The sequence below is a fragment of the Variovorax sp. RTB1 genome, assembly GCF_035018765.1.
Taxonomy (GTDB): Bacteria; Pseudomonadota; Gammaproteobacteria; order Burkholderiales; family Burkholderiaceae_C; genus Variovorax.
Genome location: NZ_JASJXG010000010.1, coordinates 1 through 56,555 on the forward strand (window position 1 = coordinate 1; position 56,555 = coordinate 56,555).

At 64.6% G+C, this 56,555-nt stretch carries 52 protein-coding genes (1 of these 52 running past the window's edge); 38 read left to right on the forward strand and 14 right to left on the reverse strand.

Annotated features, from left to right (window positions below; translation table 11 throughout):
- The first annotated feature begins 260 nt into the window (after nt 1-260).
- The 5 genes from QN397_RS08935 to QN397_RS08955 all read left to right on the forward strand — a co-directional run bounded on the left by QN397_RS08935 (nt 261) and on the right by QN397_RS08955 (nt 6,431).
- Nucleotides 261-2,588 carry a catecholate siderophore receptor Fiu gene (locus QN397_RS08935; protein WP_323500715.1) on the forward strand — a complete coding sequence of 776 codons (2,328 nt, stop codon included), beginning with the start codon at nt 261-263 and terminating at the stop codon, nt 2,586-2,588.
- 100 nt (nt 2,589-2,688) lie between these two features.
- On the forward strand, nt 2,689-3,369 hold the full coding sequence (locus tag QN397_RS08940) for a Fe2+-dependent dioxygenase (RefSeq protein ID WP_323500716.1): 681 nt from the start codon (nt 2,689-2,691) through the stop codon (nt 3,367-3,369).
- A gap of 95 nt (nt 3,370-3,464) precedes the next feature.
- A complete protein-coding gene (locus QN397_RS08945; RefSeq protein ID WP_323500717.1) occupies nt 3,465-4,538 on the forward strand; it encodes an NAD/NADP octopine/nopaline dehydrogenase family protein in 1,074 nt (357 codons plus the stop codon).
- Nucleotides 4,528-5,556, forward strand: a complete 1,029-nt coding sequence (locus QN397_RS08950) for a 3-hydroxybutyryl-CoA dehydrogenase (protein WP_323500718.1) — start codon at nt 4,528-4,530, stop codon at nt 5,554-5,556. The genes QN397_RS08945 and QN397_RS08950 overlap by 11 nt, the downstream gene beginning before the upstream one ends.
- Nucleotides 5,553-6,431 carry a zinc-binding alcohol dehydrogenase family protein gene (locus tag QN397_RS08955; RefSeq protein ID WP_323500719.1) on the forward strand — a complete coding sequence of 293 codons (879 nt, stop codon included), beginning with the start codon at nt 5,553-5,555 and terminating at the stop codon, nt 6,429-6,431. Before QN397_RS08950 ends, QN397_RS08955 begins: the two co-directional genes overlap by 4 nt.
- A 19-nt stretch (nt 6,432-6,450) precedes the next feature.
- On the opposite strand, the gene QN397_RS08960 is transcribed toward QN397_RS08955, so the two are convergent.
- Entirely contained in the window at nt 6,451-6,936 is a 486-nt protein-coding gene (locus tag QN397_RS08960; RefSeq protein ID WP_323500720.1) for a MarR family transcriptional regulator, read from the reverse strand.
- Between the two features lie 148 nt (nt 6,937-7,084).
- Between QN397_RS08960 and QN397_RS08965 the strand changes: the two genes are divergently transcribed.
- From QN397_RS08965 to QN397_RS09075, 23 genes are all read left to right on the forward strand, one after another.
- Complete coding sequence (locus QN397_RS08965) at nt 7,085-9,277, forward strand: indolepyruvate ferredoxin oxidoreductase subunit alpha (RefSeq protein ID WP_323500721.1); 2,193 nt, start codon at nt 7,085-7,087, stop codon at nt 9,275-9,277.
- 3 nt (nt 9,278-9,280) lie between these two features.
- Nucleotides 9,281-10,780: an indolepyruvate oxidoreductase subunit beta family protein gene (locus tag QN397_RS08970; RefSeq protein ID WP_323500722.1), complete on the forward strand. Its 1,500-nt coding sequence runs from the start codon at nt 9,281-9,283 to the stop codon at nt 10,778-10,780.
- A gap of 11 nt (nt 10,781-10,791) precedes the next feature.
- Nucleotides 10,792-11,793, forward strand: coding sequence for a PDR/VanB family oxidoreductase (locus tag QN397_RS08975; protein WP_323500723.1), 1,002 nt, complete (start codon nt 10,792-10,794; stop codon nt 11,791-11,793).
- Between the two features lie 16 nt (nt 11,794-11,809).
- The gene (locus QN397_RS08980; RefSeq protein ID WP_323500724.1) at nt 11,810-13,144 is read left to right on the forward strand and encodes an aromatic ring-hydroxylating dioxygenase subunit alpha; all 1,335 of its coding nucleotides are present in this window, start codon (nt 11,810-11,812) and stop codon (nt 13,142-13,144) included.
- Nucleotides 13,144-13,635 carry an aromatic-ring-hydroxylating dioxygenase subunit beta gene (locus QN397_RS08985; protein WP_323500725.1) on the forward strand — a complete coding sequence of 164 codons (492 nt, stop codon included), beginning with the start codon at nt 13,144-13,146 and terminating at the stop codon, nt 13,633-13,635. Before QN397_RS08980 ends, QN397_RS08985 begins: the two co-directional genes overlap by 1 nt.
- Before the next feature lie 21 nt (nt 13,636-13,656).
- Nucleotides 13,657-15,279 (forward strand): AMP-binding protein, encoded by a 1,623-nt coding sequence (locus QN397_RS08990; protein WP_323500726.1) that lies wholly within the window; start codon nt 13,657-13,659, stop codon nt 15,277-15,279.
- 193 nt (nt 15,280-15,472) lie between these two features.
- Nucleotides 15,473-16,663: a thiolase family protein gene (locus QN397_RS08995; RefSeq protein ID WP_323496028.1), complete on the forward strand. Its 1,191-nt coding sequence runs from the start codon at nt 15,473-15,475 to the stop codon at nt 16,661-16,663.
- On the forward strand, nt 16,660-17,940 hold the full coding sequence (locus tag QN397_RS09000) for an SDR family NAD(P)-dependent oxidoreductase (protein WP_323496027.1): 1,281 nt from the start codon (nt 16,660-16,662) through the stop codon (nt 17,938-17,940). Before QN397_RS08995 ends, QN397_RS09000 begins: the two co-directional genes overlap by 4 nt.
- A 19-nt stretch (nt 17,941-17,959) precedes the next feature.
- Nucleotides 17,960-18,772: a cyclase family protein gene (locus tag QN397_RS09005; protein WP_323500727.1), complete on the forward strand. Its 813-nt coding sequence runs from the start codon at nt 17,960-17,962 to the stop codon at nt 18,770-18,772.
- Nucleotides 18,769-19,503, forward strand: a complete 735-nt coding sequence (locus QN397_RS09010) for an SDR family NAD(P)-dependent oxidoreductase (protein WP_323500728.1) — start codon at nt 18,769-18,771, stop codon at nt 19,501-19,503. The genes QN397_RS09005 and QN397_RS09010 overlap by 4 nt, the downstream gene beginning before the upstream one ends.
- 110 nt (nt 19,504-19,613) lie before the next feature.
- Nucleotides 19,614-20,783, forward strand: a complete 1,170-nt coding sequence (locus QN397_RS09015; protein WP_323500729.1) for an ABC transporter substrate-binding protein — start codon at nt 19,614-19,616, stop codon at nt 20,781-20,783.
- Nucleotides 20,784-20,820: 37 nt separating this feature from the next.
- Complete coding sequence (locus QN397_RS09020) at nt 20,821-21,861, forward strand: branched-chain amino acid ABC transporter permease (RefSeq protein WP_323500730.1); 1,041 nt, start codon at nt 20,821-20,823, stop codon at nt 21,859-21,861.
- Nucleotides 21,858-23,681 carry a branched-chain amino acid ABC transporter ATP-binding protein/permease gene (locus QN397_RS09025; protein WP_323500731.1) on the forward strand — a complete coding sequence of 608 codons (1,824 nt, stop codon included), beginning with the start codon at nt 21,858-21,860 and terminating at the stop codon, nt 23,679-23,681. The genes QN397_RS09020 and QN397_RS09025 overlap by 4 nt, the downstream gene beginning before the upstream one ends.
- Nucleotides 23,678-24,427: an ABC transporter ATP-binding protein gene (locus QN397_RS09030; RefSeq protein ID WP_323500732.1), complete on the forward strand. Its 750-nt coding sequence runs from the start codon at nt 23,678-23,680 to the stop codon at nt 24,425-24,427. Before QN397_RS09025 ends, QN397_RS09030 begins: the two co-directional genes overlap by 4 nt.
- Before the next feature lie 120 nt (nt 24,428-24,547).
- The gene (locus QN397_RS09035) at nt 24,548-25,684 is read left to right on the forward strand and encodes an ABC transporter substrate-binding protein (RefSeq protein ID WP_416352154.1); all 1,137 of its coding nucleotides are present in this window, start codon (nt 24,548-24,550) and stop codon (nt 25,682-25,684) included.
- 134 nt (nt 25,685-25,818) lie between these two features.
- Entirely contained in the window at nt 25,819-27,144 is a 1,326-nt protein-coding gene (locus QN397_RS09040) for an aromatic ring-hydroxylating dioxygenase subunit alpha (RefSeq protein ID WP_323500733.1), read from the forward strand.
- Nucleotides 27,145-27,188: 44 nt separating this feature from the next.
- Complete coding sequence (locus tag QN397_RS09045; protein WP_323496018.1) at nt 27,189-28,352, forward strand: ABC transporter substrate-binding protein; 1,164 nt, start codon at nt 27,189-27,191, stop codon at nt 28,350-28,352.
- 55 nt (nt 28,353-28,407) lie between these two features.
- Nucleotides 28,408-29,463: a branched-chain amino acid ABC transporter permease gene (locus QN397_RS09050; protein ID WP_323496017.1), complete on the forward strand. Its 1,056-nt coding sequence runs from the start codon at nt 28,408-28,410 to the stop codon at nt 29,461-29,463.
- Nucleotides 29,460-31,241, forward strand: coding sequence for a branched-chain amino acid ABC transporter ATP-binding protein/permease (locus tag QN397_RS09055; protein WP_323496016.1), 1,782 nt, complete (start codon nt 29,460-29,462; stop codon nt 31,239-31,241). The genes QN397_RS09050 and QN397_RS09055 overlap by 4 nt, the downstream gene beginning before the upstream one ends.
- Nucleotides 31,238-31,969, forward strand: coding sequence for an ABC transporter ATP-binding protein (locus QN397_RS09060; protein ID WP_323496015.1), 732 nt, complete (start codon nt 31,238-31,240; stop codon nt 31,967-31,969). The genes QN397_RS09055 and QN397_RS09060 overlap by 4 nt, the downstream gene beginning before the upstream one ends.
- Nucleotides 31,959-33,605, forward strand: coding sequence for an ATP-dependent acyl-CoA ligase (locus tag QN397_RS09065; protein ID WP_323496014.1), 1,647 nt, complete (start codon nt 31,959-31,961; stop codon nt 33,603-33,605). The genes QN397_RS09060 and QN397_RS09065 overlap by 11 nt, the downstream gene beginning before the upstream one ends.
- Nucleotides 33,606-33,656: 51 nt before the next feature.
- Nucleotides 33,657-34,025 (forward strand): TA system antitoxin ParD family protein, encoded by a 369-nt coding sequence (locus tag QN397_RS09070; protein ID WP_409052957.1) that lies wholly within the window; start codon nt 33,657-33,659, stop codon nt 34,023-34,025.
- The gene (locus QN397_RS09075) at nt 34,022-34,618 is read left to right on the forward strand and encodes a zeta toxin family protein (RefSeq protein WP_323496013.1); all 597 of its coding nucleotides are present in this window, start codon (nt 34,022-34,024) and stop codon (nt 34,616-34,618) included. The genes QN397_RS09070 and QN397_RS09075 overlap by 4 nt, the downstream gene beginning before the upstream one ends.
- Here QN397_RS09075 and QN397_RS09080 read toward each other — a convergent pair.
- Genes QN397_RS09080 through QN397_RS09095 form a run of 4 tightly spaced genes read right to left on the reverse strand, consistent with a single transcriptional unit; the run spans nt 34,615 to nt 38,084 of the window.
- Entirely contained in the window at nt 34,615-35,421 is an 807-nt protein-coding gene (locus QN397_RS09080) for an alpha/beta fold hydrolase (protein WP_323496012.1), read from the reverse strand. The two genes, QN397_RS09075 and QN397_RS09080, sit on opposite strands and share 4 nt — an antisense overlap.
- Entirely contained in the window at nt 35,418-36,167 is a 750-nt protein-coding gene (locus QN397_RS09085) for an HpcH/HpaI aldolase family protein (protein ID WP_323496011.1), read from the reverse strand. Before QN397_RS09085 ends, QN397_RS09080 begins: the two co-directional genes overlap by 4 nt.
- Before the next feature lie 16 nt (nt 36,168-36,183).
- Nucleotides 36,184-37,278 carry an LLM class flavin-dependent oxidoreductase gene (locus QN397_RS09090; RefSeq protein ID WP_323496010.1) on the reverse strand — a complete coding sequence of 365 codons (1,095 nt, stop codon included), beginning with the start codon at nt 37,276-37,278 and terminating at the stop codon, nt 36,184-36,186.
- Nucleotides 37,275-38,084, reverse strand: a complete 810-nt coding sequence (locus QN397_RS09095) for a GntR family transcriptional regulator (protein WP_323496009.1) — start codon at nt 38,082-38,084, stop codon at nt 37,275-37,277. The genes QN397_RS09090 and QN397_RS09095 overlap by 4 nt, the downstream gene beginning before the upstream one ends.
- 144 nt (nt 38,085-38,228) lie before the next feature.
- Here QN397_RS09095 and QN397_RS09100 point away from each other — a divergent pair, with 144 nt between their 5' ends.
- The 7 genes from QN397_RS09100 (at nt 38,229) to QN397_RS09130 (ending at nt 46,784) form a co-directional block, all read left to right on the forward strand.
- Nucleotides 38,229-39,827 (forward strand): ABC transporter substrate-binding protein, encoded by a 1,599-nt coding sequence (locus QN397_RS09100; protein WP_323496008.1) that lies wholly within the window; start codon nt 38,229-38,231, stop codon nt 39,825-39,827.
- Between the two features lie 18 nt (nt 39,828-39,845).
- Entirely contained in the window at nt 39,846-40,862 is a 1,017-nt protein-coding gene (locus QN397_RS09105; protein ID WP_323496007.1) for an ABC transporter permease, read from the forward strand.
- Nucleotides 40,859-41,773 carry an ABC transporter permease gene (locus QN397_RS09110; RefSeq protein WP_323496006.1) on the forward strand — a complete coding sequence of 305 codons (915 nt, stop codon included), beginning with the start codon at nt 40,859-40,861 and terminating at the stop codon, nt 41,771-41,773. Before QN397_RS09105 ends, QN397_RS09110 begins: the two co-directional genes overlap by 4 nt.
- Nucleotides 41,770-43,662 (forward strand): ABC transporter ATP-binding protein, encoded by a 1,893-nt coding sequence (locus QN397_RS09115; RefSeq protein WP_323496005.1) that lies wholly within the window; start codon nt 41,770-41,772, stop codon nt 43,660-43,662. The genes QN397_RS09110 and QN397_RS09115 overlap by 4 nt, the downstream gene beginning before the upstream one ends.
- Before the next feature lie 5 nt (nt 43,663-43,667).
- Nucleotides 43,668-45,056, forward strand: a complete 1,389-nt coding sequence (locus QN397_RS09120) for an FAD-binding oxidoreductase (protein WP_323500734.1) — start codon at nt 43,668-43,670, stop codon at nt 45,054-45,056.
- Between the two features lie 67 nt (nt 45,057-45,123).
- Nucleotides 45,124-46,086, forward strand: coding sequence for a hypothetical protein (locus QN397_RS09125; protein ID WP_323496003.1), 963 nt, complete (start codon nt 45,124-45,126; stop codon nt 46,084-46,086).
- 236 nt (nt 46,087-46,322) lie between these two features.
- A complete protein-coding gene (locus tag QN397_RS09130) occupies nt 46,323-46,784 on the forward strand; it encodes a hypothetical protein (RefSeq protein WP_323496002.1) in 462 nt (153 codons plus the stop codon).
- Nucleotides 46,785-46,914: 130 nt separating this feature from the next.
- Here the strand turns inward: QN397_RS09130 and QN397_RS09135 are convergent, their stop codons facing one another.
- Nucleotides 46,915-47,118, reverse strand: a complete 204-nt coding sequence (locus QN397_RS09135) for a hypothetical protein (protein WP_323500735.1) — start codon at nt 47,116-47,118, stop codon at nt 46,915-46,917.
- 192 nt (nt 47,119-47,310) lie between these two features.
- Between QN397_RS09135 and QN397_RS09140 the strand changes: the two genes are divergently transcribed.
- On the forward strand, nt 47,311-47,604 hold the full coding sequence (locus QN397_RS09140; protein WP_323496000.1) for a hypothetical protein: 294 nt from the start codon (nt 47,311-47,313) through the stop codon (nt 47,602-47,604).
- A gap of 43 nt (nt 47,605-47,647) precedes the next feature.
- On the opposite strand, the gene QN397_RS09145 is transcribed toward QN397_RS09140, so the two are convergent.
- Both QN397_RS09145 and QN397_RS09150 read right to left on the reverse strand, forming a co-directional pair.
- Entirely contained in the window at nt 47,648-48,394 is a 747-nt protein-coding gene (locus QN397_RS09145; protein WP_323496066.1) for a FadR/GntR family transcriptional regulator, read from the reverse strand.
- 115 nt (nt 48,395-48,509) lie between these two features.
- Complete coding sequence (locus QN397_RS09150) at nt 48,510-50,252, reverse strand: IlvD/Edd family dehydratase (RefSeq protein WP_323495999.1); 1,743 nt, start codon at nt 50,250-50,252, stop codon at nt 48,510-48,512.
- A gap of 153 nt (nt 50,253-50,405) precedes the next feature.
- Here QN397_RS09150 and QN397_RS09155 point away from each other — a divergent pair, with 153 nt between their 5' ends.
- Nucleotides 50,406-51,170, forward strand: coding sequence for an SDR family oxidoreductase (locus QN397_RS09155; RefSeq protein ID WP_323495998.1), 765 nt, complete (start codon nt 50,406-50,408; stop codon nt 51,168-51,170).
- A gap of 79 nt (nt 51,171-51,249) precedes the next feature.
- On the forward strand, nt 51,250-52,179 hold the full coding sequence (locus tag QN397_RS09160; protein ID WP_323495997.1) for a dihydrodipicolinate synthase family protein: 930 nt from the start codon (nt 51,250-51,252) through the stop codon (nt 52,177-52,179).
- 36 nt (nt 52,180-52,215) lie between these two features.
- Here QN397_RS09160 and QN397_RS09165 read toward each other — a convergent pair whose 3' ends face one another.
- The 6 genes from QN397_RS09165 to tmk all read right to left on the reverse strand — a co-directional run.
- Nucleotides 52,216-53,037 carry a 2-keto-4-pentenoate hydratase gene (locus tag QN397_RS09165; RefSeq protein ID WP_323495996.1) on the reverse strand — a complete coding sequence of 274 codons (822 nt, stop codon included), beginning with the start codon at nt 53,035-53,037 and terminating at the stop codon, nt 52,216-52,218.
- Nucleotides 53,038-53,051: 14 nt separating this feature from the next.
- Entirely contained in the window at nt 53,052-53,753 is a 702-nt protein-coding gene (locus QN397_RS09170) for an ankyrin repeat domain-containing protein (protein ID WP_323495995.1), read from the reverse strand.
- Complete coding sequence (locus QN397_RS09175; RefSeq protein ID WP_323495994.1) at nt 53,750-54,568, reverse strand: TatD family hydrolase; 819 nt, start codon at nt 54,566-54,568, stop codon at nt 53,750-53,752. The genes QN397_RS09170 and QN397_RS09175 overlap by 4 nt, the downstream gene beginning before the upstream one ends.
- Nucleotides 54,569-54,637: 69 nt before the next feature.
- Nucleotides 54,638-55,036, reverse strand: coding sequence for a PilZ domain-containing protein (locus QN397_RS09180; RefSeq protein ID WP_323495993.1), 399 nt, complete (start codon nt 55,034-55,036; stop codon nt 54,638-54,640).
- Nucleotides 55,033-56,082 (reverse strand): DNA polymerase III subunit delta', encoded by a 1,050-nt coding sequence (locus tag QN397_RS09185; protein ID WP_323495992.1) that lies wholly within the window; start codon nt 56,080-56,082, stop codon nt 55,033-55,035. The genes QN397_RS09180 and QN397_RS09185 overlap by 4 nt, the downstream gene beginning before the upstream one ends.
- A protein-coding gene (tmk, locus tag QN397_RS09190; protein ID WP_323495991.1) for a dTMP kinase crosses the window boundary here: on the reverse strand, nt 56,079-56,555 show its 3' portion. It continues 201 nt past the right edge of the window; 477 of the gene's 678 nt are visible here — the last part of the coding sequence; the start codon falls outside the window, past its right edge; its stop codon occupies nt 56,079-56,081. The genes QN397_RS09185 and tmk overlap by 4 nt, the downstream gene beginning before the upstream one ends.

The following is a 56,555-nucleotide window of genomic DNA, read 5'->3' on the forward strand; positions in this document are numbered from 1 at the left end:
CTGCCCAACTTCACCGGGCAGAAAAAAGGAACCCATGCTGCCGCCAAACAGTTGTCGCACCACTACAACACGCAAAGCGGTTTACGTACGTTCCGTAAAGGAAATGCAAAGATCTAACTGAGAGTCATTATCATTAACGCTGTTTCGCGGCGTGTGCTGCGAGCCAGCTCATCCAGCCAATCCCTCCAGCGCCCTTGCGGGCTGCTCGCCCGGGACCCGCCAGTCGAGTTCTCATTTCCCGCCTTTCCGGAGAACCCCTCATGGCCTACATCAAGAGCCGCAAGCACGCCGTCGCGCGCCCGTCACCCCAACTCACTGGCGTCGCTGCAGCTGCGCTGATGGCATTCGCCCTGCCGGCTGCCGCACAAACGGCAGGCAACCCGACGCTGCAGGAAATTCGCGTGCGAGACTCCGCGGCCGCCAGCGACTACAAGGCCGACACGTCGGCCAACCCCAAATTCACCGCGCCGCTGGTCGACACGCCACAGACCATCCAGGTGCTGAAGGAGCAGATCCTGCGCGAGCAGGGCGCCACGACGCTGACCGAAGCGCTGCGCAACACGCCCGGTGCCGGTGCCTTCTACCTCGGTGAAAACGGCAACACGAGCACCGGCGACGCCATCTACCTGCGCGGCTTCGACACTTCCAGCAGCATCTTCGTCGACGGTATCCGCGACATCGGCTCGGTCTCGCGCGACACCTTCAATATCGAGCAGATCGAAGTCGTCAAAGGCCCGGCCGGCAGCGACACCGGACGCACTGCGCCCACCGGTTACATCAACCTGATCACCAAGAAGCCGACGCTGACCGACAGCTTCTTCGGCTCGGTCGGCTTCGGCAGCGACAGCTTCAAGCGCGGCACAATCGACTGGAACAAGGCGCTGAGCAGCCCGGGTGGTGCAGGCGCCGCCTTCAGACTCAATGCGTTCACCGAAGACGCCGACGTGTCAGGCCGCGATGTCGTGAAGAACAAGCGCTCGGGCATCGCGCCGTCGCTGGCACTGGGCCTCGGCACGCCGACACGCCTGTACTTCGACCTGGTCCACATCCAGCAGAACAATGTGCCTGACGGCGGCGTGTCCACGATCGGCCTGCCTGGCTACTCGACGCCCGACGCGACCACCGTGCGCGGTCGCCGGACCTTCTTGAACTCTGCTCAGCCGGTTAATTCGAGCAATTTCTACGGCACCTCGTCGGACTTCGACCACGTGACGCAGAACATGTTCACGGCCCGCGTGGAGCACGACCTCACGCCCGACATCACCTTGCGCAACACCTTCCGCTACGGCAAGACCGAGCAGGACTACCAGCTGACGTCGTTCATGGCGACCACCGCGAACCTGCTGACGCCCAATGCCACGGCCCCGCTGGGCTGGACCGTAGCTCGCAGCAATCCGACGAACAAGAATCAGGAGAACACCATCCTGACCAACCAGACCAACGTCAGCGCCAAGTTCGACACGGGAGGCGTCGGCCACACGCTGAACGCCGGCGTCGAGTTGATCCGCGAAGAGCAGGACACGCTCGGCTACTACGGACAAAACGTGGCGGTGTTCGGCTACCCCGGCATCCGCACCAGCGGTGCCTGGCCTGCCGCCAACCTGTACAACCCCAACCCGAACGTGCTCGGTTACCTGCGACTGCAGAACGGCGCCAACACCGAAGGCAAGACCACCACCGTCGGCGCCTACGTGTTCGACACGGCCAAGTTGAGCGAACGCTGGAGCCTGACCGGCGGCCTGCGCTTGGACCACTACGCGACCGACTATGCAGCGAATGCGCTGAACGCCACCACCGGCGTGCTCACACCGAGCGCGTTCTCGACCTCGGGCAAGCTCTGGACCGGCAAGCTCGGCGTCGTCTACAAGCCGACCGACAACAGCAGCATCTACGCGGCCTACGGCACCGGCGCGCAGCCACCGGGCGGCAACAACTTCGCACTGGCTGCCAGCGGGACCGGCAACAGCGCAAGCCGCACCGACTTCTTGCCGCAGAAAACCAAGACTTATGAGCTGGGCACCAAGTGGGAAGTGCTCCACAAGAAGCTGGCCTTGACGGCGGCCATCTACCGGACCGACGTGAGTAACGACGTGGTGCAAGACGCCGTCAGCGGCCTCTACTACCAGACCGGCAAGAAGCGCGTGCAGGGCATCGAGCTCGGCGCGGCCGGCGCGATCACCGACAACTGGGGCGTGAGCACCGGTTTCACGACGCAAGACACGAAGATCCTGAGCGGCCCCTCGGTGCTCGCAGACGGCGGCTCGGTGCTGGCGTACACGCCCAAGAATTCGTTCAGCGCATGGACGACCTACAAGCTTCCGTTCGGGCTGACAGTCGGCGCTGGTGCCCGCTTCAACGGCAAGCTTTCGCGCGGCACCGATGGCGCGCTGGGCACGCCTGCCTTTATCGACTCGTACTGGGTGTTCGACGCGATGGCTTCTTACCGCATCAACAAGAATATCGACCTGCAGTTCAACGTCTACAACCTGGCCGACAAAGACTATGTGGCTGCGATCAACAAGAGCGGTTACCGCTACACGCCGGGTGCGCCGCGCACCTATCGCATGACTGCGAACTTCGCTTTCTGATCCACGATCTTGTCGACTGCGGAGTGTCGCGCCGGCAGCGGTGCGACATTCCAGCCCCTGCCTTGCGGTCGGGGCTTTTTTCTTGTGAGGCTGCTTCAACATGATGCTGCATGTACCCGATGTGCTGACGTCCGATCAAGTCTGCGAACTTCGATCGGCCCTCGATGGTGCGGACTGGGGAGACGGTCGAGAAACCGTGGGCGAGCAGGGCGCCCGGGTCAAGCGCAATCGCCAGTTACCAGAGTATTCGGTGGTCGGTCGCCAACTCGCAAAGACGGTACTGATGGCGCTGTCGCGCAGCGCGCTGTTTCATTCGGCCGCACTGCCGCTTCGTTTCGTGCCACCGCTCTTCAATCGCTATGAGAGTGGCGAGCATTACGGCCTGCATGTCGATGGATCGGTCCGCTCGATTCCTGGCACGGGCGAGCAGTTGCGCACCGACCTGTCGTGCACGCTGTTCCTGAGCCATCCGGACGACTACGACGGTGGCGAACTCGAAGTCTTCGACAACTACGGCACGCATGAAGTGAAGCTGCCTGCGGGCGACCTCGTGCTGTACCCGTCGAGCAGTCTGCATCAGGTGCATCCCGTGACGCGCGGCGCGCGCGTCTGTTCTTTTTTCTGGCTGCAGAGCATGGTGCGCGACAACCATCAACGCGAGATGCTTTTTGGCCTGGATCAGAGCATTCAATCGTTGCGGACGCGACTCGGTGAGTCGGCTGAAACGGTCGCGCTGACGGGCCACTATCACAACCTGTTGAGGCTCTGGGCTGAGGTCTAGCTACGTCGCTCGGCTTCAAGATGCAATGTTGACACATGAATCAATGAAAAGTAATGTATTGACTTCATCGATGTCTGCTTTCTCGAACTCCGAACATGAAAATTGCAATTCTTGGTGGAGGTCATGGCGCCTACGCCGCCGCAGCGGACCTTTCTGAAGCGGGCCATGAAGTGCGGCTGTGGCGTCGCGACGCGGCCGCGCTCCATCCGGTTATTCGTGCCGGCGCGATCACGCTGAAGGATGCGGCTGGCGTGCGTGAGGTGCCGCTGGCGCTCGCGACCGCCGACATTGCCGCAGCCCTCGACGGCGCCAGGCTCGTCGTCATTCCCACGCCTGCCATCGCGCAATACGACATCGCGCTTGCCATGGCGCCGCATCTCGTTGATGGGCAGGTCGTCTTCCTTCCGCCGGGTACCTTCGGCAGCTACGTGATGGCGAGGCTGGTGAAGCAGTCGGGCAACCTGGCCGATGTCGCCTGGGCCGAGACCGGCACCTTGCCTTACCTCGCGCGCAAGCACGGCGAGCGTGAAGTCAATGTCACCGTCCGCGCCATACGCCTGCCGACCGGTGTCTACCCGGCGCGCAAGTCGGCCGAGGCGATAGAGGTGATCCGCGAAGCCTTTCCCGCCGTGCATGGCTGCGGCGATGCGTTGTCCGGTGCGCTCATGAACGCCGGCCCCGTCATCCATCCGCCGCTGATGGTGATGAACGCCGCGCCGCTGCAGCACTTCGAGCGCTGGGACATCCACAACGAAGGGACGCAGCCGGCAGTGCGCGCCGTGACCGATCAACTGGATCGCGAACGCATCGCAGTGCGCGAGGCCTTCAGCCAAGGTGCGCCGCACTATCCGCTGGCCGACCACTACGAAAACGATCGATGGATGTATGGCGATGCGCACAAGCAGCTGGTGAAGTCCGGCGACTGGCGCGAGAACATCGACTTGCACTCGCATCGGTACATCACCGAAGACACTGAACTCGGGCTCGCCTTCCTGGCCTCTGCCGCACGCTATGCCGGCGTGGACGCGCCGATCGCGCACGGCTTGCTGGCCATCGTCGGCGGCTTTCTCGGCCGCGATTTGCGGCAAGGTCCGCGCACATTCGAGAGCCTGGGACTGGCGGCGTTGAGCAAGGCAGAACTCGCGCAGAGGCTCCACCATGGCGAATGAGTCACTTGTCCCGTCGACACCGTCGACACCGCTGCCTCGCTTCGCCGCGGTCGGTGCCGGTCGCATGGGGCGCGGCATCGCGATCGCGTTCGCCTATGCAGGGCACCGGATCTCCCTGATCGATCTGCGCCAGCGCAGCGACGAAGCCTGGCGGCACCTCCGCGATGAAGCGAGTGCGGAGATCGAGGCGGCTCTCGCAGGACTCGCGCAACTCGGCGTCATCGATGCAGCGCAAATCCAGTCGATCGCCGCCCGCGTGGACTACGTGGACGCAGCCGCCGCACCTCGGGCATTGGCAGCCGCCGAACTGGTCTTCGAAGGCGTGCCCGAAACCATGGCGGCCAAGCGAGAGGCCTTCGAGCAGCTCAACCGTCATTGCCGCGACGACGCGATCCTGACCTCGACGACCAGCAGCATCCTGGTGACGCAGCTCGCCGCGCTGGTGCGACTGCCCGAGCGTTTCCTCAACATGCACTGGCTCAATCCGGCGTACGTGATCCCGGTCGTCGAACTCAGTTGCCATCCGGGCACCGACGCCGCGGTGCTGGCGCGCACCAAGGCGTTGATGGAAGAGATCGGCAAGCTGCCCGTCGTGTGCGGCGCATCGCCGGGCTACATCGTGCCGCGGTTGCAGGCGCTGGTGATGAACGAGGCAGCCCGCATGATCGAGGAGGGCGCCGCCACCGCCGAAGAGATCGACAAGGCGACGCGCTATGGCCTGGGCCTGCGCTTCGCCGCGATCGGCGTGGTCGAGTTCATCGACTTCGGCGGCTGCGACATCCTGCATCACGCGAGCCGCGAGATGTCGGCATCGCTGAGCAAGGAGCGCTACACCGCGCCGGCCATCGTCGATCGCATGGTCGAGGAAGGGCGGCTCGGCCTGAAGACCGGCAGCGGCTTCTACGACTATCAGGGCCGCGATGTCACCGCCTACCGGCGCGACGTGCTGGCTCGCACGCTCGGCGAGTTGCGGCACGCCGGACTCTGGCGCGCGGCGGCCGAAGAGACGCGCTCATGAAGGCCATTCGCATCCACGGCTTCGACGTAGTGCCGGTGCTGGAAGACGTAGCCGATCCTGTGCCACGACTAGGCCGCAGCATCGTGCGCATGCAGGCGGCCACTGTGGGCCACATCGACCGCACCGTGTGGCGCGGCAGCTTTCTGCGGCATCCGCCGTTCCCGTACACGCCGGGCGTGGAGGCCGCCGGCATCGTCGTCGCGAGCGAGCGTTACGCGGCGGGGCAGCGTGTGTGGTTGCGCGGCAGCGGCCTGGGCACGCTGTTCGACGGCACCTGGTGCGAGCAGATCGACGCCCCCGACGAAGCGCTGGGCCTCTTGCCCGATGCGATAACGATGGCGCTCGGCTCGGCTTTCTTTTCACCGACCACCTCGGCATGGGTCGCGCTGCACGAAGTCGCGAAGCTGCAGCCTGGCGAGCAGGTGCTGGTGACCGGCGCGAGCGGCGCGGTGGGCTCGCTCGTCATGCAACTGGCACGCGATGCCGGCTGCGACGCAACGGCGGTCGATCCGCTTGCCGATTCGCCTCCGCCCGCTAGCGCGGACCTGCTGGTCGACACCGTCGGCGGGAGTGTGCTGTCGTCGGTCTTGCCCTGCGTGCGCCCCGGTGGCCGCGCGGTGCTGATCGGCTACACCGCGGGCCCGACGCTGGCGCTCGACATCGCGCACTTCCTGCAGCGCGATGTAGCGCTGTTGCCGCTCAACATGTTCCGGCGCGAAGCGGCTGGGCGTGTCATGGTGCCGGAGCTGTTGGCACGCCTGGCCGATGGCCGTCTGCAGCTCGAGGTGCAGCCCTTCGCATTGGCCGATGCAGCATTGGCGCTCGACTGGATTGCGCAGCGCGGCCATCGTGGCCGCGCGGTGCTCGTTGCCTAGCAGTCCCTGACCTCGGTCGCTAGTCTTCTTCGGTCGGCTTGACCGGCACATGCACGTGCTGGTCGATCATCTGCCGCAAGGTGTGCTTCAGTTCTTCGGCACGCCGCAGGCCGAAGGGTTGGAGCACGCGCCGCTCGTGATCGCGTGCCAGTTCCATCAGGTGCTCGACCGCCTTCAGGCCCTTCTTCGTGATGCGCACCAGGGTGATGCGGCGATCACTTTCATGGGGCAGCCGCTCGACCTGTCCGCGCGATTCCATCCGGTCCAGCAGACGCGTCACCGTCGGCTGCTTGGTCACGGTCACTTGCGCGAGTTGGCCGATGCTGATCGGTTCGCTGCCCGCGAGCGATGCCATCACACGCCACTCGGAAATGGAAAATCCCTGCTGCCGCGCCACTTCGTGGAACTCCGACGAAATGAGCTGGGTGGCCTGCGCGAGCAATGCCGGCAAATAGTCGTCGACGAAGCGATGCGGTCCGGTGGTGTGCTCGACCGCCTTAGCCATGAGAGCGACCCACAGTCACCGTAGGCATGCTGCTTGCGTGCACAGGGTTATTCATGATTGTGGATACATTCATTTGTCAACATTATAGAAAGTGTGATGTGGCAAGCGAAACGCATCCTCCCACGACCGACAAGAAGAAAGCACCACGATGGCTGAGCGTTCATTCGTCGAAGAAGTCAAGAAGCTGAGGCTTTCCGGCGGAGACGTGTTCCGCGGTGAAGGCATTCTGGCCGTCACCAAGGCGTTGCTCGAATCCGGGGTTTCTTATGTGGCCGGCTACCAGGGCGCGCCGATCTCGCACCTGATGGACGTGCTCGCCGATGCGCAGGACATCCTGACCGAACACGGCATCCGCTTCGAGAACAGCGCGAGCGAGGCCACGGCAGCCGCCACGCTGGCTGCATCGGTCAACTACCCGCTGCGCGGCGCGGTCACTTTCAAGGCCACCGTGGGCACCAACGTGGCCTCCGATGCGCTGGCCAATCTCGCTTCCGGTGGCGTCACCGGCGGGGCTTTGATCATCGTGGGCGAGGACTACGGCGAAGGCTCGTCGATCATGCAGGAGCGTAGCCACGCCTTTGCCATGAAGTCGCAGATATGGCTGCTCGATCCGCGACCCAACCTGCCGAGCATCGTCGACGCGGTGAAGCAGGGCTTCGACCTTTCAGAAGCCAGCAACACGCCGGTGATGCTGCAGTTGCGCATCCGTGCCTGCCATGTGCACGGCCACTTCATCGCGGGCGACAACAAGCGCGCCAAGTTCACGCTGAAAGACGCGCTGGAGAATCCGCAGCGCGACGTCAGCCGCATCGTATTGCCGCCCGCGAGCTTCCTGCACGAGCAGGAAAAGATCAAGGAGCGTTGGCCCGCCGCGGTCCGCTTCATCGAAGAGCGCGAGCTCAACGAGTTCTTCTCGGAAGACGCCGACGACATCGGCATCATCGTGCAGGGTGGCAGCTACAACACGCTGCTCCGCGCGCTCGAACGACTCGGCCTGGCCGATGTCTATGGCAACACTCGGGTGCCGCTCTACGTGATGAACGTGGCCTATCCGGTGATCGAGAGCGAGGTCATCCGCTTTTGCGAAGGCAAGCGCGCGGTGCTGATCGTGGAGGAGGGCCAGCCCAACTTCGTCGAGCAGAACCTCGCGACCATCCTGCGCCAGGCTGGCTCGACCACGGCGCTGCACGGCAAGGACATGTTGCCGGTGGCGGGCGAATACACCTCTTCCGAATTGCTGAAAGGCGCGCGCAGTTTCTGCGAACGCTACGAACGGCTGGCGCCATTGCTGGCACCAGTCCAGGCGCGCAAGATCATTCCGTTGATGGAAGTCGCGGAGATCGGCGTCGACAACGCCCCCGAGCCGGCGTTGCCATCCAGCGCGCTGGGCGACGTGGTGCATGCGCGGCCACCGGGCTTTTGCACCGGCTGCCCCGAGCGCCCGATCTTCAGCGCGATGAAGCTGGTCGAGCGCGAACTCGGCGCGCACCATGTCAGCGCGGACATCGGCTGCCATCTCTTCTCGATCCTGCCGCCCTTCAACATCGGCAACACCACGATGGGCTACGGCCTGGGAGGCGCAGGCGCGTCGGCGCTGAATGCACCAGCCGGCAAGCGCGCCATTTCGATGATGGGCGACGGCGGTTTCTGGCACAACGGGCTGACGAGCGGCATCGCGAACGCGGTCTTCAACAAGAGCGACAACCTGACCGTCATCGTCGACAACAACTACACCTCTGCGACGGGCGGGCAGGACATCCTCTCGTCGCACGCCGTCAACAAGACGCGCAGCACCGGCCATGAGATCGAGCGTGCGGTGCGCGGCGTCGGCGTCGAGTGGGTCAAGACGCTGCGCCGCACCTACGACGTCGCCGGCATGCGCGATGCACTCAAAGATGCGCTCACCACCACGACGAAAGGCCCGAAGGTCTTGATCGCGCAGTCGGAGTGCATGCTCAACAAGCAGCGCCGCGAAAAGCCGCTGGTGCGCAAGGCGATAGCCGATGGCAAGCGCATGGTGCGCGACAAGTTCGGCGTGGATTCGGACACCTGCACCGGCGACCATTCGTGCATTCGCCTGTCGGGCTGCCCGTCGCTGTCGATCAAGCCGAATCCCGATCCGTTGCGCACCGACCCGGTCGCGACCGTGCTCGAAACCTGCGTGGGCTGCGGCGTGTGCGGCGAGGTGTCGCATGCCGCCGTGCTGTGCCCATCGTTCTACAAGGCACAAGTGATCAGCAACCCGAACCGCTGGGACCGCATGCGCGAACGCGTGCGTGCCGGTGTGATCGGCTTGCTGCAACGCGGTGAAGCCAAGCGCCGTGAAGCGTATGCGTTCTAAGCGATGACTCAACCAATAAAGATCGCGATATTGGCCATGGGCGGCGAAGGCGGCGGCGTGCTGGCCGACTGGATCGTCGACATGGGCGAGGCCAACGGCTACGTCGCGCAGACGACCTCGGTGCCGGGCGTGGCGCAGCGCACCGGCGCGACCATCTACTACGTCGAGCTCTACCCGACCGCACAGGCTGAAGCGGACGGCGGCCGACCGGTGCTGGCGCTGATGCCGCTGCCCGGCGATGTCGACGTGGTGCTGGCGTCGGAATTGATGGAAGCCGGGCGCGCGGTGCAGCGCGGCCTCGTCACCAACGACCGCACCACGCTCATCGCATCCACGCACCGCGTCTATTCCATCGCCGAAAAGAGCGCGCTCGGTGATGGCCGGGTCGACAGTGCACAGTTGTTGGCGCACACGGCAAAGGCCGCGATGCGCTTCATCCGGTTCGACATGGCCCAGGCGGCAGAAGCGTCGGGCAGCGTCATCAGTGCCGTGCTCTTCGGCGCACTGGCGGGGTCGGGCGTGCTTCCCTTCAGTCGCGCGCAGTTCGAATCGACCATCGAGCGCGGCGGCGTCGGCGTGAAGCCGAGTCTCAAGGCCTTTGGCGCTGCTTTTACCCGTGCGCAGGCGGGCGACGATGGCGAAGCGCCTGTTGAGGCCGTCGTTCCCACGCCCGTCCCGCAGCCGCGGCATCCGGCCGTGCGTGCACTGGTCGAACGCGTGCAGCGCGACTTCCCCGCGGCGGCGCACGACCTCCTGCTCGAAGGGGTGCGCCGCTCCATCGACTACCAGGACTTGAACTACGCCGGCTTGTACCTCGACCGGATGGCATCCATCGCTGCGCTGCCCGCAAGCGCCGGGCAACGGCTGCTGCGCGAGACCGCTCGCCATTTGGCGCTGTGGATGTCTTACGAAGACACCGCCCGTGTCGCCGCGTTGAAGACCCGCGCGACGCGTTTCGATCGGGTGCGTGGCGAGGTGCGCGTGCATGTAGACCAGGTAATGACGATCAACGAGTACATGCATCCGCGCATGCAGGAAATCTGCGAGACGCTGCCCGGCGGCCTCGGTCGCTGGCTCATGGCCTCCACGATGCCGAAGAAGTTGGTCGAGCGCTTCACGCAGCATGGCCGAGTGATCCAGACCAGCTCGCTGCACGGCTACCTGATGCTGCGCACCGTGGCCGGCATGAAGCGCTGGCGCCGCTCGACCATGCGCTACGCCGAGGAAAACCGGCGCATCGAAGAATGGCTGCAACGCATTGCCACTACTGCGCAGCGGAATCTGGAACTCGCTGTCGAAATCGCCCAGTGCCAGCGACTGGTCAAGGGCTACAGCGACACGCATGAACGCGGCGTCCGCAACTACGACACCTTGATGCGCTCGGTCGAGCGTGCGGGTGCGATGCTGGCGCCTGCGACCTTGCGCGAGCTGCGCGATGCGGCGCTCGCAGACGAACATGGCCACAAGCTGCAGGCGGCGCTGATGCGGCATGCGCTAGGCTGAAGAGACACCACATGACCACTTCGGCAGTACCCACCGCCACGCTCGAGCTTCGCGTTGCCGAAGCGCGAGAACTCAATCCGCTGATCCGGCTGCTGCGTTTGCGGCGCGACGACGGCAGGGCATTGCCCGGCTTCGCTGCCGGCGCACACATCCGCGTGCAGGTGTCGTTGCCCGACGGCAAGACCGACTGGCGCCACTATTCGTTGATCAACTTCGCGACCGAGCGCAACGCTACCGTGGCCCCGGCGGAGTACGTGATCGCCGTACGCAAGGAGGCCGATGGCCGCGGCGGCTCGCGCTTCATGCACGAGCGACTGAAACAGGGCGACACGCTCGCCATCGAAGCACCGAAGAATGACTTTCCGCTGCACACCGGTCCGGGCGGTTCGGTGCTGGTGGCCGGCGGCATCGGTGTGACACCGCTCGCGACCATGGCCGCGCGCCGCCGGGCCGAGGGCGCAGAAGTTCGAATGCACTACGCCGGCCGCAGCCGCGACCACATGGCCTTCCTGCCTGAGCTGCAAGCGCTTCTGGGCGACGACCTGCATGTGCATGCCGACGCCGAAGCCGGTACGCCGCTGGACATCGAGGCGCTGCTGAACGACGTGTCGACCGGCGATCGTCTCTACGTTTGCGGCCCCAAGGTAATGCTCGACGCCGTGCTCGCCCATACGCAGGCGCGCGGCTGGGAACACGACCGCGTGCATTTCGAGCTCTTCACCGAAACCGTGATGGAGGAGGGGGATCAACCCTTCGAAGTGGAACTCGCGCAATCGGGCCAGCGCTTCACCGTCGCGGCCGACCAGACACTGCTCGACTGCCTGATCGACAACGGCTGCGATCCGATGTTCGACTGCAAGCGCGGCGAATGCGGCGTGTGCGTCGTGCAGGTGATCGAAGGGGAAATCGACCATCGCGACTACGTGCTGACCGCCCGCGAGAAGGCGCAGGGAGATGTCATGCAGATGTGCATCTCGCGCGCCAAGGGTGCGCGCCTGGTGATCGATCTTTGAAGGAGTGATGCGAGCCATGCAGACTTCAACACGACACGCGACCTCGTACCGCGACAACCCCGACGCCATCCGCGCGCTGGTGCGCAACGACCAGGTGCATCGCGACCTCTACACCAGCCAGGAATTGTTCGAACTGGAGCAGGAGCACTTTTTCGCCAACACCTGGAACTACGTGGGCCACGAGAGCCAGTTGCTCAAGTCGGGCGACTGGATCACCAACGAAATCGCCGGCCGGCCGTTGATCGTCGTGCGCCATACCGATGGCAGCGTGCGCGCCATGATGAACCGCTGCGCCCACAAAGGCTCGCGACTGGTGAGCGCGCCGTGCGGCAACACCGGCAAGTTCTTCCGCTGCCCGTACCACGCCTGGACCTTCAAGACAGACGGCGCCTTGCTCGCCATCCCACTGAAGGCCGGTTATGAAAATACGGCCCTGCATGAGTGCGAATCGGCCAGGGGCCTCACCACGCTGAAGCATGTGCGCACGCATCGCGGCTTCATCTTCGTGAAGATCAACGATGCCGGGCCGGACTTCGACGAATACTTCGGCGACTCGCTGAGTTCCATCGACAACATGGCCGACCGCTCGCCCGAAGGTGAGCTGGAAATAGCGGGCGGGTGCCTGCGCTTCATGCACCAGTGCAACTGGAAAATGTTCGTCGAGAACCTCAACGACACGATGCATCCGATGGTCGCGCACGAGTCTTCGGCCGGCACCGCCAAGCGCATGTGGGCCGACCAGCCTGCCGACGCGCCCAAGCCCATGGCCGTCGAGCAATTCGTGCCCTTCATGTCGGACTACAAGTTCTTCGACGACATGGGTATCCGCACCTACGACAACGGCCACAGCTTTACGGGCGTGCACTTCAGCATCCACAGCAAGTACGCGGCGATTTCCGAGTACGACGATGCGATGAAGGCGCGCTACGGCGCAGAAAAGACGGCGCAGATCCTCGGCATGGCACGGCACAACACCGTGTACTACCCGAACCTCACGATCAAGGGCGCGATCCAGTCGATACGGGTGATCAAGCCGATCGCCGTCGACAAGACGCTGGTGGAAAGTTGGACCTTTCGCCTCAAAGGTGCGCCGCCCGAACTGCTGCAGCGTACGACGATGTACAACCGCCTCATCAACTCGCCGTTTTCCGTCGTCGGGCACGACGACCTTCAGGCCTATCGCGGGATGCAAGCCGGCCTGCATGCCAGTGGCAACGAGTGGGTCAGCCTGCATCGCGGCTACGACGCGTCGGAGTTGAAGGGCGGCGAGATCACCACGGGTGGCACGAGTGAATTGCCGATGCGCAACCAGTACAGAAGCTGGGTAGAACGTATGACGGAGACCATGTAATGGCCAACGAGACTGAAATCACTCGCCAGGACCTGATCGACTTCGTCGTGAACGAAGCGCATCTGCTCGACACGCGTCGCTACGAAGAGTGGAACGCGCTCTTCACCGACGACGCCTTCTACTGGGTGCCGCTGGTGCCCGACCAGGAAGACGGCATCAACCACACCTCGCACATGTACGAAGACAAGCTGTTGCGCGACTTGAGGATCGAGCGCCTCAAGAGCCCGCGCGCGTTCTCGCAACAGCCGCGCAGCCGCTGCCACCACTTGCTCCAAGTGCCAGTGATCGAGCAATTCGACGCAGATGCGGGCCGCTTCGTGGTGCGCACCGAGTTCCATTACACCGAGTCGCAGGGCGACGAGCTTCAGTTCTACGTGGGCACCTTCTTTCATCATCTGACCGTGCACGAAGGCGCCTTGCGCATCACGCAGAAGCGCGTCAACCTGCTCAACTGCGACGCGGCATTGCCGGCGGTGCAGCTCTTCATATGAGTACGGTGTGACGAGCAAGCTATGACTAGCACGGTTCACGATGTCTTTTCGGCGACGGCGGCACGCACGCCCGGTGCGGCGTTCCTGTTCACCGAGTCGGTCACAGCAGAGGCCTATGGCATCGAGGCCGGTCCGATCACATGGGGCAAAGCCGCCGCAGAAGTCGAGCGTCTGCGTACGGCCTATGCCGCAGCCGGCTACGGCCACGGTCATCGCATCGGCTTGCTGCTAGAGAACCGACCGGCCTTCCTGTTCCATTGGTTCGCGCTCAATGCCTTGGGTGCGAGCGTGGTGCCCATCAACGCCGACATGCGCTCGGCCGAGCTGAGCTACCTGATCGGCCACAGCGAGATCGGCCTCGCCGTGACGCTGCCCGAACGTGCCGCAGACCTGCAGGCCGCCGCCTCACTGGCCGACGTGGCCTTCGAGACGATGGGCGCCGACGACGCGATGCCCACCGCCAAAACCGCCGCACCGCGTGCTGCCGAGCCGATCGGCGCCGACACCGAGTGCGCGCTGCTCTACACCTCGGGCACCACCGGTCGCCCCAAGGGCTGCATCCTGAGCAACGCCTACTTCGTGAATGCGGGCGAGTGGTACGCCGCGCTCGACGGTGTCTGCAGCGTGCGCCGCGACACCGAACGCGTGATGACGCCGCTGCCGCTGACGCACATGAACGCGATGGCCTGCTCCACGATGGTGGTGCTGGTCGCAGGCGGTTGCCTGGTGCAACTCGACCGCTTCCATCCAAAAAGCTGGCTTCAAAGCGCATGCGAGAGTGGTGCAACCATCGTCCATTACCTCGGCGTGATGCCCGCGATGCTGCTGTCGGCGCCGCCATCGCCCGCCGACCGTGACCACGCGATCCGTTGGGGTTTCGGCGCCGGTGTCGACCGCAAGAACCACGCACCGTTCGAAGTGCGCTTCGGCTTCCCGCTGGTCGAGGCATGGGCCATGACCGAGACCGGCGTCGCCGCCTGCATCATGGCCCACCGCGAGCCGCGACTCGTCGGCGAAAGCTGCTTCGGCCGACAAGAGTCGTTCGTCGAAATCAAGCTCGTGGACGAGCAGGACAACGACGCCGCGGTCGGCACCCCAGGCGAACTGCTTGTCCGCTCGTCCGGCGCCGATCCGCACCGCGCCTTCTTCTCCGGCTACCTCAAAGACGAGAAAGCCACCAACGAAGCCTGGGCCGGCGGCTGGTTCCACACCGGCGACCTGGTTCGGCGCGATGCAGAAGGCAACTTCTTCTTCGTCGACCGCAAGAAGAACGTGATCCGTCGCAGCGGCGAGAACATCTCGGCCGCCGAGGTCGAGAGCGTGCTCAACCAGCACCCCGCCGTCAAATCCTCCGCCGTCGCAGCGACCCCCGACGCCGTACGCGGAGACGAAGTGCTCGCCTGCATCGTGTTGCGACAAGACGCCGACCAGACCGCCAAACAACAGATTGCCGAGAGCATCGTCGACCATGCCTTGGCCCAACTCGCGTACTACAAGGCACCGGGCTACATCGCCTTCATCGACGCCTTGCCACTCACGCCGTCACAGAAGATTCAGCGGGGGGAACTGCGGGCTTTGGCTCTGACCTTGCCGTCTCAAGCGAACTGCATCGATACACGTTCGATGAAGAAGCGGCAGGGCTGAATGAACATGCATTCGTTTATTCGCTGCGTCGTTGTACTGAGGCGGCACTACACAGCCTCACCCGTGCCGAGGGCGCTGGGTGGTCCCCGCAGCGAAGTAAAGGAGGAGGCGAAGCCGGGGGACATGAGCGGAGGGGACTACCCAGTGGCCTCGGCACGAGCCAACGAACGCACCCGAGCCCGGACCCACTGAAATGGCAATAACAAAAAAACGCCGTCAGTCCTACGAAGGCGTAGCCGTGGCCGTCCCCGTCACGGTCCCCTACGAGCGCTACTCCACCCGCACCGCCCACTGGTTCCTGGGCCGCGCAGTCGATGCATTGGTCCAGTCCAGTGGCATCAAGAAACAACAGATCGACGGTTTCTGCGTCAGCAGTTTTTCATTGGCGCCGGACACCGCTGTCGGCCTCACCCAGCACCTCGGCCTCTCGCCGCGTTGGCTCGACCACGTGCCAACAGGCGGCGCATCCGGCGTGATGTGCCTGCGTCGCGCCGCCCGAGCCGTGCAGTCCGGCGATGCCGACATCGTGGCCTGCGTGGCCGGCGACACCAACCATGTCGATTCCTTCCGCCAGACCCTCGGCGCCTTCAGCAACTTCTCGCGCGACGCGACCTATCCGTATGGCGCGGGCGGCCCCAACTCGGTGTTCGCCTTCATCACCGCCAACTACATGCGCACCTTCGGCGCCACGCGCGAAGACTTCGGCCGCATCGCCGTCGACCAGCGAACCAACGCGCTGAAGAATCCGCATGCGATGTTCAAGAAGCCGCTCACGCTCGAGGCTTACATGGCGGCGCGCCCGATCTCCGACCCGATCCATCTGTTCGACTGCGTCATGCCCTGTGCCGGCGGCGAAGCATTCCTCGTCATGAGCGAGGAGCGGGCACGCGACCTCGGCCTGCCGCACGCGCTGGTGCACGGCGCCATCGAGCGTCACAACGCGTATGCCGACGATCCGATCATGGTGCGCGGCGGCTGGCGCATGGACCGCGACGATCTCTATGCGCAGGCCGCGGTGAAACCATCGGACATCGACTTCGTGCAGACCTACGACGACTACCCGGTGATCGTGATGATGCAGTTCGAGGACCTCGGGTTTTGCGAGAAGGGCGAGGGCCCTGCCTTCACGCGCGCGAACACGATGACGCACGACGGCAGCTTTCCCAACAACACCAGCGGCGGGCAACTGTCGGCTGGCCAGGCCGGTGCGGCGGGCGGGTTTCTCGGCATGACAGAGGCGATTCGCCAGCTCACCGGCGACGCGGGCGACCGCGCCGTGTCCGATGCGCAGTGGGGCCTGGTGGCGGGTTTCGGCATGGTCACCTACGACCGGTGCCTGTGCACCGGTGCCGTGATCCTCGGGCGTGGGGAAGGCCGCTCATGACGATGCCCTTCATCCACCCGCCGCGCAAGAACCCGGTGCTACGCACTCGGCAGATGAACCTGCCGCCGTGGGCACGCGGCCGCGTCGCGCTCGGCATCACGGCCGCTGCCGCAGAGGGCCGGTTCGAACTGCAGGTCTGCGACGACTGCGGCACGGTGCAATACCCGCCGCGCGAGGTCTGCCACAAGTGCCTGTCGGTCAGCCTGCGCTGGCGCGAACAAAGCGGGGAAGGCGCGCTGCTCGCCACCACCACGCTGCACCACAGCAACGACCTGTACTTCCGCGAGCGGCTGCCCTGGCGGCTGGGCCTGGTGCATCTCGATGCCGGTCCGACGCTGATGGTTCACCTGCACGGTGAAGTCGCAGAAGTTGGCGAGAGCGGCGACAGGGACAAAGCCTCGACCCGCGTGCGCGTGGGCGCCCGACTCGACCGCGCGGGGCAGGCCGTGCTCATTGGTTTTCCGAACGAAGGAAGTGCTCATATGGCCGACGACAAGATGCTGCGAGAAATGACCAGCGACCCCAAATTCCGCAAGGTGCTGGTGACCGACGGCAAGACCGAAGTCGGCCAGGCGCTGGTGCGCGCGCTGGTCAAGGCCGGTGCCGACGTCGTCTGGGTCGGTCATGCCGAGCCGTGGAAGAAGCTGGGCGGGCTGGACGACATCTCCGCGCTGCCGCAAGTCACGCTGGTGCCGCTCGACCTGACCAACGGCCGTGCCGTGACCGAGCTGGCCGCAGAGATCGGCGGCAAGGTCGACATCGTGATCAATAACGCCGAGGTGCATCGCGCCTTCGGCATCGGTGCACGCCGCGGTACCGACGCGGCCAAGGCCGAGATGGACATCAACTACTTCGGCCTGCTGCGGCTGGCGCAGGAGTTCGGCCCGGCGCTCAAGGGGCGCGCGGCCGACGGGCAGACCGGTGCGACCGCGTGGGTCAACCTGCTGTCGGTCTATGCGCTCAGCAACTTTCCGCCGCACGGCACCTTCAGCGCTTCGAAGGCGGCGGCCCTGTCTCTGTCGCAGTGCCTGCGCGCCGAAATGCGGCCGGCCGGCATTCGCGTGATCAACGTGTTCCCCGGTCCGATCGACGACGACTGGAACCAGCAGATGCCCGCACCCAAGCTGGCCCCCGACACGCTGGCCAACGCCATCGTGAAAGCGCTGCGCGATGGTGTGGAAGACATTTACCCCGGCGACGTCGCGCAAGAGTGGCTCGAACGCTGGCGCGACAACCCCAAGATCCTCGAGCGCGAGCTGGCCGCGGGCGGCAGCTGAAAGCAGGAGCAGAGCCAACATGACAAGCACGACCGAACTGATGTCCGCCGCCGAAATCCTCGGCGGCCTGGTGAGCGCGATGAGCACCGGCCGCATCCGCGTGATCGACCTCACGCAGACGCTCACACCCGAGTTTCCGCAGATCGCGCTGCCGCCCGAAATGGGCCAGTGCTGGCCCTTTCGCATCGAGGAAGTGTCCAAGTACGACGAGCGCGGCCCGGCCTGGTACTGGAACAACTTTTCTTGCGGCGAGCACACCGGCACGCACTTCGATGCACCGATCCACTGGATCTCCGGGCGCGACCTGCCCAACAACTCGGTCGACACGATTCCGGTGCAGAACTTCGTTGCACCCGCCTGCGTGATCGACTGCTCGACCGACGTGCAGTCGAACGACGACTACCTGTTGAGCGTCGCCGACATCGAGCGCTACGAAGCCGCACACGGCCGCATTCCAAAGGGCGCGTGGGTGCTGATGCGCACCGACTGGTCCAAGCGGGCCGACCCCGAGGCCTACCAGAACTTCGACGAAACCGGCCAGCACACACCCGGCCCGAGCACCGAAGCCGTGCGCTTCCTCGTGGAGCAGCGCGACGTGCTGGGCTTCGGCTCGGAAGCCATCGGCACCGATGCCGGGCAGGGCTACCACTTGCGTCCACCGTACCCGTGTCACTACTACATGCACGGAGCCGGGCGCTACGGTCTGCAGTGCCTTTGCAACCTCGACCTGTTGCCGCCGGCCGGCGCGGTGCTGATCTGTCCGCCGCTCAAGATCGAGAAGGGCAGCGGCAGTCCGTTGCGCGTGCTTGCCTTGATTGGGGTTGGCTCGTGAGCGCAGCGCCGCGCAAGGTCGCCGCAGTCACCGGCGGCAGCGCCGGCATCGGCCAGGCGATCTGCGAAGACCTGCTGGGCAAGAGCTACGAGGTGGTGTCGTTGTCGCGCCGCAAGGCGAGCATCGACCATCCGCGCATGCACAGCATCGAGGTCGACTTGGGCGACAGGGCTGCAACCGCCGAGGCCGCGGCCGAACTCGTGCGCCGCTTCGAAGTCGATACGGTGGTCCACAACGCCGGTGTGATTCGCCCTGCGTTGCTCGCCGACGTCAAGCTGGTCGATCTCGATGCGCTGACCGAACTGCACCTCGGCTGTGCGATTCAACTGCTGCAGGCCGCATTGCCGCGCATGCGTGAACAGCACTTCGGCCGCGTCGTCCTGATGTCGTCGCGCGCCGCGGTCGGCCTCGCGACCCGCACTGCGTATTCGGCGACCAAGGCCGGCATGCTGGGCATGGCGCGCACTTGGGCGCTCGAACTCGCGGCCGACGGCATCACGGTGAACGTGGTGGCGCCGGGCCCGATTCGCACCGACATGTTCTACGACGTGGTGGAAGAAGGCAGCGACAAGGAGCGCGCACTGGCCGCGTCGGTGCCTGTCAAGCGGTTGGGCGAGTCGGCCGACGTCGCGCGGGCCGTGAGTTTCTTCGTCGACCCGGCCAATGGATTCGTCACCGGCCAGGTGCTGTACGTTTGCGGCGGCACCAGTGTCGGCAGCCTTGCCTTGTGATGTCTACAGAGACATTTACCGTGCCTTCGACTTCGACTTTTCTTTCGAGCAACGCGCGTTGCACCGTTTCTTGCTCTGTTCAGTTTCTTCTCAACCTGGAGTTCTTTTCCATGCCCAGCAAACCTCTCAAGTCACACAAGTCCCTGACGGCGCTCGCCCTCTTCGCGGCCATCGCAACGTTCGCGGCGCCCGTGCTGGCGCAGGTGAAGATCGGCGTCGTGACATCTTCGACCGGACCGACCGCGCTGGTCGGTATTTCGCAAAAGAACACGGTGCCGCTGCTGCCAACCAAGATCGGTGACCTCACCGTCGAGTACATCTCGCGCGACGACGCCAGCGACTCCACCAATTCGGTGACCGAGATCAAGAAGCTCATCAGCGAGTCGAACATCGACGCGCTCATCGGCCCGAGCGGTTCGCCCAACGCGATGGGCGTGATCCAGTTCATCGCCGACGCCGGCGTGCCGATGCTGGCGCCGGTCGGTACGGCGGCGGTCGTGTTGCCGATGACCGATGCCAAGAGGTGGGTCTTCAAGACCACGCAGAACGACGACATCATCGCCAAGGCGCTGGTCGGCCAGATGGTCAAGATGAAAATCAAGACCCTCGGCGTCATCGCGCTCAACGACCCGTACGGCGAGAACTGGGTCAAGGTGATGGGCGAACTCGCTGCCAAGAACGACATCAAGATCGTCGCGACCGAACGCTTCCTGCGCACCGACACCTCCGTCACCGCGCAGAGCCTGAAGGTGCTCGCCGCTGCCCCGGATGCGGTGCTGATCGCCGCCGCCGGCGGCCCGACGGTGTTGCCGCAGACCACGCTATTCGACCAGGGCTACAAGGGCCAGATCTTCCAGACGCACGGCGCTGCGCTGCCCGACTTCTTGCGCCTCGGCGGCAAGAAGGTCGAAGGCACGATCCTGGCCGCCAGCCTGATGCTGGTGCTGCCCGAGATCGCCGACAGCAACCCGTCCAAGAAGATGGCCATCGACTACATCGCGGCCTACGAAAAGCTCAATGGCAGCAAGCCCGCCACCTTTGGCGCCAACGTCTACGACGCCGGCCTGCTGCTGCAAAAGGCGATACCCATCGCTGCGCAAAAGGCCAAGCCCGGCACCAAGGAGTTCCGTGCGGCACTGCGCGACGCGCTGGAGCAGACCAAGGAGCTGGTCGCGACGCAGGGCGTGTACACGATGACGGCGGCCGATCACAGCGGCTTCGACGATCGCGGCCGCGAGCTGATCACTGTCAAGGATGGCAACTGGAAGCTGCTGAAGTAAGCAGCGCAGGCGAAGAAAGAGCAAAGCGCGTCACCGCATGAATCTCCAGATTGCAGTTCTCCTGGGCCAGGACGGCATCACCAACGGCGCCATCTATGCGCTGCTGGCCTTGTCGATCGTGCTGGTCTTTACCGTGACGCGCGTGCTTCTGATTCCGCAAGGCGAGTTCGTCGCCTACGGCGCATTGACCATGGCGGCCATCCAGGCTGGCCAGCCCAGCGCGGTGGCGTGGCTGGTGACGCTGCTGTTCGCGGCTTCGGCCGCGGTCGACGTGGCGCTGCTGCTGATGCGCAGCGAGCGCGCCGTGCCGCTGCGCTGGATGTTCGCGGGCAAGCTGCTCTATCCGTTGCTGATGCTGCTGGCGGTCTACAAGCTTCCGCTCGCCACGATGGCGATGCCGCTGCAGATTGCGTTGACCCTGGCCTTGCTGGTGCCGCTCGGTCCGCTGCTGTATCGGCTGGTGTTCCAGCCGATCGCCGATGCGCCGGCACTGGTGCTGCTGATCGTGTCGATCGCGCTGCATGTGTCGATGGTGGGCGTCGGCCTGCTGGTCTTCGGGCCTGGCGGTGCGAGCACCACGCCGCTGGTCGACGCGATCATCGAGGTCGGTGGCGTTCGCATCAAGGCGCAGACGCTGTGCGTGATCGCGGTCGCGCTGTTGCTGATCGGCGCGCTCTACCTGATGTTCGGCCGCACCTTGTATGGCAAGGCGCTGCGCGCCGCGGCGATGAACCGCATGGGCGCGCGGCTCATGGGCATCTCGCCGGTGTTCGCCGGCAAGGCCACTTTTTCCCTGGCCGTGCTGATCGGCGCGATGTCGGGCGTGCTCATCGCGCCGATGACCACCATCTACTACGACTCGGGTTTCATCATCAGCCTGAAGGGATTTATCGGCTCGATCATCGGTGGGCTCGTGAGCTATCCGATCGCGGCCATCGGTGCGGTGGTCGTCGGGCTGATCGAAGCTTTCTCGGCCTTCTATGCCAGCACCTACAAGGAGATCATCGTCTTCACGCTGATCATCCCGGTGCTGCTGTGGCTGTCGCTCACCAGCAAGCACGTGGAGGACGAGGAATGAGCGCTAAAAGCTCATTCATCGGACTCGGCATCTTCGTGCTGCTGCTCGTCGTCGCGCCGCTGGTGGTGCCGCCGTTCTATGTCACGCTGCTCAACTACATCGGCCTCTACGGGTTGGTCGCGTTGGGTCTCATGCTTCTGACCGGCGTCGGCGGCCTCACCAGCTTCGGGCAGGCCGCGTTCGTCGGTATTGGCGCCTACACGACGGCTGCGCTATCGACCGGCGTGATCCCGGTGCCGGAGACGTTCACCTGGGCCCAGCACTCGCCGTGGATCGCGCTGGTCGCCGGCCTGTTGCTGACGCTGGCGGTCGCGCTGGTGCTGGGCGCGCTCACACTGCGGCTGTCGGGCCACTACCTGCCGCTCGGCACCATCGCATGGGGCCTGAGCCTCTACTACCTGTTCGGCACCTTCGATCGACTGGGCGGACAAACCGGCCTGCCGGGCATCCCGCCGATCTCGCTGTTCGGGGTCAAGCTGGAAAGCGCCAACCAGATGTACTACCTCATCTGGGCCTTCGTGCTGGTGGCGGCGTTGACCACGCAGAACCTGCTCGACTCGCGCCAGGGCCGCGCCATCCGTGCGCTCAAGGGGGGAGTGGTGATGGCCGAGGCGATGGGCGTGAACACGGCGCGCTCGCGCATGGTGATCTTCGTCATCGCCGCGCTGCAAGCTTGTGCGTCGGGCTGGCTGTATGCGCACCTGCAACGCTTCGTCAATCCGTCGCCATTCAGCCTGCAGTACGGCATCGACTACCTGTTCATGGCGGTGGTGGGTGGTGCCGGCCAGGTGTGGGGCGCGTTCCTCGGAGCTGGCGTCATCATCGTGTCGAAGCAATGGCTGCAGGACATCTTGCCGAGCCTGCTGGGCCGCAGCGGCAACTTCGAGATGATCGTCTTCGGCGCGCTGCTGATCCTGCTGCTGCAGCGTTCGCGATCGGGACTCTGGGGCCTGGTCACACGCTGCATGACGAAGCTGCTGCCCAAGTCGAAAGCCGGGCGCATACGCAGCGTGTCGCTGACAGCCGAGCCGCTACCGCGCCGGCCGATGCCACCCCGTGGCGAGGTCGTGCTCCAGGCCAGGGCGGTCACGCGTCGCTTCGGCGGACTCATTGCCAACGACGCCATGGACCTCACGGTGCATGCCGGCGAAATCCTCGCGCTCATCGGCCCCAACGGCGCGGGCAAGAGCACGATGTTCAACCAGCTGTCGGGCGTGGACACGCCGACGTCGGGCCAGGTCATGTTTCGCGGACAGTCGATCGCCGGCCGCGGCTCGCGTGCCATCGCCAAGCTGGGCCTGAGCCGCAGCTTTCAGCATGTGCGGTTGATGACCGAGATGAGCGTGCTGGAAAACGTGGCCATCGGCGCCCACCTGCGCGGCAAGCGCGGCGTGCTGGCGGCAGCGTGGCGGCTCGACCGGATCGAAGAGGCGCGCCTGATGGCCGAGGCTGCGCACCAAGTCGAGCGTGTCGGCTTGAAGGACCACATGTTCGACGAGGCAGGTTCGCTCGCCTTGGGCCAGCAGCGCACGCTGGAGATTGCCCGCGCACTCGCCAGCGACCCGAGCCTGCTGTTGCTCGACGAGCCCGCCGCCGGCCTGCGCCATCGCGAGAAGGAAGCGCTGGGCGACTTGCTGCGCAAGCTGCGCGGGGAGGGCATGGCGATCCTGCTGGTCGAGCACGACATGGACTTCGTGATGGGCTTGGTCGATCGCGTGGTGGTGATGGACTTCGGCCAGAAGATCGCAGAGGGCTTGCCCGACGAGGTGCAGAAGAATCCGGCGGTGCTCGAGGCTTACCTGGGCGGGGTCGAAGCATGACAGCCAACGTGCTCCAAGTGCGCGACCTGACCGTCTCTTACGGCAAGGTCGATGCACTGGTCAAAGCCAACATCGAGGTCGGCACCGGCCGCATCGTGACGGTGATCGGCCCCAACGGCGCCGGTAAGACCACGCTGCTTTCTGCCGTGATGGGCGTGCTGCCGTCGCGCGGCGAGATCGTGCTCGACGGCACCGTGCACCACTCTCCGCAGGTCGAGCAGATGGTGCGCGCCGGCATGACGCTGGTGCCTGAAAAGCGCGAGCTCTTCGCCGGCATGAGCGTGCAGGACAACCTCGCGCTGGGCGCTTTCGACCGGCATCGCCGTGGCCTGCGCGACAGTGCGGAAACGCTGACGGAAATCTACGGTCTGTTCCCGCGCCTGCAGGAGCGGCGAGAGCAGCTGGCCGGCACGCTGTCGGGCGGCGAGCGCCAGATGCTCGCGATCGGCCGCGCCCTCATGGCCAAACCACGACTGCTGATGCTGGACGAGCCCAGCCTCGGCCTCGCGCCGCTGATCGTGCGCGAGATTTTTCGCATCATCGCGGCGCTGCGTGGGCGCGGTGTCTCGATCCTGTTGGTGGAGCAGAACGCACGTGCCGCGCTGCAGGTCGCCGACTACGCCTATGTGCTGGAAACCGGCGCCATCAGCATGCACGGCCCGGCCGCCGAACTGGCGCAAGACCCGCGTGTCGTCGAGGCCTACCTTGGCCTCGCCGGCAAGCACCAGGACCAGCTTTCCCGATGAAAGCGCCGTACTGACATCCATGCTTCGAATTCGACGCCAAGACACGCCGATATTGTTGACACCTCAATGTTTCGAACTTCATATTCATCTGAAAGGGCACCCATGACACCGTTCAAAAGCATGACCCGCACTGCCGTCGCACTCGGCATCGCCATGGGACTCTCGGCCGCCGCGATGGCCGCCGACCTCAAGATCGGCTTCATCAGTTCGCTCTCCGGCCCGGTGTCCGCACTCGGCATCCCGTATGAAAAAGGCATCCGCGCTGCCATCGCCGAAAGTCCGATGCTGGCCGGCCACAAGGTCGAGCTCATCGTGCTCGACGATGCATCGGACCCGACGACGGCCGGCCGCAATGCGCGCAAGCTGGTGGTCGAAGACAAGGTCGACGTGCTCATCGGCACTTCCGGCGTGCCCGGTGCCATGGCCATCGCCGCGGTCGCGAAAGAACTCAACGTGCCGCTGATCTCGCCGACCCCGGTCACGATCGCCGGTGGCGCCGACACCTGGACCGTGACGGTGTCGCAATCTTTCCCGCTGATGGTCTCGGCGGTGGTCGAGCGCATGCAGAAGGCAGGCGTGAAAACGGTTGCATACATCGGTTTTTCCGACGCGCTCGGTGACCTGGCCTACGACTCGCTGAAGACGAGCACCGACGCCGCCGGCATCAAGATCGTCGCCAACGAACGCTATGCGCGCGCCGACGCATCGGTCACCGGCCAGATCCTCAAGATCACCGCGCTGCGCCCCGACGCGGTGTTCGCCGGCAACTCCGGCACCCCCGGCGCGCTGCCGTACCTGGCACTCGCAGAGCGCGGCTATAAAGGTCAGCTCTACGGCACCCACGGCCTCATCAACGCCGACTTCGTGCGGGTGGGTGGCGCCTCCATAGAAGGTCTGCAAGTGCCGAGCGGCCCCGTGCTGGTGGCCGACCAGATCGCCGCCGACAACCCGATTCGTGCCGTGTCGATGAACTTCCGCGCCGCCTACCAAAAGGTCAACGGCGCGCCACCCAACGACGCCTTTTCGTCGTACACCTACGACTCGTACCTGCTGCTCGGCGATGCAGCCAAGCGCACCAAGGGCGAGCCGGGCACACCGGCTTACCGCACGGCATTGCGCGACGCGATCATGAGCACGAAGGAGCTGGTCGGCACGCACGGCGTCTACAACTTCAAGCCGGACGACCGTTACGGCTCCGACAAGCGTGGCGTGGTCATGGTGAAGATGCAAAAGGGTCAGTGGAAGCTGGCTCCTTGAGATGAAGACCGGCGCTCGTTCTCGTTGTTTGGTGGTGCGTCTGTGGCGCACGGGGTGGGATCGCGCAGCGCCCGTATCGGTGGCCTCGGCACGAGCCAACGAATGCACCCGCACCCAGTTCCGGAGCCCCTGACATGTCGAACTACCGCGACAACCCACAAGCCATAGCTGCATTAGTCGAACAAGACCGTGTCCACCGCGACCTCTACCTGAGCGACGAGCTGTTCGCACTGGAGCAAGAGCGGCTGTTCGCGAACACATGGCTCTACGCCGGCCACACGAGTCAAGTACCGAACACCGGTGACTACTGGGCCCTGGAACTCGCTGGCAAACCGGTCATGCTGGTCCGCCAACCCGATGGCCTTGTCCGTGTCTTCTACAACCGCTGCGCCCACAAAGGCAGCCGCCTCGTCACCGACGAACACGGCAACACCGGCAAGTTCTTTCGCTGCCCGTATCACGCCTGGACCTACAAGCTCGATGGCGCACCGCTCGGCATGCCGCTGAAGGGCGGTTACGAAGGCACGCGCCTGACCGAGTGCGAATCCGGCCAGGGCCTGGTCGAAGTCAGGAACACCGTGGTCTACCGCGACTTCGTCTTCGTGCGAATGGCCGACGAGGGCATCGACTTCGACAGCTTCTTCGGCGACGTCAAGCAGGCCATCGACAACATGGTCGACCGCTCCCCCGAGGGCAAACTGACCGTCGGCGGCGGCGTGTTGCGCAGCATCATCCATTGCAACTGGAAGATGTACCTGGAGAACATCAACGACACCGTGCATCCGATGTCGACGCACGAGTCGGCGACACAGGCTGCGAAGTCGGTCTGGGCGACGCACGATGCCGACGAGCCCAAGCCGATGGCGATGGAACAGATCCTGCCGTTCGGTGCCGGCTACGATTTCTTCGACAAGATGGGCGGCCGTGTGTTCGCCAACGGCCACAGCATCCTGGGCGTCAACTTCAGCATTCACTCGGGCTATGCGCAGCTGCCGGAATACGAAGCGGCGATGCGTGCGGCGCATGGCGAACAGCGCGCGGCCGACATCCTGGAGCGATCGCCGCAGAACTCGGTTTTCTATCCGAGCCTGTCGGTCAAGGGCTCGCCGCAGGCCGTACGCGTGATCCGGCCACTGGCCACGAATCGCACGTTGATCGAAGCCTGGAGCTTCCGTGCCGCAGGCGCACCCGAGGTGTTGTTTCAGCGCGCGATGACCTACAACCGGCTCGTCTTCTCGCCCATGTCTGTCGTCGCGCACGACGACGTGCACCTGTTCGAAAGCATGCAGCGCGGCCTTGCGGCCAACGGCAACGACTGGGTCAGCCTGCACCGCAATTTCGACGCGGCCGAGATCGGGCAAGGCACCGTCACCACCAACGGCACCAATGAGCTGTTGATGCGCAACCAGTTCCGCGCATGGTCCCGCTACATGGCATCCGCATCCGAAACGTCCACCTGAAATCCCCTTTCCATTTTTCAATCCAACCCAAGAGGAGTGACACCATGAAGCACCTGATCCCGACCCTGACACGCGGCGCGCTCACAGCGGCACTGGCCGTCGGCTTTGCGATGACCGCGCTGGCGGCCGACCTCAAGGTCGGACTCAGCACCTCGCTTTCCGGCCCCAACTCGTCGATCGGCATTCCGTATGCCAAAGGCATGCAGGCCGCTCTGGCATACAAGGGCGAACTCAACGGCGTGAAGATCCAGCTGGTCGTGCTGGACGACGGCTCCGACCCGACGGCGGCAGGCCGCAATGCGCGCAAGCTGGTGGAAGAAGAAAAGGTCGACGTGCTGATGGGCACCTCGGGTGCGCCGTCGGCCGTGGCCATCGCCCAGGTCGGCCGCGACAGCAAGACGCCGATGATCGCGCTCACGCCGATCTCGTGGGACCCGATCGAGAACCCGTGGGCCGTGACCGTGGCGCAGCCGACCCAGCTGATGGTCGATGCCGTGGTCGAGCGCATGAAGCGCAACGGCGTGAAGACGGTCGGCTACATCGGCTTCTCGGACGTCTGGGGCGACCTCGTGTACGACGCGCTGATGAAGGCCGCACCGGCTGCCGGCATCAAAGTACTCAGCAACGAGCGCTATGCGCGGGCCGACTCGTCGGTGACCGGGCAGGTGCTGAAGATCGTCGCCATGCGTCCCGACGCGGTCATGACCGGCGGCGCCGGCACGCCGGGCGCCTTGCCCTATCTGGCGCTGGCCGAGCGCGGCTTCAAGGGCGGCGTGTACGGCCAGCATGGCCTGATCAACCCGGACTTCGTGCGGGTGGCCGGTGCTTCGGCGCAGGGCTCGCTGATGCCGACCGGCCCGGTGATCGTGGCCGAACAATTGCCTGACAGCGCCCCGACGAAGAAGATCGCGCTTGAGTTCCGCGCGGTGTACCAGAAGGTCAACAACGCGCCCACCACCGATGCGTTCTCGGCCTATTCGTTCGACGCGTGGCTGGTGTTCCTCGACGCTGCCGCGCGCGCCATGCCCAAGGCCGCCCCGGGCACGCCGGAATTCCGCGTAGCCCTGCGCGATGCAATTCTCAGCAGCAAGGAAATCGTCGGTACGCACGGCGTCTACAACTTCAAGCCCGGCGCGCTCTACGGCGTGGACGAGCGCGCTCGCGTGATCGTCAAGCTGGACAACGGCCAGTGGAAGCTGGCCCCTTGAGCGGACGCGGCGAACTCGGCAAAGCACGAGCGATGCAGACGCAAAGGATGACCCGATGACCTGGGACGTCGCGCTCATCCTGGCGATGGACGGGCTGGCCAACGGCTCGGTCTACCTGCTCGCGGGCCTGGGCCTGGTGCTGATCTTTTCGGTCACGCGCGTGGTCTTCGTGCCCTTCGGCGACGTGACCGCGTTCGCGGCGCTCACGCTCGCCGCTTTCCAGACCGGCCGCGTGCCGCCGACCATCGGCCTGGTGGCGGTGCTGGCCGTGCTGGCGACCGCCACCGAACTCGGCAGCCTGTGGCGCCGTGGCGAAGTGGCGCGTATGCCCAAGGCGTTGCTCGCTTGGGGTGTGCTGCCTCTCGTGCCGTGCCTGCTGGCCTGGCTGGCGGCACGGCCGGGCATGCCGGCGCTGGTGCAGATCGCCGCGACGCTGCTGCTCATCGTGCCGATCACGCCGCTGCTGGCGCGCGTGGTTTACCAGCCGATCGCCGATGCGTCGGTGCTGGTGCTGCTGATCGTCTCGCTCGCACTGCACTTCCTTCTGTCGGGACTCGGCCTGCTGTTCTTCGGCCCCGAAGGTTCGCGCACCGAACCGTTGGCAAGCGGCGTGTTCACGCTGGGCGACAGCTTCGTGGTGAGCGGGCAGGTGCTGCTGATGGTCGGCTCCGCCATCGTGTTGAGCGGGCTGTTCTTTCTGGTGTTCGAACGCACCGTCGCCGGCAAGGCGCTGCGCGCGACCGCGGTGAACCGCGTCGGTGCGCGGCTGGTCGGCATCCGGCCGGCACGCACCGCCCTCATGGCGTACGGCAGCGCATCGCTGCTCGCCGGACTCATCGGCATCCTGATCGGGCCGGTGACCACCATGTACTACGACTCGGGCTTCATCATCGGCCTCAAGGCCTTCGTCGCCGCGATCATCGGCGGGCTGGTGAGCTACCCGGTGACCGCCCTCGGCGCACTCGCCGTCGGCTTGGTCGAAAGCTACGCATCGTTCTGGAGCGGCGCACTGAAAGACGTGATCGTGTTCAGCCTTCTGATCCCCGTCCTGATGCTGCGCTCGTACCTGTCGCGCCATCAGGAAGAAGAGCAGGAAGAGGTGGACGAATGACACCGCGCAACCGCATGTTCATGACGGCGGCCATCGTGCTGCTGCTCGCGCTGGTGCCACTGGTGGCCGGCAACTTCACCGTGTCGCTGCTCAATGATGTAGGCATCGGCGCGCTGGTCGCGCTCGGGCTGGTGCTGTTCACCGGCATCGGCGGGTCGACCTCTTTCGGGCAGGCCGCCTTCGTCGGCATCGCGGCGTATGCCAGTGCCTGGCTCACGACCACGCAGGGAATGTCGCCGTGGATCGGGCTCCTGTTCGCGCTGGCGCTCACGGGAATCTCGGCCCTCGCGATCGGCATGCTCACGCTGCGCCTGGGCGGGCACTTTCTTTCGCTGAGCACGATCGCGTGGGGCCTGTCGATCGCGATGTTGTTCGGTAACGTCGAGGCGCTCGGGCGCCACACCGGGCTCTCGAACATCCCGCCGCTGCGGATCGCGGGCTGGTCGCTGGCCGAGCCGCGCGCCATCTATTACCTGATCTGGGCACTGGTCGGGCTGGCCTTTTTGTTCAGCCGCAACCTGCTGAGTTCGCGACCCGGCCGTGCGATCCGCGGGTTGCGCGGCGGTGCCACGCTGCTGGCGAGCGTGGGTGCCGATGCTTACCGCGTGCGGCTCACGCTGTTCGTCACCGCGGCGCTGTTCGCAGGTCTCGCCGGCTGGCTCTATGCGCACATGAACCGCTTCGTGAGCCCATCGCCTTTCGACGTGCGCGCGAGCATCGAGTACCTGCTGATGGCGGTGGCCGGTGGGCTCGGTCAACTGGTGGGTGCGCTGGTCGGTGCAGCGCTGGTGTTGCTGCTGAAGAACGGCCTGCAGGACTTGTTGCCGCTGCTCACGCAACGCGCAGGGCAGCTCGAAGCCATCGCTTTTGCCGCGGTGTTCATCCTGCTGCTGCACTTCGCGCGTGGTGGCCTGATGGGCTTCGTGCGCCGATGGACGCGCGGGCGTTGGGCAGCGCTGCCGTCGACGGCGCCGGTCAAGCCGGTCACGCCGCTGGCGCAACGCACGCTGCCGGGTCGTGGCACACCGATCCTGTCGGTGCAGGGCGTGGTCAAGCGCTTCGGTGGATTGATCGCAGTCAACGAGGTGAGCTTCGACGTCGCAGCGGGCGAGATCATCGGACTGATCGGCCCCAACGGCGCGGGCAAGTCGACCATGTTCAACCTGCTGACCTGCACCCTGCCGATGACTTCGGGCCAGGTGCGCTTCATGGACCAGAACATCGCGGGCCTGCCGCAACGCCAGGTTGCGCGACTCGGATTGGCGCGCACCTTCCAGCACGTGAAGCTGCGACCGCACATGAGCCTGCTCGACAACGTCGCGCTGGGTGCTTATGCGCGGACCGGTGCCGGCGTGCTCAAGGCCGGGCTCCGGCTCGACCGTGCCGAAGAACAACAGGTGCTGCAGGAAGCACAGCGCCAGCTCGATCGCATCGGCCTGGGCGACCGCTCGCACGAGATGGCCGGCAGCCTGCCGCTGGGCACCCAGCGCATTCTGGAGATCGCGCGCGCACTCGCGGCCGACCCGGTGTTGCTGGTGCTGGACGAACCCGCGGCCGGCTTGCGTCGCAAGGAAAAGATGGCGCTCGGCGCGTTGCTTCGCAAACTGCGCGAGGAGGGCGTGACCATCCTCATCGTCGAGCACGACATGGACTTCGTGATGAAACTGGTGGACCGATTGGTGGTGATGAACTTCGGCTCGAAGCTGGTCGAGGGCGTGCCCGCCGTGGTGCGCGCGGACGAGCGCGTGCAGGCGGCTTACCTGGGGAGCGTCGTATGACGGCCATGTTGGAAATCGGCGAGCTGCATGTCGGCTACGGACAGGTCGAGGCCGTGCGAGGCGTCTCGCTCGCCCTGCAACCGGGGCAGATCATCTCGGTGATCGGGCCTAACGGTGCGGGCAAGACCACGCTGCTGGCCGCGGCCATGGGCCTGCTGCCGAGCAAAGGCGCGCTGCGCTTCGAGGGCGAAGACCTGCACGGGCTCGATGTCGAATCGCGCGTCGAACGCGGCCTGTGCCTGGTGCCGGAAAAACGCGAGCTCTTCGGCGAGCTGACGGTGCTCGACAACCTGCAGCTCGGTGCCTACGCGAAGAAGTTGCGCAGCGATGCGATGAAGCGGCAACTGCAGTCGGTGTACGACCGGTTTCCGCGGCTGGCGGAGCGCCGCTCGCAACGCGCCGACACGCTTTCTGGCGGCGAGCGTCAGATGCTGGCGGTCGGTCGTGCGCTGATGTCGGCACCGCGCCTCTTGATGCTCGATGAACCGAGCCTCGGCCTGGCGCCGCTGATCGTGCGCGACATCCTCGCCATCGTGCGCTCGCTGCGCGACGATGGCGTCTCTATCCTGCTGGTCGAGCAAAACGCGCGCGCCGCGCTCGAGTCGTCGGACCACGGCTACGTGCTGGAGACCGGCGAGATCGCGCTCTCCGGCGCGTCGGCTGAACTGGCGAGCGACCCGCGCGTGCAGGCGACCTACCTCGGCGGAGGCACGCACGATGACGAGTGAGCTACGCGCGCTGCCGCCCGCGCAACGCACCTTGCCGGCGATGCTGAAGCGGCAGGCCGTGCTGTTCGGCGCGCGGCCGCTGTTGAAGGTGGCGGGCCGGCAATGGGCGCATCGAGACGCCGCCGCAGCGGCTGCCGTCCGGGCGGCCGCACTCGCGCAGGCCGGCGTGGTGCGAGGCGAACGCATCGCAGTAATGGCGGGCAACTGCATCGAGTTCATCGAGACTTTTCTTGGTGCGGGCTGGCTCGGCGCGGTGGTCGTTCCGGTCAACACGGCATCGATGGGCCCGCAGATCGAATACGTCCTTTCGAACAGCGAGGCAAAGCTGCTGGTGATCGGTGCCGGTTGCGTCGAGCGGCTGAAGATGGCAAACCTCGGCCGCACGGCGTTGCGCGAGATTTGGGTGGTCGGCGATGTGGGCGAGGTGGGAGCGATCGTTGCGTCCCGCGAGCTGCCGCCCGGCGTGCGTGTCTCCCGCTATCCAGAAGGCGTCCATGGCGCCGAAAGCGCGCAAGCCCATCCGCCCGCCACCGTGCACCCCGGCGACCCGCTCGCCATCCTCTACACCTCGGGCACCACCGGCCCTGCCAAAGGGGTGATCTGCCCGCACGCGCAGTACTTCTGGTGGGGCGTGAACAGCGCCGAAGTGCTGGGTGTCGGCCGCGACGACGTGCTCTGCACGACGCTGCCGCTCTTTCATATCAATGCACTCAACACCTTCGCGCAGGCTGCATTGACGGGTGCCGAGGTGGTGTTCGAATCACGCTTCTCGGCATCGGGCTTCTGGCCGTCGATGCGCGCGAACGGCGCGACAGTGGTCTATTTGCTCGGCGCGATGGTGCCCATCCTGTTGGCCCAGCCCGAGGGTGACGGAGAGCGCAATCATTCGGTCCGCATCGGGCTCGGGCCCGGCGTGCCATCGGCAGCGGGGCAGGCTTTCAAGGCGCGTACTGGCGTGACCTTGCTCGAAGGCTATGGCTCGACCGAGACCAACTTCGCCATCGCCACCGCGCCGGCGTCGCCGCGCGGCGGTGTGATGGGCTGGCTGCGCGAGGGCTTCGAGGCGCGTGTCGCCGACGAAGACGATGCGCCCGTGCCGGACGGCGAGGCCGGCGAATTGCTGCTGCGTGCAGACGAGCCTTACGCCTTCGCGAGCGGCTACTTCAACATGCCGGAGAAAACCGTCGAGGCCTGGCGCAATCTCTGGTTTCACACCGGCGACCGCGTAGTGTGCGATGCCGACGGGGCGTTCCGTTTCGTCGATCGCATCAAGGACGCGATCCGCCGTCGCGGCGAGAACATCTCGTCTTTCGAGGTCGAGCAGGTGCTGGCAAGCCATCCGGATGTGGCGTCTTGCGCGGTATACCCGGTGCGCTCCGAGCTGGCGGAAGACGAAGTGATGGCGGCGCTGGTGGCACGCGAGGGTGTGCAGATCGACCTCACTGATCTCATCGAGTTTTGTACGAGCCGGCTGCCGTACTTCGCGGTGCCGCGCTACATCGACGTGCTGCCCGACCTGCCGCGCACCGAGAACGGCAAGGTCCAGAAATTCAAGCTGCGCGAGCGCGGCGTGGGGCCGCAGACCTGGGACGGCCAGCCGGCCAGATCGAGGGGTCGGCCTGAAAGCGCAATTTGAATCGTGGTGCCATAATTAAATCCAAGGTTTCATTAAGGAACCGCTGGAGCGATGATGGCACAAGCCGTAAAGATTTCCGATCTAGAAATGGACGCCTTGCGCGATGCTGCGCGGGTGAACAGCCGGTCGATCTCGGGGCAGGCCGAGCATTGGATCCGTATCGGCCGCGCGATCGAACGCGATCCGACCATCGGCTATTCGAAGGTCGACCTGGCGCTGCGCGGTCTTGAGCCGCTGGCGCTCGACACCCTCGGCGATGCCGAGCAGGACGCCTTCATCGAACGCATGGGTGACGCTCCAGCCACCGCGGTTGAACAGGATTTCTGGCGCAAGCGGCAACGAAAGGGTCTCGGCGTGGGCCTCGATGACGACGGCAACCTGGAGTTCGGCAAAGCAGTCCGGCCAACCGGCGGCCGGTGAGCCGCGCAACGATGTTTTTGCTGGCCGGACCGAACGGCGCCGGCAAGTCGACGCTCTACGAGCTGGCGATCGCACCTCGTATCCAGGCGCCTTTCATCAATGCCGACCTGATCCAGCGCGAAGAACTGCGCGACGCGTCCATGTCTGCGGCGTACACCGCGGCCAGCATCGCAGAAAACCGGCGGCGGCTGGCGCTCAAGCAGGGACTCAGCTTCGTTTCTGAATCGGTGTTCTCGCATCCGTCGAAACTGGAATTAGTCGATGACGCCAGGCGTGTCGGCTTTCGAGTCGTGCTTTACCACGTCAACGTAGGCAAGCCTGAGTTGTCGGTCAGCCGAGTGGCGTTAAGGGTAGGCGAGGGCGGACACGATGTGCCCGAAGACAAGATCCGCAAGCGCTACGACCGCAATCAGCCATTGATCCGCCAAGCGGTGCTGCGCGCCGACTTCGCCTTTGTGTTCGACAACTCGCAGCTCAACGTCTCACCGCAGCGCATTCTGAGTTTCAAGGCAGGGCGCATCACCGCGACTGCCAGCGCGATACCGGACTGGGCTGAATTGCTCTATGCAGAAGAACTGCGCGCTTTCGGCTAGCCGGACAATTTCAATGTCGCGAGGAACTCCATCACGGCTTCGGAAAAGACTTCAGGCATCTGGTCGGGCAGCGGCACCATGCCGTGCTCGATGTTCAGCAGCCGGCTGCCGGCGATGGCTTGTGCGACCCTTGGCGCTGCCGGAAAAGCATGCGGGTCTTCGGTCGGCGCGATCACCAGTGTCGGGCTGGTCACCAGTGGCGCTCTTGTCTCCATCGCATAGCGATTTACCACGCGGTGGCCTTCGACGGCGAGGTGGCCTGCCTTCAATGCGTCGGCGATGAATCGTTCGAGAAGAGCGATGTCGCCAGGCGGATAGAAGGGCATGCGCCGCTGCCACAACTCGGTCAGATGTTCGCCACTGGCCTTGCGCTCGACCTCGTCGATGATTCGCTTGCCGTGGTGCGTTGCACGGCGTGGCGCGTCGACGAAAGGACATGCCGACAACACGAGCGCACTGACCCGTTCGGGCCGGCTCGCCGCCATCTCCAGGGCCACGGCCGCGCCGGTGTGATGCCCGACCACGGCCACTTGTTGCAAGCCCAATGCATCCAGCAGATCGAAAGCGACTTCGGCCCATCGCTCGATCGTGTTGTCTGCGGCCGGCAACGCGTCCGAATCACCGAAGCCCGCCGTGTCCATCGCGATGGCGCGGTAGCGCGCACCGATCAACGGCAGCACATCGCGGTACTCGTCCCACGATCGCGGCGTCTGGTGCAGCAACAGAACCGGGAACCCCTGGCCAGCGCTGGCGATATGAATGCAGCCCGATCGGATCGGCACGAACTGGCGATCGATGGTCATGATGCAAGGGCTGCGGTCGCGCGCTTGAAACCTTGAACCACGACATCGATGTCGTTGGCTGCGACCACCATCCGGTAGCCTTGCTCGCGTCGCTGAAGCGCTGCATCGGTCGTGCCGGTGAAGGCGCCACATGGCACTGAAGCGTCGTCGCAGGCGTGCTTGATTTCGGCGCAGGCCTCTGCATGTTTCGATGCATCGCCTGCACCGATTTCGAGCGACAGCGCGAGATCGCCGGTCCCGATGAACACCAAGTCCAGTCCTTCGACGGCAGCAATCTCCCGTGCGTTGGCCAGGCCGGCCGCTGTCTCGATCATCACCATCACGGCGATGTGTTTTGCGCCTTCGAGGTACGCGCCGAAATCCATTAACGGGCGCACGCCGCCGGCGGACCGAATGCCGTGCGGCGGGTACTTGGCGCAACGCACGGCGTGGCGACATTGCTCGGCGCTTTCGACCAAGGGGACGATCACGCCTTCTGCTCCTGCGTCCAGTGCCATGCCGATCGCCGTGGCCGAGTTTTCGGCGACACGCACGATCACCGGGATGTGGCTCGGCACCACGCCGATCGCGGCCTCCAGCTCTCGGCGATCCCAGAGGCCGTGCTGCATGTCGATGACGATGGCTTCGGGCTGCGCGCGCGCGGCGGCTTCGACGAGTGCGGCCGATCCGAGTGCGAGCCACGAGACGGCGATGCAGTCGCCCCCGGCAATGCGCGCTTTGAGAGTGGGTTGTGTGGGATTGAACATGGGTGGTTTGACGGCTTCAGGTAACGCGGAGTCCGGCCTGCTTCATAAGCGGCAACACACGGTCGCAGAAGAAAGGCAACTCGTCGGTGTAGTTGACGAAGGTGAGCGCTGCACCGGCATAGCCTTCGTTGGAAATCTTGACCAGGTCTTCGACGATTTTCTCGGGCGTGCCGACCAACGGGTACGTTCCGGCGCCGCCCGCGAAGCGCTTGCGATAGAGGTCGAACGCATTCTTGTCGTGCGAGTTGGAGAACTCTTTTTTCTGCGCCATGTGGTTGTCGACGGCGCCATGGTCGGCCAGCGTTACCGCATAGCGCTCGTAGTAGTCGTCTGCCTCCTTTTGCGTCTCGCGGCAGACGACGTGGCATACGGTGTAGATGCCGACATCGCGGCCTTGCAGCTTGGAACGCTCCTTGATGTCGGCGTAGTGTTTGCGGCCATCTTCGATGTTGGAGAAGGTCGAGAACAGGAAGTCGCAGTTCTTTGCCGCGAAGTCGCGCCCCTGTGGACCAAAGGCCGCATTCATGGTGAGCGGTCGCGGCACCTGAATGCTCGCAGGTCGGCTGACGACGCCTTTGAGCGCGTAGTACTTGCCCTGGAAGTCGAACGGCTGATGGTCGCCATAGCAGCGCTCGATCACTTCCAGCCATTCCGCCGCCTGGCCATAGGCGTCGTCGCTGAGCTTGGCGCCGAACATCGCGAACTCGTCGGGATTCCAGCCGCAGACGATGTTGAGCCCGGCGCGCCCGTTGCTGATGTGATCGACCGTCGCCAATGCCTTGGCCGCATACACGGGATGCAGCAGGGGCACATGCACCGTCATGAACAGGCCGATCTGCTTGGTGACCGCAGCGAGTCCGGCCGCCCAGGTGAAGGTCTCGAAGGACCACTCGCGAACATGGTTCTTGCCACCGAAGCCGCGCCACCGCGCGATGGGCAGAAAGAACTCCAGGCCCGCGCGGTCGGCGATGCCCGCCGCGTTGAGGTTGTCGTCCCACCGCGCGCGCCAGCGCTCCGGCACGTCGGTGATGGCGAGGCCTCCGTCCGCATTGGCGGAGAACACGCCAAGCTTGAAACGATTGGGGCCTTTGAGCGGGTGCAAGTGATTCATGCGATGAGATCTCTGGAGGCCGAATGGCTTTTGCGGGCCGTAGTGGCCTTGGTTGCAGCAGTTGCAGTTGCAGTTGCAGGTGCGGAAGATGCTGCGGGTGTGGCTTCGCCGTGCACCGTTTCGTGCGTCGAGAAGTACGCGGCCTGTGCATCGGCCATGAACCGCTCCATAGCCTTGAAGGCGAGTGCCGCATCACGCTTGACCAGTGCCGCGTGAAGCTTGGACAGACCATCGACCACAACTTGTCGGGTTTTTTTGTTCACCAGTGTGAGCAGGCGCACGGTCTGCACATGGTCGACAAAGCGCCCTATGGTGTTCGCAAGGCGCTGGTTTTTGACCCGGCTCAGCCACGCTTGGCGGAAGGCCATGTTCGCCAAGGCCATCTCTTCGTCGTCGTTGTTCGCGGCCGCCTGGCGTGCCCGTTTGAGTGCCAGCGTCAGTTCTTGCTTTGCCGCTGCATCCACGTTGGGCGCCACGCTCGCGATGGCCGCAGGCTCCAGCAGGCGGCGTACTTCGAAAATGTCGCGCACGTCGTCGAGGCTCAGTGTCGGCGCCACGAAGCCGCGAGTCGTGCCGACCAGATAGCCCTCGTTCACGAGACGCAGCAACGCGTCGCGCGCCGGCATGCGCGAAGTGCCATAGGCAGCAGCCACCTCGACATCGACAAGTCGCTCTTCAGGCTGGAGCGGCGTGTGCTGCAGGCGCTTGCGCAACTCGTCGTAGATGCGGTCGCCCAAGGTTTCCGCGCGGGCCAGTGGTTTGGGCGCGGCCCTGGCGGCAGCCATCGTCGGCGCTGCTTTTTTCATTGATTCCTACGGAACGTTTCTTGCATCTGGAAACTGTATACAGTATATTTTCATTTGTCCAATCGCCTCTTTGGGCGCTTCAGTGGCGCGATGCTTGCAAGCGTTTTCCCATCGGTTCCTTCAGACCAATCAGCGAGAACTTTCATGAACGATTTCTTGAGCTCGGGAACCCCGACAGACGCAGCACTGTCTCTGGCTGCACCGTCGTCTTTGAAACCATCGCGCCGCAGCTTCGTACTGGGCGCGCTCACCGTGGGGGCCGGCAGCGTGCTGCCGTGGGACCTGGCCAATGCGCAGATTACCGACAAGTCGAACCTGGCCATCGCGTACCCGGTCGACGTGCCCACGTGGGACCCGGGCGCCTTGTCCATCCCGACGATCCAGGCGATCTATCACACGGTGTTCGATTCGCCACTGCGCTACTCACAACATTTGAAGCTCGAGGCGCGCCAGATCAAGCAGTGGCGCTGGCTCGACGACAAAGCGACGCGACTCGAGATCACGTTGCGCGACGACATCCTGTTCCACGACGGCTCGCGCATGACGATGGACGACGTCAAGTACAGCCTGTCCGAACGCCCGAAGGCAGACAAGAAGTTGCTGGTCGGTGGCATGTTCAACACGCTGGCCGATGTGGAAGTGCAGTCGCCCACCAAAGGCGTGCTGGTCTACAGCCGGCCGACGCCGGCGGGGCCGATCTACCTGGGCTTCCTGGCGATGTACATCGTGCCGAAGGCCTACATGACCCAGGTCGGTGCCGAGGGCTTCAACGCCAAGCCGATAGGCGCCGGCCCTTACCGCATGGTCGAACATCAGCGCGGCTCGCGTATCGTGCTGGAGGCTTTTGACAAATACTGGGGTGCTGCGCCTGCCATCAAGCAGGTCACCTTTTTGATCGTGCCGGAGCCATCGGCGCGCGTGGCGCTTGTGGAGTCGGGCAGGGCGGCGATGGCGGTGCAGTTGCCGATGCGCGAAGTCCAGCGTCTCGCCACCAAGACCGGCATCGTCACAAAGATCTATCCGTTCTCCGAGGTCTACATGCTTCGGATTCCCAACTACGTGAAGCCGTTCGAGAACGACCATGTGCGCAACGCGATGCACCTGTCGATCGACAAGGCCGCGTTGTCCAAGGCCTTCTACGGCGGCGTGGCCAAGCCGCTGTCGGTGATGACGCCGGAAGGCACGCCGTCGTTCAGCGACTTCCAGTTTCCATTCAACAAGGCCAAGGCCATCGAGGAGCTGAAGGCCGCCGGCTTCAGCACGAGCAATCCGGTCGCGCTGACGCTGCTCAGCACCAATGGCACCTTCCCCAACGACTTCGACATGGCACGCGCCATCGCGCAGATGTGGAAGGCAGTCGGCATCAACGCGACGATCGAAGAAACTACACCGGCCAAGCTCGTCGAAGCTGCGCAGAACGGCAAACTGACGGGCGTGTTGCTCTACAGCTGGGCCAACAGCACGGGCGATCCGGAGAACTATGCAGGCCGAATCTTCGACCCGCGCCTGCGCTTCGCGACCTGGAAAGACATGTCACTCGCGCCACGCATCGACGGGCTGATGACCGAAGTGGACGAGGCCAAGCGCATGGCTGGCTACAAGGCACTCAACGCGGAGTCCTCGGAGAAATCGTGGGCGATCCCGCTGCTGCAAGGCGTGGCGACTGTCGCGTATTCGTCGACGCTGCAGCCGGTGCTGTTCGACAACGGCTACGTGTTGCCGGTCGAATACAAATACCGCTGACAAGGCACGCGCGCCCCTGTGTTCCAACTCGTTTCCACCATCGTGATTCGCCGACTGCTGGTGGCGATTCCCACGCTGCTGTTGCTGTCGCTCGTGGTGTTCGTGGTGTTGCGATTGCTGCCCGTCGATCCGCTGGCGATGATGCTGCCGCCGTCGGCCACCGCAGCGGATTCAGCAGCGTTGCGGCAGCAGATGGGCATGGACAAACCGATCCCTGTCCAGTTCCTGATCTGGCTCTGGGATGCGGCGCGCGGGAGTCTCGGCAACTCCATCAACTTCCGCCAGCCGGTCGTCGGCTTGATGGTGACTGCACTGCCGGCGACCATCGAACTGGCCATGGTCGGCTTGGTGCTGGCATTGATGATCAGCATTCCCGGCGGCGTCATCGCCTATGTGCTCTACAAGCGCAAACGCGAGACGGCGGCCGACCTGGTCGTCACCTTGCTTCAGTCGATTCCGTCGTTCCTCTGGAGCCTGTTGCTGATTCTCGTCTTCGGTGTGCTCTGGCCGGTGCTGCCGTTCAGCGGCCGCGTCGGGCAAGAAGTGACGCTACCGGGCATTACCGGATTCGCCTTGATCGACCTGCTCGTTACCGGGCAGTTTCAGGCCTGGCTGAGCGCGCTGTCGCATCTCTTCTTGCCTGCACTCGCACTCGCGTTGAGCTTTGCGCCGCTGGTCATCCGTGTGCTCCGCTCCGGGCTGATCGATGCCGCTAACGAGCCTTATGTCGAAGTTGCGCGACTTCGCGGACTGTCTGAGACCCGCATTCTCTGGCGCCATATGCTGAAGAACGCCGCGCTGCCGACGATTACCATGATCGGTGTGCAGTTCGGCTTCCTGTTCGGCGGCGCGCTATTGGTCGAAATGATCTTCGGCTTCCCCGGCCTGGGCAATCTGATGGTGCAGGCGGTTCGCGGCAATGACTTGCCGTTGATCCAGGGCATCTCGCTGATCTTCTGCGTGCTGATGCTGGCTATTACGGTTGTCGTCGACGTGCTGTATGCCTTGCTGAATCCGAAGTTGAGGAATCTGTGACGCAATCACCGGCGCCAGTGTCGATGCCCGCCGCTGTGAGTCGCTCTGCAAAGCAGCGCGGTGCGCTCAGGCAGTTGGCCTCGCAGCCGCGCGTGCTGATCGGCGGCGGCATTCTCCTGCTCGTCGTTCTGGCTGCGCTCTTTGCACCGTGGGTCGCTCCGCACGATCCGCTGGAGCAAGACCTGCTGCACATGCTTTCGCCGCCGATGTGGTCGGCAGAAGGCGACGCTTCTTTTCCGCTGGGCACCGACAGCCTGGGTCGCTGCGTGTTGTCGCGTGCTGTCTACGGTGCCCGTGTGGCGCTGCTGGTGGCGATCGTTTCCGCATTCGGCGCGATGCTGCTGGGCAGCACGCTCGCAGTTGTCGGCGGCTACTTCGGCGGCAAGATCGACCGCGGCATCAGCTACGTGGTCGATTTGTGGATGTCGTTTCCGCCGGTCGTTCTGTCGTTGATCCTGCTGGTAGGGCTCGGCTCTGGCGTCGACAAAGTGATCCTTGCGGTCGTGCTGGTCGACTGGACGCGCTTCGCTCGTGTGGTGCGGGCCGACGTGCTGGTGACGCGGCGCCGCGACTACGTGCTGGCCGCACGGCTCATCGGTTTCACGCACCTGCGCACCATGTTGCGCGAGGTGCTGCCCACCGTGGTGCCGCTGATGATCACGCTGTTCTCCATCGAGATGGGCATCGCGATCATCGTGGAGGCGACTCTGTCTTTCATCGGCCTTTCCGTGCCGCCGGACATCACGACCTGGGGCCAGATGCTGGCCGATGCGCGCAGCGACATGCAGAGCGCCGCGTGGGTGATGCTGGTGCCGGTCGCCTGCATCGTCGTTACCGTGCTCGGCTGCAACCTGTTGGGTGACGGAATCCGCGTTGCGCTCGATCCGCGCTTGCGCACACGGAGCGAATGACGATGCTGTCCATCTCGAACCTCACGCTGACCACGCGGGTCGATGGCAAACCCGTCGAATTGCTGCGCGACATCACGCTGTCGGTGCAGCGCGGCAAGGTGCTCGGACTGGTCGGCGAATCGGGTGCCGGCAAGAGCATGATCGGTCGCCTGATCGCGGGCCACACGCCGCCGGGCTTTGCGGTGACGCAGGGCCGAATCGACTTCGATGGCAAGAACCTGCTTTCGCTCGGCGCACGCGAATGGCGCGGTCTGCTCGGCCGGCGCATCGCCTTCATTCCGCAAGAGCCGTTGACCGCGCTCAACCCGGTGTTGACCATCGGCCAGACCTTCGACGAGCACCTGATGCTGCTGGGCATTGCCGCCAGCCGGCGCAAGGATTTGATCGTCGCGCAACTGGCTTCCGTGAAGCTGCCGCACCCCGAGCAAATGGTCCGCCGCTATCCGCATGAACTGTCGGGAGGGCAGTGCCAGCGCGTGTTGATCGCGATGGCGTTCGTGGCCAATCCTGCGCTGATCATTGCCGACGAGCCCACCACGGCGCTCGACGTAGTGAGCCAAGCGCACATCCTTACGCTGCTTGCCGAACAACAGCGCCAGCACGAGACAGCCGTCATTCTCATTACGCACGACCTGCGGCTCGCCGCCCACGTGTGCGACGACATCGCGGTGCTGTACGCAGGAGAGCAAGTCGAATACGGACCGGCCGCAGACGTGTTGCGCGAGCCGCGCCATCCGTATACCTGGGCACTGCACGATGCGACGCCCGATGTGCACGGCATTCAGCGGGTGCTGCCGATGCTCGGGGGTCAGATGCCGGGACTCTCGGCATTGGCGACGCTCGGCGGTTGTCGATTCGCGGCACGCTGCCCGACGCGCAATGCGACCTGCGAAGTCGGCGTGCGCGCTTTACGTGAGTCTTCGCCGGGTCATTGGGTGCGCTGTGCCGATACGTGCGAAGTGGCGCCGCATGTCGTCGCCTCCGTAGACGATTCAACAAGCGCCGCTGGCAGCGCCAACTGGCGCGCACCGCAAGGCGATCCGACTGCGGCACCCCTCGTCGAGCTGCGCAACGTCACGCTGCGCTACACCGCGCGCCGCGGCCTGCTGGGCCAGCGCCAGGTGCACACCGATGCAGTGAGCCAGGTGTCGCTCAAAGTCCAGCCGGGCGAGTTCGTCGGCATCGTCGGCGAAAGCGGCAGCGGCAAGACTTCTGTCGCGCGGCTGATCGTCGGCGCAGAGAACATCACCGCCGGTGAGCTGCTGATCGAAGGGCAAGACCGCGCCAAGGCCGCGTCGACCGTGCAGCGCCTGACCCGCGAGCACGTGCAGATGATCTTTCAGGACCCGCACTCGGCACTCAATCCGCGGCGCAGCGTGTTTCGCTTGTTGACGCAAGCGTACGAGGTCGGTCACATCCCCGGTGCGTTGCAACGATTGCCGAGGCAGGAGCGCGCATCGCAGTTGCTGCAGGACGTCGGCCTGGCGTCCGATGCGCTGGAGCGATTTCCCAGTCAGCTGTCGGGTGGTCAAAAGCAGCGGGTGAACATCGGCCGTGCGCTGTGCGTGATGCCGCGGCTGGTGGTGGCCGACGAGATCGTGTCGGGCCTCGACGTGTCCATCCAGGCGCAGATTCTCAACCTGCTGCTTGAACTCGGGCGCGAGCACGGCATCGCCTTGTTGCTGATATCGCATGACCTCTCCGTGGTGCGCTACCTGTGCTCGCGCGTCATCGTCATGCAGTCCGGCAAGGTCGTGGAAGAGGGCAGGACAGACGAGGTCTTCGCCAACCCGCAACACGCCTACACCCGCTTGCTGCTCGCCTCCGTCCCGCCCGCCGATCCGGCCACCGCATGGCCGCCGGTGCCGGCCTCTACCGAAACAGCCTGAACACCATGCCAATTACCTTCGAACTCGAACTCCAATCCGCGCTGCCCGACAACACAGTGACGTTCGGCGAAGCGATCGAGCCGAAGTACTGGCATGACTGGAGCGGGCTCGCGCCGGTTCAGCCCTTGGCGCTGGTGCGGCCGAGGACGACACAGGACGTCTCGATTGCGATGGCGCTGTGCAACGAGCGGCGTATCGCGCTCGTCCCACAGGGCGGCCTCACCGGGCTGGCAGGCGGTGCGCAACCGGTCGCCGGCGGCGTGGCGATGTCGCTCGAACGCATGAGCGGCGTCGAGGAAATCGATGCGGTGATGGGTACGATGACGGTGCTGGCCGGCACGCGGCTTTCGGAGATACAGGATGCGGCGGAAGCAGCCGGCCTGTACTTTCCGCTGGACCTTGGTGCACGTGGCTCCTGCAGCATCGGCGGCAATCTGTCCACCAATGCCGGTGGCAATCGGGTCATCCGCTACGGCATGGCGCGCGATCAGGTGCTCGGGCTCGAATATGTATTGCCCGACGGAACCATCGTCAGCTCGCTCAACAAGATGATCAAGAACAACGCCGGCTACGACCTCAAGCAGTTGTTCATCGGATCGGAAGGAACGCTCGGCATCATCACGCGCGTCGTGTTGCGCCTGCAGGCCAAGCCAATTTCAATCGCCACGGCGATGTGCGGCTGCCGCGACTACGAGGCCGTACTGACCTTGCTGAAGACCGCACGCGCCAAGCTCGGCCCGTCTCTTTCAGCTTTCGAAGTGATGTGGCCGAGCTTCGTGGACTGCATGACGGCCGGCCTGCCGCAACTGCGCAAACCCTTTGCCGAGGCACACGGCGTCTACGTGCTCATCGAGGCGAGCGGCTTTAGGGAAGAGGGCGAATCGGCGCACCTGGAGGCGTGTCTTTCGGCCTTGCTGGAGGAGGGCGCCCTCACCGATGTGGTGATCGGTGCGTCTGAACGTGACGCGAAGGAACTCTGGGCCCTCCGCGACAGCGTCTCGGAGTATCCGAAAGTGCTCGGTGCGGTGATCGGATTCGACATCGGCTTGCCGACGACACTGATGGGCGAGGCGGTGTATCGCGTGCAGCGAGAGGTCAAGGCGCAGTGGCCGGACGCGCACGTGCTTTGCTATGGGCACATCGGTGACAGCAACCTGCATGTCGTCGTCAACGTACCTTCTGCGGGCGCGCATCAGCCGCATGCCGAAGTCGATGTCCTGGTCTACGAAATGGTTCGCAGCATGGGCGGCACGATATCGGCGGAGCACGGCATCGGGCTCGTCAAGAAGCCGTTTTTGTCGTTCACTCGATCGCCGGAGGAGATTGCCTTGATGCAGCGCATCAAGGCAGCGCTCGACCCGCACAACGTGCTGAATCCCGGCAAGGTTTTTTAAGGGCGGGACAGTGGGTCCGCGGACATCGGGCCCCGACTACGATGGCGGCAAACGCACTGGAAACATCATGACCAAACCCTTCACTCAATCACCGACTCTCTGCGGTGCACTGCGCACGCCGCGCCAGATGCTGGCCGATCAAAAGTACGACGGGCACAAATCCATCCACGACGATGCCATGGCCGAGGGCCTGGGCCTTCGCGCTGGCCCGATCGAGGGGCCGACGCACTTCAGCCAGTTCGACCCGTTGCTGTTCCACGTCTTTGGCCAGGCGTGGTTCGAGACTGGCTGCATCAGCGCGCATTACCAGAACATGGTGGTTGAAGGCGAAGAGGTGCGTGCCTTTGTCGATCTGCCGTTGTCGCCTGAAGAAGGGTCGCCGCGTCTGGTGCGTATCCACGCAGAGAAGCGCGACGGGACACCGGTGCTGACCGGCACCGCCTCGGTGGGCGATGCGACCGATGTGCCGCATGAGATTCAACAGCGCATCGCCAAACTGCGACCGGCCACAGGGCTTGTGATCAACCGCGACCTGAAGGTGGGGCAGCAGGGTGCTGCGGTCGAAAAAATCCGGATGGGGTTCGATCAGCACATGGGCGACCACTATCCCTTCACGCTCGCCGACAAGCTCGCGGTCATCACGGAACCCTGTGCCTGGTACACGCGCGAACACGGGGCCGAATCGCCATGGGGCCGCGCCATCATTCCGATGGAAATGATCAGCGTGCTGCTCGGCAGCACGTCGGGTGAGTCCGGCCTGAGCGGTCGCAAGCCAGCCGTCGGACTGTTCGCGGGACAAGAAATCCGCTTGATCGCGGGGCCGCTGTTCGTCGACCAGGACTACGAGTTGGAGCGAGAGATCGTCGCCCTGAGCGAGAGCGCGCGCACCGAGTCGGTCTGGATACGCACGCGTGTCTATGACGGTACGGTGGCATCGCGGCCGCTGGTGGCGGAAATGATCCTGAACGGGGCGGTGATGAAGGCGTCTTATCCCGCGTACGAGGTCGAGGCGAAGGCACTGTACGACTAAAGGGTACGGCTGGTAGCTGGCCGTCGTGCGACGGTGCTATGTGATGGTCAAAGAAGCGACGGCCGTCAGTTGGACTTTGAACGGCCGACCATCGCGGTTGTGTGCGCTTCCGCGCTGTGCCGCGTTCCGTAAGTGCCGACACTGCTGAATACGCTTTTCGGCCTTGCTGGAACGTCGAGTTAGTAACCGGGAGCACTGGCACGCGTAGCACTCTACCGATCCGGAGGATGTGAGCTATGAAACGATTCCTGATTAACAGGTGGCCTCGAGTGAGTTCTCGACCCGTCGAACGCGCTCAGCGAGCGGTTTCCTACCGGACGACATTCGATCGAAGCGCGGCCTTCGACGACACCGAGCCGTGGTCAGGAACCCTGCCGCACTACACAGCAACTGCCATCGGGTTCAAAGTCTGGGCCATTGTTTTCGCCGTTGGCCTGTTACCGATCGCAGCCGTTGTCGTGGCATCGGCGAGCGGCTATGGAGTGGCGCGCCTGGTCGACGAGGTCGGTCCGGGGTTGCTGCTGTGCTGGCCGCTCGTGCTGGCGGTCGGAACGAAGTTGCTCGTTCGAAAAATTGTCGCGGAGCGAAACAAGGTCGCCGATGAGTGGAAGAAACCGTTGTTGGTCGAGCGTTCCCGCGTGGCGTCACTCGAGATCGTGGCCCGTGCCCGCTACGAGACACCAAGCTACCGCAGATAGACGACCAGCAGTTCCAGGATTGAATGTCGCCGTCCCGGGTGTTGATGACGCCTTCGACCGACGTCGTATAGATCGTGTCGTTGCAGCCGGCGAGGAACTCGCGCGCCTCCTTGGCCAAAGCGTTACCGGGTTAGCGCTCTGTCGAAGTCGTAGAGGTTTCAGTTTCCATTGGCTTCTTGCGAGACATCTGGCGCGACTGTCGACGGCCATGCGTTTCAGCGAACACGATGGCAATGAGGATCAAGGGCATGGCCAACAGCACGAACGCGCCAAAGACGTAGACCAGGCCGCCCATGACAAGGGCACTAAGGAGAATCGCCAGCAGTCGGACCATTGGCCATGATCCGAACCTGGGATGACTTGGTCAATCCAGTGAATCCCGAAGCCGGATCGATCAGGTGCGCATCGATCGTCTTCCGCAATTGGCATTTAACATAATATACATTGTATTATTTCTGATTGGGTTCGCCGCCATGATTCGACTCAACGGCTCGACAGAAAACAAAAACTAACTACAATTAGTTACATGCACCGTGCGCGCTTTCCCATCGCCAACCAATTTCAACGCTTTAAGAAAGTGCTGACCTTGTCGGACTACTTGCGCAGTACCAAACGTCTTGCACCCGGAGAACTCAGAGCCATCGCCGGCTCACTTCGTCGGAGTGGTCAGGACGTCAGTGGCAACGCCGAGCGCATCGCCGCTGCGATCGAATCGGTAGCAGCCTGGCGCGCAAGCAGCGCGTCGTCGGCTATGAAACGCGATGCACCGCCCACCACGCTGTTCGAACGTCTTTCTGACTGGGCGACCGCTTCGTTTTAGCCATCCCCAGCCGTTCAAGACTGGTTCGAACGCCATAGCTGGTCTACGCCAGATCGATCCCCGAATCGAGAATGACCGACAGATCTCCCCTCGTCTCTTCGAGCTGCAGCAACGTTGCCTGGCGCGCAGCCAGAGAGTCCCGGCTGAGCAAGGCAGTGAGGATGGCCTTGTGCCGCGGCAATGACAGCGAATGCGTGTTGGGCAGCTTGCTGCTGAGCTTGATCGATTCGCGCAACGCCAGCGACAACATGTTGCCGATATACGCCAGCAGATCGTTGCCGGTCGCTTCGGCAATGCGGCGGTGGAACGCCAGGTCGGGCTCCAGCAGTTCGTCTATCGTTTTTGCGGCTTCCATGCCGGCATAGGCCTCCGCCACGCCCTGAAGGCTTTCGTCGCTGGCCACCTTGGCCGCAAGTGCCGCCACCGCCGGCTCGAAGATCCGTCGCACCGTCAGCAGCGTTTGCACGAACTCGGGTTGTGGTTTGGCCTGAATGAGCCAGTACAGAACGTCGGGATCGAGCAGATGCCACTCGTTGCGTGGCCGCACGATGGCACCCGCACGCTGTTTGGAAAGCACGAGCCCTTTGGCGACCAGCACTCGCGTCGCTTCCCGCAACACCGGCCGGCTGACGTCGTAGGTGGCGCAGAGCGACGCCTCCATCGGCAAACGGTCGCCGACCCGGTACTCGCCGGAGACGATGCGCATGCCCAGATCGCGGACGATCTGCGAGTGCATGCTTTTGCGGTCCGGCGGCTGGTGATATCCCGGGGCGCTGTGAGAACCTTTCATTTCGGCGGCAATTCGTACGGGTTTGTCGAGTCCGACGATCTGGATGCCGTCCATGGTGCTGTCTCCTGAAATTGTTATGGCTGTCTGTTGCGCTGTTGCGCTGTCGCGCTGTGGCTCAGTGGGAATGCCGCGGCACGACCGAGCCGCGCTGGCCGACCAGAAAGTCGAAGTCGCAGCCTTCGTCGGCCTGCAGCACATGCTCGACATAGAGCTTGCGGTAGCCACTCGCATCGGCCGGATCGGGTCGTTGCTCCGCCTGCCATGCGGTCAGTCGCGATGCGAGCTCGGCCTCGGAGATGTCCAGGTGCAGGCGCCCTTGCATCGCGTCGAGCTCGATCCAGTCGCCCTCGCGCACCACGGCAAGCGGGCCGCCGGCACGGGCCTCCGGAGAGACGTGCAACACCACCGTTCCGTACGCTGTGCCGCTCATGCGCGCATCCGAGATGCGGACCATGTCGGTCACGCCCTGCGCCAAAAGCTTTGCCGGCAAGCCCATGTTGCCGACCTCGGCCATGCCGGGATAGCCTTTGGGGCCGCAGTTTTTCAGCACCATCACCGAGTCCGGGGTAATGGCGAGTTCAGGGTCTGCGATGCGCGACTTGTAGTCTTCGAGGTTCTCGAAGACTACAGCCTGGCCGCGGTGTTTCAGCAATGCCGGCGTTGCCGCCGAGGGCTTCAGCACGGCACCCCGTGGCGCCAGGTTGCCGCGCAGCACGCACATCGCGCCGTCCGCGGCCAGCGGGCGATCGAGCGGGCGGATCACTTCGTCGTTGTAGATCGGCGCGTCCTTGACGTTGTCCCACAGGCTCGACCCGTTCGCGGTCAGCGCGCCCGGATGCGGCAGCAGTCCGGCATCGCCCATGCGGCGGAGCACGGCCGGCAGACCGCCTGCGTAATAGAAGTCTTCCATCAGAAAACGGCCGGACGGCATCAGGTCGACCAGCGTCGGCGTGCCGCGCCCCACGGTGGTCCAGTCGTCGAGTGCGAGCTCGACGCCGATGCGTCCGGCGATGGCTTTCAAATGAATCACGGCGTTGGTCGAGCCGCCAATTGCTGCATTGGTGCGGATCGCATTCTCGAAAGCCTGGCGCGTCAGCAGCTTCGACAAGCGCAAGTCTTCGCGCACCATCTCGACCATGCGCATGCCCGACATGTGGGCCAGTACATAGCGGCGCGAATCGACCGCGGGAATCGCGGCGTTGTGCGGCAGGGTCACGCCGAGCGCCTCCGCCATGCAGGCCATCGTCGATGCGGTGCCCATCGTGTTGCAAGTGCCGGCAGAGCGCGACATGCCCGCCTCTGCCGACATGAACTGGTGCAGCGTGATGGTGCCGGCCTTCACCTGTTCGGACAGTTGCCACACGGCGGTGCCGGAGCCGATGTCGCGGCCTTCGTGCTTGCCGTTGAGCATCGGCCCGCCGGTGACGGCGATTGCCGGAATATCGCAACTGGCGGCGCCCATCAGCAATGCGGGCGTCGTCTTGTCGCACCCCACCAGCAGCACCACGCCGTCTATGGGGTTGCCACGGATGGCCTCCTCGACATCGATGCTCGCCAGGTTGCGGGTGAACATGGCGGTCGGTCGCAGGTTTGATTCGCCGTTCGAAAAAACCGGGAACTCCACCGGGAATCCGCCGGCTTCGAACACGCCCTGCTTCACGTGCTCGGCGATCTTGCGGAAGTGCGCGTTGCACGGCGTCAACTCCGACCAGGTGTTGCAGATCCCAATGATCGGCTTGCCGTGGAACTCGTGGTCCGGGATGCCCTGGTTCTTCATCCAGCTGCGGTACATGAACCCGTTCTTGTCGGTGGTTCCGAACCATTCGGCGGACCTGAGCTTGACGGGCGACTTCGACATGGGAACCTTCGTGAATAGGTGAGCCAAGAAATATAGTCAGACTAATTGATCGATTGTTTCAGTACAAACCCCTATGTCTCGCCCTTTGACGAGATTAAGTAAGACTACATAATCGGCCGCCCTACTCTATCGCGCCACCGCGCAGGCCCCGCAATGACCGACCACGCCCGCTATCCCAGCCTTGCCGATCGCACCGTCCTCATCACCGGCGGTGCCACCGGCATCGGTGCCACTTTGGTCGAGGAGTTCGTGATGCAGGGCGCCAAGGTGGGCTTCGTCGACATCGACGAGGCCGCTGGCAAGGCACTCGCAACGACGCTTGCCGGCGCTGCGCACGCACCGGTCTTCTGCCCTGCCGACGTCACCGACATCGCCGCCCTCGATGCAGCGATCGACGCCGTGCGCGGCCGCTTCGGGCCGATCACCGTGCTGCTCAACAACGCAGCCAACGACCGGCGCCATCGCATCGAAGACACCACGCCCGCGAGCTGGGATGCGGGCGTCGCCGTCAACCTGAAGCACCAGTTCTTCGCGGCACAGAACGTCGCCGGCGACATGCGGCAGGCAGGCGGTGGGTCGATCGTCAACTTCGGCTCGATCAGCTGGATGCTCAAACAGGGCGGCATGCCGGTCTACACCACGTCCAAGGCCGCCGTGCAGGGACTCACACGCAGCCTGGCGCGCGACCTAGGCCCGTTCAACATCCGCGTCAACACGCTGGTCCCGGGTTGGGTGATGACCGAAAAACAGGTTCGCCTCTGGGTCAACGATGCAGCGCGTGAAGACATCGCGCGAGGTCAGTGCATCAACCGTCCGCTGTTGGCCGAACACATCGCTCGCATGGCGCTTTTTTTGGCGGCAGACGACAGTGCGATGTGTACCGCACAAGACTTCGTGGTGGATGGAGGCTGGGTTTGACTCGCCGGCTGGTACACGGCTGACAAGCACTGCCTGAACCCCGTTTTCGTTCTGGTCCGTTCTCGTTCTGAAAGAACCTATGACATCGACAAAATCCAGGCGCTATGAAGGCGTGTTTCCCGTGGTCCCGACCACCTTCACCGAGCAGGGCGAGCTGGACCTGGAAAGCCAGAAGCGTTGCGTCGATTTCATGATCGACGCGGGCTCCGATGGCCTGTGCATCCTGGCGAATTTCTCGGAGCAGTTCGTGCTCTCCGACGAGGAGCGCGAGGTGCTCACGCGCTGCATCCTCACGCATGTGGCGGGCCGCGTGCCGGTGATCGTCACCACCACGCACTACGGCACGCGCATCTGTGCCGAGCGCTGCCGCCGCGCGCAGGATGCAGGCGCCGCCATGGTGATGGTGATGCCGCCGTACCACGGCGCCACGCTGCGGGTGCCAGAGGCACAGATCTTCGAGTTCTATGCTGCGCTGTCCGATGCCATCGACATCCCGATCATGATTCAGGACGCGCCGGTCAGCGGCACCGTACTGTCGGCGCCTTTCTTGGCGCGCATGGCCCGGGAGATCGAGCATGTGCGCTACTTCAAGATCGAGACGGCTGGCGCGGCCTCCAAACTGCGAGAGCTGATCAAGCTCGGCGGCGATGCGATCGAAGGCCCGTGGGACGGCGAAGAAGCCATCACTTTGCTGCCCGACCTCGACGCCGGCGCAACCGGCTCGATGACCGGCGGTGGCTATCCGGACGGCATCCGCAAGATCATGGATGCCTGGCGTGCCGGACAGCGCGACGATGCGGCAACCGCCTACCAACAATGGCTGCCGCTCATCAACTACGAGAACCGCCAAGGCGGCATCCTCACCGCGAAGGTGCTGATGCAGGAAGGCGGCGTCATCGCCTGCGAGGCACCGCGCCATCCCTTCCCTGCGATGCATCCTGCAGTGCGCGCAGGGCTGCTGGAGTCTGCTCGCAGACTGGATCCATTGGTGCTGCGCTGGGGGCGTTAGGCCCGTGTCTTGGGAATGGTCTCGACCCACTCGAAGTCATCCGGCGTCGACCTGCACCTCGACCGAACCCAGCCCTGAAACCTCGAAGCGGAAACGCCCCGACGTGCTCGGGAACTTGGTGGTGACCATGCTGCCCGTCATCACGATGTCGCCGCTCCGCAGACTGCCTCCGCTCGCAGCGAGATGCTCGGCCAGCCACACCACCGACAGCAGCGGATTGCCGAGCACGTCGGCGCCGCGTCCGGTATCGAGGACGCTGCCGTCTTCGGTAATGACGCTGCCTTCGACCGACGCCAGATCAGGCCAGCTCGACTGGAAGGTGCCTACGACGATGCCGGCGTTCCAGGCGTTGTCGGCAACCAGCGAGAGCATGTCGAGCGTCTTGTAGTCGCAACCCCGGTCGTCCACGATTTCGATGGCCGGCGCGACACCGTCGATGGCCGCAACGACTTCCGCGAGCGTGACGGGTTGACCAGAACGATCGGACGGCGCCAGATCGCGACCGATGCGCACCGCGATCTCGAACTCGATGCCGAAGCGGCCGTAAGCCGAAGGCTTGAGCACGGCGCCCGAAGCATGAACGCGGTCGGCGAACACGACGCCCGCTACGGGCGTGTCGATGCCGCACATCGCCTGCATGGCGGTCGATGTCAGGCCGATCTTGTAGCCAGCGCGTGAAACGGCGCGGCTCGCTGAACGGAGGGCGTTGAAACGGTCCTGCACGCGGTACGCATCGGGCATCGTCCGAATGCCGCGGGCGGCGGCGAAGGGCTCGAAGCGGCGGCTGTCGGCGTGCTGCTTCGTGAGCCATTCGGCGACGTCTTGCGCTGCGGGGAAGTCCGTTTGTTCTGTCTCCATTGCTGATCCTTGCTTCACCACTTCCCCTCGGTGGCCGCTGGCTTGTCGACAGGGGTTGCCGGCGGCCTCACAACCGGCTTGGCCAGCATCGCCGCGGTGATCAGCCCGACCGCGTCTGGCCGCCTGCCGCGCTGCGCGAAGTCCAGGGCCGTCATGCCCTGCTGGTTCTTCATCGCAGTGTCGGCACCTTCGTCGAGCAGCAGTTTCACGCTGTCCGACGAGCCGTACATCGCGGCCATCATCAGCGGCGTGGTGCCGTTGGGCGACTGCGCGTCGATGAAGGCAAAGGCCTCGAGCAGCTTCTTCATGATCTCGACGTTGCCGCCAGAGGCCGCATAGTGCAACGGCGTCCAGCCCGGTTTATTGACGTCGGCATCGCGAGCCATCAGCTTGGCGACGATGTCCTGCTGGCCTTTGAGCGCCGCCATCATCAGCGGACTTTCGTCCTGCGCGTTGCGAGCTTCGACGTTGGTTTTGGGCGAAGCGATCAGTACCTCGATGACGCGCGGCGATGGCTCGCGCATGGCGATCAACAGGCCGGTCTGGCCTTTTTCATCCTTGGTGTTGGGGTCGAAACCGCGTTTTATCAGATCGGAGACGCCGCTTGCGTTGTCGCCACGCACAGCCCTGAAAAAGTCATCGAACGAGCCAGCATGCGCTGAAAAAGAACAATAGAAACCAACAAGATACAGCGCTTGTTTAAAGTGATACTTCATTTAAAGACGGCGGCTTTGGCACCGCTGAAAAGAGTTTCGAAATTGTCGCTCGTGGCCTTGGCGATGGCTTCGATCGGCAGTTGCCGCAACGCTGCGATCTGCCGGGCCACGAAAGGCACATACGACGGGTTGTTGGTCTTGCCGCGGTACGGTACCGGGGCGAGGTAGGGGCTGTCGGTTTCGATCAGCATGCGATCGAGCGGGACGAAGGCGGCCACGTCGCGAAGGTCTTGCGCCTTCTTGAAGGTCAGGATGCCGGAGAACGAAATGTAGAAACCGAGGTCGAGGGCGGCGCGCGCCACCTCGGCCGTTTCGGTAAAACAATGGAAGACGCCGCCGGCGGCATTTCCGGTGGCGTCTTCGCCCTCCTCCTTCAGGATCGCCAGCGTGTCGGCCGAGGCTTCGCGGGTGTGGATCACCAGCGGCTTGCGCGTTTGCTGCGCGGCGTGGATGTGCACGCGAAAGCGATCGCGCTGCCATTCCATGTCGGCGACGCTGCGGCCGCCCTTGCGCTCTTCCATCTGGTAATAGTCGAGCCCGGTTTCGCCGATGGCGATGACCTTTGGCAAGGCGGCGCGCTCGACCAGATCGGCGACGCTCGGCTCGGCGATGTCTTCGTTGTCCGGATGCACGCCGACGCTGGCCCAGAAGTTGTCGTAGCGCGCAGCCAGTGCCTGGACTTCGGCGAACTCTTCAAGGGTGGTGCAGATGCAGAGCGCCCGATCGACCTGCGCTTCGGCCATGGCCGCGCGGATCTGCGGCATCTGCTCGGTGAGTTCGGGGTACGTAAGGTGGCAGTGCGAGTCGGTGAACATGCCCCGATTGTCGCCAACCGCAGAAGACCGCGCCGATCACCGCGACGCTGATGGCGCGGGTCGGCGCGCTTAGATCGTTTGCGTAGCGCGGTCGGATGCCATCGTGCCGCCGAGCGCTTCTTCGATGCGCGCCTTGAGCTGGCGCGACTTGTCGTCCGACGGAAAGCGGATGCCGACGCCCGGTGATCGATTGCCGGCCGCGCGTGCCGGTGTGATCCAGGCGACCTTGCCGGCCACCGGATAGCGCTGCGGATCGTCCGGCAGCGTGAGCAGCACATAGACATCGTCGCCCAGCCGGTACTCGCGCGAGGTCGGGATGAAGATGCCGCCTTCGGCGAACAGCGGAATGTAGGCCGCGTACAGCGCGCCCTTTTCCTTGATCGCCAGTTGGATGACGCTGGGCCGGGCCGGGCCTGTCGCTGCCGTGCCGCTGAACCCGGCGGATGGTGGAATGAAGGGTGTATTCATGGGCGTTGTGCGGCGGAGTTTAGGGTGCTTCGTGCTTCGCTCACAAGGGCCTCGAGCATCAAGCCGGCGTTGAACGGATGATCCGCGGTTTTTGCCGCATTCGCGAGCGACTTCGACCAGCGCGCCAACGCGATGTGCGAGGGCACTGCCGGCAGGTCGGCCGTCTCGAAGAAACGGGGCGCGGCACCGCAGCCCGTGGCCATCAGGTCGTGACACACCTTTTGCAGCGCGTCGATGGCCTGCGCGGGTGCATGGTCCGCAAGCGCACTGACATCCCCTCGCAGCATGGCTTTGGGAAACAACGACCAGGCCTTCGGCGAGCGACCGCTTTGCGCCAGCCGCAGCGCATTCGAAGGCCGGCCGCCGGCCGCACGCAACAGGCCAGCGACATCGGCATCCGGCACGCCGTGCGCGACCATCCAGGCGTGGGCGTCCGACGCCTCCGGCCACGGCAGCGTGAAGCCGAGGCAGCGACTGCGAATGGTCGGCAGCAGCTGCCACGCGGCCTCGCTGGCGAGCACGAAGCGGATATCGCCGACCGGCTCTTCCAGCGTTTTCAGCAGTGCGTTGGCCGTGATGTGGTTCATGCGCTCGGCCGGATACACCAGCACGACCTTGCCGCGACCGCGTGCGCTGGTGCGCTGGGCAAAGCCGACCGCGTCGCGCATCGCCTCGACCCGGATCTCGCGGCTCGGCTTGCGTTTTTTATCGTCGATGTCGGACTGCGACTTTTCGTCCAGCGGCCAGCCGAGTTCCATCATCGCGACCTCCGGCATCAGCACGCAGAGGTCGGCGTGGGTACGAACCTCGATAGCGTGGCAGCTGGTGCAGTGGCCGCAGGCGGTGCCGTCATCCTTGGGCTCCTCGCACAGCCAGGCCGAGGCGAGCGCCAAGGCGAGTTCGTACTGGCCGAGTCCCGATGCACCTTGCAGCAGCCAGGCGTGGCCGCGTTGTCGAAGCAGATCGGCGAGCGGCACGCGCAACCAGGGCGACAGAACGGGTGCTGGGTTTCCGACACCGGTAGCGACAGGTTTTTGGGTGCTCATATCGATGCGCCCGTACTTCTGGTGATGAGTCCGCGATCGAACAATGCGGCCTCGATCTGCTGCCAGACCTGGTCGCGCCCCTGGCTGGCGTCGATGCGAACGAAGCGCTCGGCGCCTGCTGCGCGCTCGGCATAGCCCGCTGCCACGCGCCGGAAGAATTCGACCGGCTGCGACTCGAACTTGTCGGGCACGCGGGCGCCAGCCAGGCGCTCTGCGGCGATGGCGGGGGCCAGGTCGAACCAGAGCGTGATGTCGGGCTGCAAGAGTGCGTTGCCTGCACTGCTCGCCCCGCCCAAATCCGCGCGACCGCCTTGCACCCAACGCTCCAGCGTCGACAGCACCGTCGTATCGAACCCGCGCCCCGCTCCCTGATAGGCGAAGGTCGCATCGGTGAACCGATCGCACAGCACTACATCGCCACGTGCCAGCGCAGGCTCGATCACCTTCAGCACATGATCACGTCGCGCCGCGAA

Excerpts from the sequence above, each read along its gene's own strand:
- QN397_RS08935 (WP_323500715.1), top strand. The coding sequence starts at position 261 with ATGGCCTACATCAAGAGCCGCAAGCACGCCGTCGCGCGCCCGTCACCC.
- QN397_RS08940 (WP_323500716.1), top strand. The coding sequence starts at position 2,689 with ATGATGCTGCATGTACCCGATGTGCTGACGTCCGATCAAGTCTGCGAA.
- QN397_RS08945 (WP_323500717.1), top strand. The coding sequence starts at position 3,465 with ATGAAAATTGCAATTCTTGGTGGAGGTCATGGCGCCTACGCCGCCGCA.
- QN397_RS08950 (WP_323500718.1), top strand. The coding sequence starts at position 4,528 with ATGGCGAATGAGTCACTTGTCCCGTCGACACCGTCGACACCGCTGCCT.
- QN397_RS08955 (WP_323500719.1), top strand. The coding sequence starts at position 5,553 with ATGAAGGCCATTCGCATCCACGGCTTCGACGTAGTGCCGGTGCTGGAA.
- QN397_RS08960 (WP_323500720.1), bottom strand. The coding sequence starts at position 6,936 with ATGGCTAAGGCGGTCGAGCACACCACCGGACCGCATCGCTTCGTCGAC.
- QN397_RS08965 (WP_323500721.1), top strand. The coding sequence starts at position 7,085 with ATGGCTGAGCGTTCATTCGTCGAAGAAGTCAAGAAGCTGAGGCTTTCC.
- QN397_RS08970 (WP_323500722.1), top strand. The coding sequence starts at position 9,281 with ATGACTCAACCAATAAAGATCGCGATATTGGCCATGGGCGGCGAAGGC.
- QN397_RS08975 (WP_323500723.1), top strand. The coding sequence starts at position 10,792 with ATGACCACTTCGGCAGTACCCACCGCCACGCTCGAGCTTCGCGTTGCC.
- QN397_RS08980 (WP_323500724.1), top strand. The coding sequence starts at position 11,810 with ATGCAGACTTCAACACGACACGCGACCTCGTACCGCGACAACCCCGAC.
- QN397_RS08985 (WP_323500725.1), top strand. The coding sequence starts at position 13,144 with ATGGCCAACGAGACTGAAATCACTCGCCAGGACCTGATCGACTTCGTC.
- QN397_RS08990 (WP_323500726.1), top strand. The coding sequence starts at position 13,657 with ATGACTAGCACGGTTCACGATGTCTTTTCGGCGACGGCGGCACGCACG.
- QN397_RS08995 (WP_323496028.1), top strand. The coding sequence starts at position 15,473 with ATGGCAATAACAAAAAAACGCCGTCAGTCCTACGAAGGCGTAGCCGTG.
- QN397_RS09000 (WP_323496027.1), top strand. The coding sequence starts at position 16,660 with ATGACGATGCCCTTCATCCACCCGCCGCGCAAGAACCCGGTGCTACGC.
- QN397_RS09005 (WP_323500727.1), top strand. The coding sequence starts at position 17,960 with ATGACAAGCACGACCGAACTGATGTCCGCCGCCGAAATCCTCGGCGGC.
- QN397_RS09015 (WP_323500729.1), top strand. The coding sequence starts at position 19,614 with ATGCCCAGCAAACCTCTCAAGTCACACAAGTCCCTGACGGCGCTCGCC.
- QN397_RS09020 (WP_323500730.1), top strand. The coding sequence starts at position 20,821 with ATGAATCTCCAGATTGCAGTTCTCCTGGGCCAGGACGGCATCACCAAC.
- QN397_RS09025 (WP_323500731.1), top strand. The coding sequence starts at position 21,858 with ATGAGCGCTAAAAGCTCATTCATCGGACTCGGCATCTTCGTGCTGCTG.
- QN397_RS09030 (WP_323500732.1), top strand. The coding sequence starts at position 23,678 with ATGACAGCCAACGTGCTCCAAGTGCGCGACCTGACCGTCTCTTACGGC.
- QN397_RS09035 (WP_416352154.1), top strand. The coding sequence starts at position 24,548 with ATGACCCGCACTGCCGTCGCACTCGGCATCGCCATGGGACTCTCGGCC.
- QN397_RS09040 (WP_323500733.1), top strand. The coding sequence starts at position 25,819 with ATGTCGAACTACCGCGACAACCCACAAGCCATAGCTGCATTAGTCGAA.
- QN397_RS09045 (WP_323496018.1), top strand. The coding sequence starts at position 27,189 with ATGAAGCACCTGATCCCGACCCTGACACGCGGCGCGCTCACAGCGGCA.
- QN397_RS09050 (WP_323496017.1), top strand. The coding sequence starts at position 28,408 with ATGACCTGGGACGTCGCGCTCATCCTGGCGATGGACGGGCTGGCCAAC.
- QN397_RS09055 (WP_323496016.1), top strand. The coding sequence starts at position 29,460 with ATGACACCGCGCAACCGCATGTTCATGACGGCGGCCATCGTGCTGCTG.
- QN397_RS09060 (WP_323496015.1), top strand. The coding sequence starts at position 31,238 with ATGACGGCCATGTTGGAAATCGGCGAGCTGCATGTCGGCTACGGACAG.
- QN397_RS09065 (WP_323496014.1), top strand. The coding sequence starts at position 31,959 with ATGACGAGTGAGCTACGCGCGCTGCCGCCCGCGCAACGCACCTTGCCG.
- QN397_RS09070 (WP_409052957.1), top strand. The coding sequence starts at position 33,657 with ATGATGGCACAAGCCGTAAAGATTTCCGATCTAGAAATGGACGCCTTG.
- QN397_RS09080 (WP_323496012.1), bottom strand. The coding sequence starts at position 35,421 with ATGACCATCGATCGCCAGTTCGTGCCGATCCGATCGGGCTGCATTCAT.
- QN397_RS09085 (WP_323496011.1), bottom strand. The coding sequence starts at position 36,167 with ATGTTCAATCCCACACAACCCACTCTCAAAGCGCGCATTGCCGGGGGC.
- QN397_RS09090 (WP_323496010.1), bottom strand. The coding sequence starts at position 37,278 with ATGAATCACTTGCACCCGCTCAAAGGCCCCAATCGTTTCAAGCTTGGC.
- QN397_RS09095 (WP_323496009.1), bottom strand. The coding sequence starts at position 38,084 with ATGAAAAAAGCAGCGCCGACGATGGCTGCCGCCAGGGCCGCGCCCAAA.
- QN397_RS09100 (WP_323496008.1), top strand. The coding sequence starts at position 38,229 with ATGAACGATTTCTTGAGCTCGGGAACCCCGACAGACGCAGCACTGTCT.
- QN397_RS09115 (WP_323496005.1), top strand. The coding sequence starts at position 41,770 with ATGACGATGCTGTCCATCTCGAACCTCACGCTGACCACGCGGGTCGAT.
- QN397_RS09120 (WP_323500734.1), top strand. The coding sequence starts at position 43,668 with ATGCCAATTACCTTCGAACTCGAACTCCAATCCGCGCTGCCCGACAAC.
- QN397_RS09125 (WP_323496003.1), top strand. The coding sequence starts at position 45,124 with ATGACCAAACCCTTCACTCAATCACCGACTCTCTGCGGTGCACTGCGC.
- QN397_RS09130 (WP_323496002.1), top strand. The coding sequence starts at position 46,323 with ATGAAACGATTCCTGATTAACAGGTGGCCTCGAGTGAGTTCTCGACCC.
- QN397_RS09135 (WP_323500735.1), bottom strand. The coding sequence starts at position 47,118 with ATGGTCCGACTGCTGGCGATTCTCCTTAGTGCCCTTGTCATGGGCGGC.
- QN397_RS09140 (WP_323496000.1), top strand. The coding sequence starts at position 47,311 with ATGCACCGTGCGCGCTTTCCCATCGCCAACCAATTTCAACGCTTTAAG.
- QN397_RS09145 (WP_323496066.1), bottom strand. The coding sequence starts at position 48,394 with ATGAAAGGTTCTCACAGCGCCCCGGGATATCACCAGCCGCCGGACCGC.
- QN397_RS09150 (WP_323495999.1), bottom strand. The coding sequence starts at position 50,252 with ATGTCGAAGTCGCCCGTCAAGCTCAGGTCCGCCGAATGGTTCGGAACC.
- QN397_RS09155 (WP_323495998.1), top strand. The coding sequence starts at position 50,406 with ATGACCGACCACGCCCGCTATCCCAGCCTTGCCGATCGCACCGTCCTC.
- QN397_RS09160 (WP_323495997.1), top strand. The coding sequence starts at position 51,250 with ATGACATCGACAAAATCCAGGCGCTATGAAGGCGTGTTTCCCGTGGTC.
- QN397_RS09165 (WP_323495996.1), bottom strand. The coding sequence starts at position 53,037 with ATGGAGACAGAACAAACGGACTTCCCCGCAGCGCAAGACGTCGCCGAA.
- QN397_RS09170 (WP_323495995.1), bottom strand. The coding sequence starts at position 53,753 with ATGAAGTATCACTTTAAACAAGCGCTGTATCTTGTTGGTTTCTATTGT.
- QN397_RS09175 (WP_323495994.1), bottom strand. The coding sequence starts at position 54,568 with ATGTTCACCGACTCGCACTGCCACCTTACGTACCCCGAACTCACCGAG.
- QN397_RS09180 (WP_323495993.1), bottom strand. The coding sequence starts at position 55,036 with ATGAATACACCCTTCATTCCACCATCCGCCGGGTTCAGCGGCACGGCA.
- QN397_RS09185 (WP_323495992.1), bottom strand. The coding sequence starts at position 56,082 with ATGAGCACCCAAAAACCTGTCGCTACCGGTGTCGGAAACCCAGCACCC.